This window comes from Streptomyces beihaiensis, assembly GCF_026274175.1.
Classification (GTDB): Bacteria; Actinomycetota; Actinomycetes; order Streptomycetales; family Streptomycetaceae; genus Streptomyces; species Streptomyces beihaiensis.
Genome location: NZ_JAPHNL010000090.1, coordinates 1 through 56805 on the forward strand (window position 1 = coordinate 1; position 56805 = coordinate 56805).

General features: G+C 70.6%; 50 protein-coding genes, 4 pseudogenes and 1 riboswitch (1 of these 55 only partly in view). Of the genes and pseudogenes, 23 read left to right on the top strand and 31 right to left on the bottom strand.

The annotated features are described in order from the left end of the window. The 13 genes from OFY01_RS10370 to OFY01_RS10430 all read right to left on the bottom strand — a co-directional run. The coding region (locus OFY01_RS10370; RefSeq protein WP_407700314.1) for a maltokinase N-terminal cap-like domain-containing protein at positions 1–474 on the bottom strand (474 nt) is incomplete at its 3' end. Beyond that, positions 471–2489: an alpha-1,4-glucan--maltose-1-phosphate maltosyltransferase gene (locus OFY01_RS10375; RefSeq protein ID WP_266598536.1), complete on the bottom strand. Its 2019-nt coding sequence runs from the start codon at positions 2487–2489 to the stop codon at positions 471–473. The genes OFY01_RS10375 and OFY01_RS10370, both read right to left, overlap by 4 nt. Then, on the bottom strand, positions 2486–3094 hold the full coding sequence (locus OFY01_RS10380; RefSeq protein WP_266598538.1) for a DJ-1/PfpI family protein: 609 nt from the start codon (positions 3092–3094) through the stop codon (positions 2486–2488). Before OFY01_RS10380 ends, OFY01_RS10375 begins: the two co-directional genes overlap by 4 nt. A 3-nt stretch (positions 3095–3097) precedes the next feature. Further along, positions 3098–4783 carry a thiamine pyrophosphate-binding protein gene (locus OFY01_RS10385; RefSeq protein WP_266598540.1) on the bottom strand — a complete coding sequence of 562 codons (1686 nt, stop codon included), beginning with the start codon at positions 4781–4783 and terminating at the stop codon, positions 3098–3100. Positions 4784–4844: 61 nt separating this feature from the next. Beyond that, the gene (locus OFY01_RS10390; RefSeq protein ID WP_266598542.1) at positions 4845–5684 is read right to left on the bottom strand and encodes a type 1 glutamine amidotransferase domain-containing protein; all 840 of its coding nucleotides are present in this window, start codon (positions 5682–5684) and stop codon (positions 4845–4847) included. Between the two features lie 79 nt (positions 5685–5763). Next, positions 5764–6315 carry an NAD(P)H-dependent oxidoreductase gene (locus OFY01_RS10395; RefSeq protein ID WP_266598544.1) on the bottom strand — a complete coding sequence of 184 codons (552 nt, stop codon included), beginning with the start codon at positions 6313–6315 and terminating at the stop codon, positions 5764–5766. 43 nt (positions 6316–6358) lie between these two features. After that, positions 6359–7906: a mycofactocin dehydrogenase MftG gene (gene mftG / locus OFY01_RS10400; RefSeq protein WP_266598545.1), complete on the bottom strand. Its 1548-nt coding sequence runs from the start codon at positions 7904–7906 to the stop codon at positions 6359–6361. Positions 7907–7984: 78 nt separating this feature from the next. Next, positions 7985–9415: an MFS transporter gene (locus tag OFY01_RS10405; protein WP_266598546.1), complete on the bottom strand. Its 1431-nt coding sequence runs from the start codon at positions 9413–9415 to the stop codon at positions 7985–7987. A gap of 85 nt (positions 9416–9500) precedes the next feature. Continuing rightward, the gene (locus tag OFY01_RS10410) at positions 9501–9938 is read right to left on the bottom strand and encodes a nuclear transport factor 2 family protein (RefSeq protein ID WP_266598548.1); all 438 of its coding nucleotides are present in this window, start codon (positions 9936–9938) and stop codon (positions 9501–9503) included. Between the two features lie 164 nt (positions 9939–10102). Beyond that, positions 10103–10843, bottom strand: coding sequence for an antibiotic biosynthesis monooxygenase (locus tag OFY01_RS10415; protein ID WP_266598549.1), 741 nt, complete (start codon positions 10841–10843; stop codon positions 10103–10105). A gap of 82 nt (positions 10844–10925) precedes the next feature. Further along, positions 10926–11735 carry an ester cyclase gene (locus tag OFY01_RS10420; protein ID WP_266598551.1) on the bottom strand — a complete coding sequence of 270 codons (810 nt, stop codon included), beginning with the start codon at positions 11733–11735 and terminating at the stop codon, positions 10926–10928. Continuing rightward, positions 11722–13326, bottom strand: coding sequence for a GMC family oxidoreductase (locus OFY01_RS10425; protein WP_266598553.1), 1605 nt, complete (start codon positions 13324–13326; stop codon positions 11722–11724). Before OFY01_RS10425 ends, OFY01_RS10420 begins: the two co-directional genes overlap by 14 nt. 193 nt (positions 13327–13519) lie before the next feature. Continuing rightward, complete coding sequence (locus OFY01_RS10430; protein WP_266598555.1) at positions 13520–14665, bottom strand: low temperature requirement protein A; 1146 nt, start codon at positions 14663–14665, stop codon at positions 13520–13522. A gap of 213 nt (positions 14666–14878) precedes the next feature. On the opposite strand from OFY01_RS10430, the gene OFY01_RS10435 reads away from it, so the two are divergent. Then, a complete protein-coding gene (locus OFY01_RS10435; protein WP_019075209.1) occupies positions 14879–15061 on the top strand; it encodes a DUF6104 family protein in 183 nt (60 codons plus the stop codon). Positions 15062–15139: 78 nt separating this feature from the next. Here the strand turns inward: OFY01_RS10435 and OFY01_RS10440 are convergent, their stop codons facing one another. Next, a complete protein-coding gene (locus OFY01_RS10440; protein ID WP_266598557.1) occupies positions 15140–15976 on the bottom strand; it encodes a hypothetical protein in 837 nt (278 codons plus the stop codon). Positions 15977–16116: 140 nt separating this feature from the next. Here OFY01_RS10440 and OFY01_RS10445 point away from each other — a divergent pair, with 140 nt between their 5' ends. Together OFY01_RS10445 and OFY01_RS10450 are read left to right on the top strand one after the other, a co-directional pair. Beyond that, positions 16117–17001, top strand: coding sequence for a DUF4097 family beta strand repeat-containing protein (locus tag OFY01_RS10445; RefSeq protein ID WP_266598559.1), 885 nt, complete (start codon positions 16117–16119; stop codon positions 16999–17001). A 1-nt stretch (position 17002) separates the two neighbouring features. Continuing rightward, on the top strand, positions 17003–18172 hold the full coding sequence (locus OFY01_RS10450) for a helix-turn-helix transcriptional regulator (RefSeq protein ID WP_266598561.1): 1170 nt from the start codon (positions 17003–17005) through the stop codon (positions 18170–18172). Between the two features lie 20 nt (positions 18173–18192). Here the strand turns inward: OFY01_RS10450 and OFY01_RS10455 are convergent. From OFY01_RS10455 to OFY01_RS10465, 3 genes and pseudogenes are all read right to left on the bottom strand, one after another. Further along, positions 18193–18351: pseudogene (locus tag OFY01_RS10455) on the bottom strand (Clp protease N-terminal domain-containing protein); the annotation flags it as partial. A 100-nt stretch (positions 18352–18451) separates the two neighbouring features. Then, entirely contained in the window at positions 18452–19414 is a 963-nt protein-coding gene (locus OFY01_RS10460) for a zinc-binding dehydrogenase (protein ID WP_266598563.1), read from the bottom strand. 221 nt (positions 19415–19635) lie between these two features. Beyond that, on the bottom strand, positions 19636–20850 hold the full coding sequence (locus OFY01_RS10465) for an NAD(P)-dependent malic enzyme (protein ID WP_266598565.1): 1215 nt from the start codon (positions 20848–20850) through the stop codon (positions 19636–19638). Between the two features lie 562 nt (positions 20851–21412). Between OFY01_RS10465 and OFY01_RS10470 the strand changes: the two genes are divergently transcribed. From OFY01_RS10470 to OFY01_RS10480, 3 genes are all read left to right on the top strand, one after another. Continuing rightward, positions 21413–22363, top strand: coding sequence for an ABC transporter substrate-binding protein (locus OFY01_RS10470; protein ID WP_266598567.1), 951 nt, complete (start codon positions 21413–21415; stop codon positions 22361–22363). A 94-nt stretch (positions 22364–22457) separates the two neighbouring features. Then, positions 22458–23405, top strand: a complete 948-nt coding sequence (locus OFY01_RS10475; RefSeq protein WP_266598569.1) for an amino acid ABC transporter permease — start codon at positions 22458–22460, stop codon at positions 23403–23405. 11 nt (positions 23406–23416) lie between these two features. Beyond that, on the top strand, positions 23417–24169 hold the full coding sequence (locus tag OFY01_RS10480; protein ID WP_266598646.1) for an amino acid ABC transporter ATP-binding protein: 753 nt from the start codon (positions 23417–23419) through the stop codon (positions 24167–24169). A 247-nt stretch (positions 24170–24416) separates the two neighbouring features. On the opposite strand, the pseudogene OFY01_RS10485 reads toward OFY01_RS10480, so the two are convergent. Beyond that, positions 24417–24818, bottom strand: a pseudogene (locus OFY01_RS10485) (SAM-dependent methyltransferase); the annotation flags it as partial. A 238-nt stretch (positions 24819–25056) separates the two neighbouring features. Here OFY01_RS10485 and OFY01_RS10490 point away from each other — a divergent pair. After that, positions 25057–25704 (top strand): CGNR zinc finger domain-containing protein, encoded by a 648-nt coding sequence (locus OFY01_RS10490; protein ID WP_266598571.1) that lies wholly within the window; start codon positions 25057–25059, stop codon positions 25702–25704. On the opposite strand, the gene sodX is transcribed toward OFY01_RS10490, so the two are convergent. After that, positions 25590–26051, bottom strand: a complete 462-nt coding sequence (gene sodX / locus OFY01_RS10495) for a nickel-type superoxide dismutase maturation protease (RefSeq protein ID WP_266598573.1) — start codon at positions 26049–26051, stop codon at positions 25590–25592. The two genes, OFY01_RS10490 and sodX, sit on opposite strands and share 115 nt — an antisense overlap. Before the next feature lie 145 nt (positions 26052–26196). On the opposite strand from sodX, the gene sodN reads away from it, so the two are divergent. Then, on the top strand, positions 26197–26592 hold the full coding sequence (gene sodN / locus OFY01_RS10500; RefSeq protein ID WP_266598575.1) for a superoxide dismutase, Ni: 396 nt from the start codon (positions 26197–26199) through the stop codon (positions 26590–26592). Positions 26593–26714: 122 nt separating this feature from the next. Here sodN and OFY01_RS10505 read toward each other — a convergent pair. The 4 genes and pseudogenes from OFY01_RS10505 to OFY01_RS10520 all read right to left on the bottom strand — a co-directional run bounded on the left by OFY01_RS10505 (position 26715) and on the right by OFY01_RS10520 (position 32237). After that, positions 26715–28383 (bottom strand): annotated as a pseudogene (locus tag OFY01_RS10505) (IS1182 family transposase). 354 nt (positions 28384–28737) lie between these two features. Further along, complete coding sequence (locus OFY01_RS10510) at positions 28738–29340, bottom strand: GNAT family N-acetyltransferase (RefSeq protein WP_266598577.1); 603 nt, start codon at positions 29338–29340, stop codon at positions 28738–28740. 230 nt (positions 29341–29570) lie between these two features. Next, positions 29571–30743: a family 2 encapsulin nanocompartment cargo protein polyprenyl transferase gene (locus OFY01_RS10515; RefSeq protein ID WP_266598579.1), complete on the bottom strand. Its 1173-nt coding sequence runs from the start codon at positions 30741–30743 to the stop codon at positions 29571–29573. 87 nt (positions 30744–30830) lie between these two features. After that, positions 30831–32237, bottom strand: coding sequence for a family 2B encapsulin nanocompartment shell protein (locus OFY01_RS10520; RefSeq protein ID WP_266598581.1), 1407 nt, complete (start codon positions 32235–32237; stop codon positions 30831–30833). A 261-nt stretch (positions 32238–32498) separates the two neighbouring features. Between OFY01_RS10520 and OFY01_RS10525 the strand changes: the two genes are divergently transcribed. Continuing rightward, positions 32499–32732: a hypothetical protein gene (locus OFY01_RS10525; protein WP_266598583.1), complete on the top strand. Its 234-nt coding sequence runs from the start codon at positions 32499–32501 to the stop codon at positions 32730–32732. Positions 32733–32788: 56 nt separating this feature from the next. Then, positions 32789–33730 (top strand): 1-aminocyclopropane-1-carboxylate deaminase/D-cysteine desulfhydrase, encoded by a 942-nt coding sequence (locus OFY01_RS10530; RefSeq protein ID WP_407700315.1) that lies wholly within the window; start codon positions 32789–32791, stop codon positions 33728–33730. On the opposite strand, the gene OFY01_RS10535 is transcribed toward OFY01_RS10530, so the two are convergent. Further along, positions 33709–35307: a Na+/H+ antiporter gene (locus OFY01_RS10535; protein ID WP_266598587.1), complete on the bottom strand. Its 1599-nt coding sequence runs from the start codon at positions 35305–35307 to the stop codon at positions 33709–33711. The two genes, OFY01_RS10530 and OFY01_RS10535, sit on opposite strands and share 22 nt — an antisense overlap. A 155-nt stretch (positions 35308–35462) precedes the next feature. Here OFY01_RS10535 and OFY01_RS10540 point away from each other — a divergent pair, with 155 nt between their 5' ends. The 3 genes from OFY01_RS10540 (at position 35463) to OFY01_RS10550 (ending at position 37413) form a co-directional block, all read left to right on the top strand. After that, positions 35463–35723: a UBP-type zinc finger domain-containing protein gene (locus tag OFY01_RS10540; protein ID WP_266598589.1), complete on the top strand. Its 261-nt coding sequence runs from the start codon at positions 35463–35465 to the stop codon at positions 35721–35723. Positions 35724–35977: 254 nt separating this feature from the next. Next, positions 35978–36391, top strand: a complete 414-nt coding sequence (locus tag OFY01_RS10545; RefSeq protein ID WP_266598591.1) for an ATP-binding protein — start codon at positions 35978–35980, stop codon at positions 36389–36391. Continuing rightward, complete coding sequence (locus tag OFY01_RS10550; RefSeq protein ID WP_266598593.1) at positions 36388–37413, top strand: RNA polymerase sigma factor SigF; 1026 nt, start codon at positions 36388–36390, stop codon at positions 37411–37413. The genes OFY01_RS10545 and OFY01_RS10550 overlap by 4 nt, the downstream gene beginning before the upstream one ends. A 182-nt stretch (positions 37414–37595) precedes the next feature. Here OFY01_RS10550 and OFY01_RS10555 read toward each other — a convergent pair whose 3' ends face one another. Then, entirely contained in the window at positions 37596–38048 is a 453-nt protein-coding gene (locus tag OFY01_RS10555; RefSeq protein ID WP_266598595.1) for a hypothetical protein, read from the bottom strand. A gap of 126 nt (positions 38049–38174) precedes the next feature. Here OFY01_RS10555 and OFY01_RS10560 point away from each other — a divergent pair, with 126 nt between their 5' ends. Both OFY01_RS10560 and OFY01_RS10565 read left to right on the top strand, forming a co-directional pair. Then, positions 38175–39143 (top strand): diacylglycerol/lipid kinase family protein, encoded by a 969-nt coding sequence (locus OFY01_RS10560; RefSeq protein ID WP_266598597.1) that lies wholly within the window; start codon positions 38175–38177, stop codon positions 39141–39143. A 320-nt stretch (positions 39144–39463) separates the two neighbouring features. Then, on the top strand, positions 39464–39721 hold the full coding sequence (locus OFY01_RS10565; RefSeq protein ID WP_016639615.1) for a WhiB family transcriptional regulator: 258 nt from the start codon (positions 39464–39466) through the stop codon (positions 39719–39721). A 230-nt stretch (positions 39722–39951) separates the two neighbouring features. Here the strand turns inward: OFY01_RS10565 and OFY01_RS10570 are convergent, their stop codons facing one another. Both OFY01_RS10570 and OFY01_RS10575 read right to left on the bottom strand, forming a co-directional pair. Then, the gene (locus tag OFY01_RS10570; protein WP_266598647.1) at positions 39952–41418 is read right to left on the bottom strand and encodes a PAS domain-containing sensor histidine kinase; all 1467 of its coding nucleotides are present in this window, start codon (positions 41416–41418) and stop codon (positions 39952–39954) included. A gap of 423 nt (positions 41419–41841) precedes the next feature. Next, positions 41842–42933 carry an SIS domain-containing protein gene (locus OFY01_RS10575; protein ID WP_266598599.1) on the bottom strand — a complete coding sequence of 364 codons (1092 nt, stop codon included), beginning with the start codon at positions 42931–42933 and terminating at the stop codon, positions 41842–41844. Between the two features lie 293 nt (positions 42934–43226). Between OFY01_RS10575 and nagB the strand changes: the two genes are divergently transcribed. After that, positions 43227–44012 (top strand): glucosamine-6-phosphate deaminase, encoded by a 786-nt coding sequence (nagB, locus tag OFY01_RS10580; protein ID WP_266598601.1) that lies wholly within the window; start codon positions 43227–43229, stop codon positions 44010–44012. 88 nt (positions 44013–44100) lie between these two features. Here the strand turns inward: nagB and OFY01_RS10585 are convergent. From OFY01_RS10585 to OFY01_RS10600, 4 genes and pseudogenes are all read right to left on the bottom strand, one after another. Beyond that, a pseudogene (locus OFY01_RS10585) lies at positions 44101–45687 on the bottom strand (glycoside hydrolase family 3 protein); the annotation flags it as partial. A gap of 9 nt (positions 45688–45696) precedes the next feature. After that, the gene (locus tag OFY01_RS10590) at positions 45697–46500 is read right to left on the bottom strand and encodes a carbohydrate ABC transporter permease (protein ID WP_266598648.1); all 804 of its coding nucleotides are present in this window, start codon (positions 46498–46500) and stop codon (positions 45697–45699) included. A gap of 80 nt (positions 46501–46580) precedes the next feature. Next, a complete protein-coding gene (locus OFY01_RS10595; protein WP_266598603.1) occupies positions 46581–47591 on the bottom strand; it encodes a carbohydrate ABC transporter permease in 1011 nt (336 codons plus the stop codon). A gap of 140 nt (positions 47592–47731) precedes the next feature. Next, positions 47732–49003: an extracellular solute-binding protein gene (locus tag OFY01_RS10600; protein ID WP_266598605.1), complete on the bottom strand. Its 1272-nt coding sequence runs from the start codon at positions 49001–49003 to the stop codon at positions 47732–47734. Between the two features lie 431 nt (positions 49004–49434). Between OFY01_RS10600 and OFY01_RS10605 the strand changes: the two genes are divergently transcribed. From OFY01_RS10605 to OFY01_RS10635, 7 genes are all read left to right on the top strand, one after another. Continuing rightward, positions 49435–50199 carry a GntR family transcriptional regulator gene (locus tag OFY01_RS10605; protein WP_266598606.1) on the top strand — a complete coding sequence of 255 codons (765 nt, stop codon included), beginning with the start codon at positions 49435–49437 and terminating at the stop codon, positions 50197–50199. Positions 50200–50354: 155 nt separating this feature from the next. Further along, positions 50355–50618, top strand: coding sequence for a DUF3311 domain-containing protein (locus OFY01_RS10610; RefSeq protein ID WP_266598607.1), 264 nt, complete (start codon positions 50355–50357; stop codon positions 50616–50618). Beyond that, positions 50615–52222, top strand: coding sequence for a monocarboxylate uptake permease MctP (gene mctP / locus OFY01_RS10615; protein ID WP_266598609.1), 1608 nt, complete (start codon positions 50615–50617; stop codon positions 52220–52222). Before OFY01_RS10610 ends, mctP begins: the two co-directional genes overlap by 4 nt. 113 nt (positions 52223–52335) lie before the next feature. Beyond that, the gene (locus tag OFY01_RS10620; protein WP_266598610.1) at positions 52336–53316 is read left to right on the top strand and encodes a nucleoside hydrolase; all 981 of its coding nucleotides are present in this window, start codon (positions 52336–52338) and stop codon (positions 53314–53316) included. Continuing rightward, entirely contained in the window at positions 53313–53849 is a 537-nt protein-coding gene (locus OFY01_RS10625; RefSeq protein ID WP_266598611.1) for a GNAT family N-acetyltransferase, read from the top strand. Before OFY01_RS10620 ends, OFY01_RS10625 begins: the two co-directional genes overlap by 4 nt. 43 nt (positions 53850–53892) lie before the next feature. Further along, positions 53893–54026: riboswitch (cobalamin riboswitch) on the top strand. A gap of 133 nt (positions 54027–54159) precedes the next feature. Beyond that, a complete protein-coding gene (locus OFY01_RS10630; protein ID WP_266598613.1) occupies positions 54160–56520 on the top strand; it encodes a ribonucleoside-diphosphate reductase subunit alpha in 2361 nt (786 codons plus the stop codon). Further along, on the top strand, positions 56520–56805 hold the beginning of the coding sequence (locus tag OFY01_RS10635; protein ID WP_266598615.1) for a ribonucleotide-diphosphate reductase subunit beta. The gene runs 728 nt beyond the window's last position; 286 of the gene's 1014 nt are visible here — the first part of the coding sequence; the start codon lies at positions 56520–56522; its stop codon lies off the right edge, out of view. Before OFY01_RS10630 ends, OFY01_RS10635 begins: the two co-directional genes overlap by 1 nt.

Below are 56805 nucleotides of genomic sequence, written 5' to 3' on the forward strand. Positions count from 1 at the left end.
TCGTGCCACACCATGCGGTGCAGGCCGCTGTCCGGGTCGGGGGTCCGCTCCACCACGTCGTACCAGCCGCCAGCGCAGCCCGTCGCCGCCGCCCGCCGCCAGGTGGCGCAGGAGGACACCCATCAGCGCGGCGTCCTCCGTCGCCTCGTACAGCGTCCAGCCCCGCCAGCGCCCGCCCGGCACCCGGCCGACGGCCGCGTCCTTCAGGCGCGGCGGCAGTTCCGGGCGCAGGCCGAGCAGGAGTTGGTGGCACGGGCCGTCGTCGCCGCCGCGCAGCACGGTGTGGAGCAGGGTGGGCGGTCCGTCGCGCACGACGGTCGCGGTGACCGGGGTCAGGGTCTGCGCGGGCTCGTGGGCGGGCCCCGCCCCGGCGGCGTACCAGCGGCGGGCGGCCAGCCACGGGGCCAGCAGCTGCAGCAGCGGGGCGAGCAGCTGCCGCTGGTCCGTGCCGACCGGGGCGCGGGCGGTGGTCACGTCTCCTCCCGCAGCGGGGTGAGCAGGTGGGCGGGGGCCTGGCCGGGTTCGAGGCGGATGTAGGTGTCGCCGTGCCAGGCGTGCACCTCGCCGGTGAGCTCGTCGCGCACCCTGAGCGACCCGTCGTCGGGCAGTCCGAGGGCGGCGAGGTCGAAGTGGACGGTGCCCTCGGCCGCCTCGCGGGGGTGCAGGTTGACGACGGCCAGGACCGTGTCGACGGTGCCGTCGGCGAGCTCGACCTGCTTGGAGTAGGCGACGACGTGCGGGTGGGGCGCGTGGTGGAAGCGCAGGTTGCGCAGTTCCTGGAGGGCCGGGTGGGCGCGGCGCAGTGCGTTGAGGCGGGTGATGAGCGGGGCGATGGAGCGGCCCTCGGCCTCGGCGGCGGCCCAGTCGCGCGGCCGCAGCTCGTACTTCTCGGAGGCCCGGTACTCCTCGGTGCCCGGTTCGAGGGCCTCGTTCTCGCACAGCTCGAATCCGGCGTAGACGCCCCAGGTCGGGGCGAGCGTCGCGGCGAGCACGGCACGCGTCTCGAAGGCGGGCCGGCCGCCGTCCTGGAGGTAGGCGTGGAGGATGTCCGGGGTGTTGACGAAGAGGTTCGGGCGCAGGAAGTCGGCGCTCTCGCGGGCCAGTTCGGTCGCGTACTCGGTGAGCTCCTCCTTCTCGTTCTTCCAGGTGAAGTACGTGTACGACTGCTGGAAGCCCGCTTGGGCGAGGGCGTGCACCATGGCGCGGCGGGTGAACGCCTCGGCGAGGAAGACGACGTCGGGGTCGGTCCGGTTGATCTCGTCGATGACCCGCTGCCAGAAGCCGACGGGCTTGGTGTGCGGGTTGTCGACGCGGAAGATCCGTACGCCCTGCGCCATCCAGTGACGCAGGAGCCGCACGCTCTCGGCGACCAGCCCTTCGAAGTCCCGGTCGAAGGAGAGCGGGTGGATGTCCTCGTACTTCTTGGGCGGGTTCTCGGCGCTGGCCACGGAGCCGTCGGCGCGCTGTGTGAACCACTCGGGGTGCTCGGTCAGCCAGGGGTGGTCGGGCGAGCACTGCAGCGCGAAGTCGAGGGCGACCTCCATGCCGAGGTCCTCGGCGCGCGCCACGAACGCGCGGAAGTCGTCGAGGGTGCCGAGGTCGGGGTGGATGGCGTCGTGGCCGCCGTCGGCGGAGCCGATGGCCCAGGGCGAGCCGACGTCGTGCGGGTGAGCGGTCAGCGCGTTGTCGCGGCCCTTGCGGTGGGTGCGGCCGATGGGATGGACGGGCGGCAGGTACACCACGTCGAAGCCCATGGCGGCGATGGCGGGGAGCCGCTCGGCGGCCGTGGCGAAGGTGCCGCCGACCGGGGCGCCGTCGTCGGTGAGGACGGCGCCCTCCGAACGCGGGAACATCTCGTACCAGGATCCGACCAGCGCGCGGCGCCGCTCGACGAGGAGGGGTGACGGCCAGGAGGCGGTGACGAGTTCGCGCAGCGGGTGGTGCCGCAGCGCGGCGACCGCCTCGGGGGCGGCGGTCGCGGCGAGCCGGCGGGCCGGCGGGCTCGTTTCGTCGCGCAGGGCCTTTGCCACCGCGCGTACCGCCTCCTGGCGGTCCGTGTCCGGGATGCCGAAGGCGGCGCGCTCGTACAGCGGCGCCCCCTCCGCGAGCGTCAGCTCCACGTCGACCCCGGCGGGAATCTTGATGCGGGCGTCCCGCAGCCAGGTGGCGAGCGGATCGGCCCAGGCCTCGACGGTGTACGTCCACGCGCCCTCGGCCCCCATGACGACGGTGGCCTCCCACCGGTCGGTGTCCGGGTCGACGAGTGTCATCGGCGTCCACGGTCCCGGCCGCCCCAGCGGGTCGCGCAGCACGACGTTGGCGCCGACGACCCCGTGCCCCTCGCGGAAAACGGTGGCCGAGACGGTGAGGGTCTCCCCGGTCACGGCCTTGACGGGCCGGGCGCCGCCGCGCACCTGGGGCCGTACGTCGCGGACGGGGATGCGGTCGGTGACGGGGACGCGGGCGCCCGGTTCCATGACGGCGGTCATCGCGCGCCTCCCGCCAGGGCGGAACGCCTGCCGCGGTCGCGCTCGGCGATCAGGTCGATGATCGCGCGGGCGAAGAGGTGACAGTGGGCCCCGGTGCGTCCGGTGACCAGGTCGTCGTCGACGACCACGTCCTCGTCGACGTAGTGGCCGCCCATGTTCCGCAGGTCGCCGAGGAGGTTGTTGTGGACGACCGCGCGCCGTCCGCGTACGAGATCGGGCAGCGGGGCGGCGAGCCACATGCCGTGGCAGATGACGCCCTTGACGATCGCCGGGTCGCGGAAGGCGCGCCGCAGGAACCGCGTGGCGGGCGGCAGCCGGTCGGGGTCCTCGGTGTAGCGGAGGCGGTCGGAGACCATCCCGGAGGGGACGATCACCGCGGAGTACTCCTTGAGGGCGAACTCGTCGACGTCCTCGAAGGATTCGGTGACGGCGAACGGCATGCGGTGCTCGTGCCCGTGGAAGGTGATCTCGTCCTGGCCCCACATCCGGGTCAGGAAGTGCGTCTCGGCGCCTTCCTCGGGGAAGCGGTGCTGGTAGTAGAGGATCTCGGGTTCGTAGAAGTCGCTCTCCATCAGAATCGCGATCTTGTGTCCGGCGAGCCGCACGGCCTACACCTCCTCCCGTCCGCGCCCGGTGACCAGGTCGATCAGGAACGGCCCCGGCGTGCCGAGCGCCCGCTCGACCGCCGCCTTCGCCTGGTCGGGCTTCTCGACGCGGACGGCCGGGACACCGAGGGACTCGGCTAGCGCCACGAAGTCGACGGCGGGGCGGGACAGGTCGAACATGTCGGGCTGGGCGTGGGCGGCGACGCCGACCGTCCTCCAGTACTCCTCGATGTTGAGTTCGAGGAGTTTGTAGCTGCTGTTGTTGCAGATGACGAAGGTGGCGCCGATGTCGTAGCGGGCCGCGGTCCACAGCGCCTGGATGGTGTACATGGAGCCGCCGTCGCCGGTGAAGCCGACGACCTCCTTGTCGGGGTGGGCGAGTTTCGCGCCCATCGCGCCGGGGATGCCGACGCCGAGCGAGCCGCCGCGGGTCTTGAACGCGTGGCCGGGGCGGGTCGGGGGCAGATGACGGGCGACGTCGGGCGACGCGGTGAGCGCCTCGTCGAAGACGATGGCGTCCTCGGGCAGCCGGCGGGCCAGCTCCTGAAGGAACGCGGTGGTGGGCAGCGCGTCCGGGTCGAGCGCGGCCTCGTCCTGCTGGCGGGCGGCGGCGAGTTCGTAGGAACGTTTCGCCGACCGTTCGCGCATCCAGGCGGCGGCCCGCTCGGCGCCGCGCTCGCTCATCCGCCGCTCCAGGGCGCGGGCCAGCCCGGCGAGGGCGCGTTTCGGGTCGGCGGCGATGCCGAGGTCCACGGGGAAGTTCTTGGCGATGGCGTCGGTGTCCAGATCGATGTGGACGACGGGCGCGCCGTCGGCGAAGACCCCGTCGAGCGCCGGATACACCTCGGGCAGCGCGTACGTCCCGACGATCAGGACACCGTCGGCGGCGCCGGTGACCCGGCGACTGCTCTCCCCGAACATGTGCCCCAACTCTCCCGCGAACGCGGGGTGTTCGACGGAAAGGTTCACCTCCGCCCAGTCCGCTCCCCACACCTCGGCCCCCCAGGTCTGGGCGAGCCGGCCCAGCTCCTCCTGGGCGCCCGCGAAGTGCACGCCGTCGCCCGCCACGACGATCGGCCGCTCGGCACCCGCCAGCAGCCGCGCGGCCCGGTCGAGCACGTCGGGGTCGGGCGTGGCGGCGACGTCGACGTACGAGGTGGGCACGGCCGGCTCGGCCGTCTCCCGGTCCATGACGTCGGCGGGCAGCACGACGAGCACGGGCCCGTACGGCGGGGTCGCCGCCACCTTCATGGCGCGGCGCAGCACCCGCAGCGTGGAGTGCGGGTCGACGACGCGCGTGGCCCACTTGGTGACCGGTTCGGCCATGGCGACCAGGTCGACCGCCATCTGCGCCTCCATGGCGTCGTAGCGAAGACCGGCCTCTCCGGCGACGGCGACCAGCGGGGCGTGACCGCGCTTGGCCTGGTAGAGCATGCCGACCGCGTTGCCGACGCCGACGCCGGTGTGCAGTTGCATGACGGCGGGTGTGCGGGTGGCACGGGCGTAGCCGTCGGCGAGGCCGACGACGGACGACTCCTGGAGCGCGAGGACGTACTCGATGTCGGGGAAGTCGCGCAATTCGTCGAGGAAACCCTGCTCGACCGTGCCGGGGTTGCCGAACATGTACCGCACCCCGTCGGCCCGCAGCTGTTCCAGCATCGCGACCCGCGCGGGCCTGCTGCTGCGCATGACGCATTCACCTCTCCTGCGAGACGGACGACCGTTCCTGCACGGCCGGTTGGGCACGCGCTCAGGCGTCGGCCCGGAACCCCCACTGCCGCAGCCCGTCCTCAAGCACCTCGACGAGCTTCTGGCCGGTCAGGTACGAGTCGGGCGTGGAGCGGCCGGTGATGAACGGGTAGTCGACGATGACGGACGTCTCCTTGCCGAAGTTGCCGTGGAAGGCGCCGCCGGGCGCGGTCGCGTCGCGCAGGATGTACTCCAGCGGGTAGGGCGGCGGGCCGATGACGAAGTCGGTGCCCATGAAGCCGGTGCCGTCCTTGTAGTCGTACTCGATGCAGTGCCCGGTGACGTGCTTGCCGCGGATGATCGAGACGCGGTCCTCCTGGTCACGGGCGAAGGCGAGCGGGGCGACGCCGTAGCACTCGGCGGCGATCGGCCGGTCAAGGGCGTGGAAGGCGAGGATCAGGTCGTGCACCCGCCAGTTGTTGGCGAGGTCGACGATGGGCCCGGAGCCGCCGACGATCAGCAGCGCGTCGTACCGGTCGGCGATCTGCTCGCGGATCTGCTCCAGGCGCGTGTTGTACGCCTCCCAGTCGCGCAGGAAGTACGGCTTGGACCGGTAGGGCCGGTCGGGCAGCCAGGACGACAGGTCGAGCGGCCCGTCCAGGCGCGGCGAGGCGTCGACGGCCCGCACCTTGTCGGCCATCTCGGGCGTGGTGACGGAGCGGCCCAGCGGCGGGTCGACGTACTCGGGGTCCATGCTCGGCGGCAGCGCCACCGGGCGCTTGCCGGTGGGGGTGGCGAAGGTCAGCTGGTAGCCGGCCTTGTCGAAGGTCTCCAGGGGGCCGATCAGCTCTTCGCCCCAGTAGCCGTATTCGGACAGGACGATCAGGATGCGCTTGGTCATCGGGGGTCCTTTCGTACGGAGTGTCGCCGGGTGGCGGCCCACCGCCGGCCGGCGGTGGGCCGTGACGGTCCCTGGGACGTCAGGCGGCCGCCTCGCGTACCGGAGCGTCCAGGAAGGCGCGGTACCGGGCGGCGGCGGCGCGCACGTCGCCGTCGCTCCAGGTGCGGACGCCGTGGAAGATCAGCGGATCGGGGTAGTCCATGCCGATCAGGTGGGCGGTCGCGTCGAGCGGCAGCAGCAGGTCGACAGCGGAAAACCGGTTGTAGCCGGCCGGGCGGTAGCTGGCCGCGGGACCCCCGGTCGTCGTGACGACCTGGAGCGTCTTGCCGTGCAGGGCGTCACCGCCATGGCCGTAGGCGTACCCCTCCAGGAGCACCTCGTCCATCCACTGCTTGAGCAGCGGCGGCACGGAGTACCAGTAGAAGGGGAACTGCAGCACGATCGTGTTGTGCTCTTCGAGCAGCCTCTGCTCCCGCTCGACATCGATGTGCCCGTCGGGGCAGGCGGCGTACAGGTCGTGCACCAGAGCTGTGGGGCAGTCGCGCGCGGCCCCGGCGAGCGCGGCGTTGATCCGTGACGAGTCCAGATGGGGATGGGCGAGGAGCACGAGGGTGCTCTGCGCTGCGGGCATGGTGCCTCCAGTGAGGTGAGGTCGATGGCGGCGGTGCAGCGGCCTACTTCCGGCCCTCTTCCATCAGCCAGTCGCCGACGCGTTCGCCGATCATGAGACAGGTGAGGTTGGTGTTGGCGCGGACCATGACGGGCATGACCGAGGCGTCCGCGACCCTCAGTCCGGGCACACCGTGCACCCGGCAGCGCGAGTCGACGACGGCCAGCGGGTCCGAGGCAGGCCCCATCTTGGCGGTGCCGACCGGATGGAAGTGGGTACCGACCGTCGACAGCATGAACGCGTCGAGGGCGTCGTCGTCCGCGATGACCTCAGGTCCGGGCACGGTCTCACCCGACGCGAACAGCTCGAACTTTTCCGACCTGGCGATCCGGTCGGCCAGGCGCATGCCTTCACGGAGCCGGCGCCGGTCCTCCTCGTGCGAGAGAAAGTTGAACTCGATACGGGGCGCGGCCTGCGGATCGGTGCTCTCGACGACGATCCGGCCCACGGAGTACGGCCGTTCCACGCCGGCGGACACCATGAACACCTTGTCAGTGCCGATCTTCTCCTGCACGGCGGGCGCGTAGCCGTTGAGATCGATGTGGCTGAAGAGATACAGCTGCATGTCCCGGGCCTGCTCCGAGCCGGGCGCCGTGTACTGCAGCAGCACCTGGGTAACCGGCAGAGACTCGTCGTAGACACCCGGGCGCGGCTTGCGCGTCACCCAGCAGGTGGGGTGGTCGAGGAGGTTCTCGCCGACGCCGGGCAGGTCGGCGACCACCGGAACACCGAGCCGCTCCAGTGCGTCCGCGGCACCGATGCCCGAGCGCATCAGCAGGGCGGGGGTACCGACGGCGCCGGTGCACACCGTGATCCGGTCGCCGTAGACCGTCTCGCTCACCCCGTCGGTGACGATCCGTACGCCGACGGCCCGACCGTCCTCGAAGACGATCCGCTCGGCCAGCGTGTCGGCCCGTATCTCCAACTGCTCGCGTTTGCGGGCCGAGGCCAGATAGGCCACGGCGGTGGAGATGCGCATGCCGTCGACGAGGTTCTGCGCCATGGGACCGACTCCCACCGCGCCCGGCGCGTTGTGGTCGGGCACCTCCGGGAAACCCAGGTCTCGGCTGGTCTGCAAGAACGCCTTCTGCAACGGGCTCAGTTCCTCGTCCCGCCAGCGCCTGACCGGAGTAGGGCCCCCTTTGCCGTGCAGCGGCGGGCCGTAGTCCTGGTCGTCCTCGATCCGGATGAGGTACGGAAGCACGTCGTCCCAGCTCCAGCCGTCGATACCCCGGGACATCCAGTCCTCGAAGTCCAGCGGGTCGGGCCGCACGGCGAGGCAGGTGTTGATGGCGGACGTGCCACCGACCACCTTGCCGCGGACCAGCGGGATTTCCCGGCCGGGGACGGCCTCTGCCTGGTAACCCCAGTCGTGCCCGCTCATGGACGGGTAGCGGCCGTCACGGACGTCGGCCGGCAGGGACTGAGTCGTCGGGTAGTCGGGTCCCGCTTCGATCAGGAGCACCTGACTCGTCGGGTCCTCCGACAGCCGGGCGGCGATGACGGCGCCGGACGATCCGGCCCCGACGACGATGTCTGTGTAGTGAACCATGAGGTAAGAGGCTCCTTGTGTGAGGGCTTCGACGGTGTGCCGGTGAACCGTGCGCCTGGTCGACAGGGACCTGCCCCGTCATGCCTCGGAGGAGTGATGCACCCACCAACGGCGAGGCGTGGTGATGACGGCGGTCACCGCACCGAGCAGCACGGTGTAACCGAGGCTCGCGACCAGCGCGTTGACGTAGTCCGAAGTGGAGGCGGCGCTACCGAGCACGCCGTAGAAGATGATGCCGATGACGGCCACGCCCAGAGCGCCCGCCATCTGCTGGGTGGTGGACAGGACGCCGGACGCGGACCCCGTGTGCTCACCCGGAACTCCGAGCAGCACCTGGGAGAGCAGCGGCGGCCCCATGGCGCCCATGCCGACCCCGATCACGAACATCGTGACGCACAGCAGTGTCACGTCGGGGTGAGCGTGGGAGTGGTGGGCGAGCAGGATCAGGGCGACCTCTCCGACGACGAGCACGAGCGAGCCGAGGGCGAGGGTGCGGTGGGCGAAGCGACGCACGATCTTCGGGGCGGCCAAGGACAGCAGGAAGAAGCCGAGCCCGCACGGCAGCACGACGAGACCGGACTTGATGGGCGAGTAGCGCAACCCGTCCTGCAGGTACAGGGCGAGGACCAGGAAGAACGACGCCATGCCGGCGTAGACGGTGAACACGGTGAGCAGTCCGGTGGTGAAGACCCGAGTACCGAACAGCCGTGGCTCGACCAGCGGGGTGCCTCCGCGCCCGGACAACCGTGTCTGGTGGCGGACGAAGACGGTCAGGAGTCCGCCGCTCAGCGCCAGGCTGACCCAGCACCACAGGGGCCAACCCGACTGCCTGCCCTGGATGAGCGGCAGCAGGAGCAGGATCAGTGCGGGAGTGACGATGCTGAATCCGACGAGGTCGAGTCGGCGCGCCTGCTGCGACCGGCTCTCCGGAACCATGCCCGGCGTGCAGACCAGCATCAGCACCCCGATGGGCACGTTGACGAGGAAGCAGTTGCGCCAGCCGAGGCCGAACACGTCGCCCTGGATGAGCAGACCCCCGATGACCTGGCCACTGACAGAGGCCAGGCCGATGGCCATTCCGAAACCCATGAAGGCCCGTCCGCGGTCCTCACCCGTGTACGTGACGTTGATGATCGACAAGACCTGCGGAAACATCAGTGCCGCAGCGAGCCCCTGGACCATCCGCGAGATCACCAGCATGTCCGCGCTCTGGGACATTCCGCAGGCGGCCGATGCGAGAGTGAACGCCAGGAGGCCCACGGCGAAGACCTTGCGCCGCCCGTAGAGATCCCCGAGCCGGCCTCCGGTGATGAGTCCGGCGGCGTAGGTGATGCCGTATCCCGCGATGACCAGTTGGATCTGCGCACCGCTGGCGCGCAGATCGGACTGGACCGACGGGACGGTGACGTTGACGATGAAGAAGTCCAGGATCGTCATGAAGGTTCCCGCGAGGATCACCGGCAGTGCGAGCCAGCGGCGGGCGGACGGCGGGGTTGGGCGCTCGGTCACGTCCGAGCGAGGAGGTACGGTCTGGCTCATCTGGGTTCACTCCAGGGCGTGTTGCTCGATCCGGAACGGATCCGCGGCCTGCGGGCTACAGGGAGGCCGAGCCGGGCATGGGCACGATGTCGTCCACGACGTACTCGACGATCCGCACGGCACCGTCCTGGACGGCGAGCGTCCAGGTCTGGGTGGCGTCGAAGCCGAGCCATTCACTGCGCGCGGCGGGCGGCGTCCAGACCTTGGCCTGCCAGTTCACGACGATCCTGACGTCCGCGCGCTGCTCGTCGCCGCGCAGAACCTCGGCGGTGGTGACCGTGTGCGTCTCGTCGAAGAACTTGGCGCAGACCGCGTCGTACCAGTCCCGAAAGCCGACGAGTCCGTTGAAGGTCCCCTCGGGGAACTTCATGACGAGCCCTTCCTTCGCGAGGTAGGGCAACACCTCGTCGACAGGTGCGTGCCGGTCCAGGGCGTCGAACCAGCCCACGGCGAGTTCTCGGGTGGACTGACCGTTGACAGTGATCGCTCCCATTGGCTCTTCCTTCCATGACGGTGGTGTGCTGACAGCCGGTATGTGATGCGCCGGCCCACCGCCGGAACCGCTGGTCCGGATCCGGCGGTCATCATTGCGCCCCGCGGCGCCGACGGCCCGCGCCGCGGCCGCCTCTTGGGCACTGGGCCAGGTGACGGAGCGCACTACGTCAACTCGGCCTGCGGCGAACGAGGATCATCCGTATAGCCCTCGGCGATCTCGACGACCAGCCCGTCCGGGTCACGGACCCAGATCGCTCGCCATCCGGGAACGACCGCGTCGAAGCTCAACGGACCCAGAGTGACGTCGAGTCGGCCGTCCGCGGCCTTGAGAAAGGCGTCCAGGTCGTCGACCTGGAAGGCAAGGTGCCTGACCGTCCCCGGCCGGGTCGGGCCGTCGGCCTCGGACTCCCCCAGGGGCTCGGCGTCCGTGGCGAAGAGTTCCAGGACGGCGTCCGCCCTGCGCAGAAACACCACGCGCAGGTCTTCCAGTTCGACCAGCCGGACTCTGCGGAAGCCGAACCAGCGTGTGTAGAAGGCCTCGGTCACGTCCTGGTCACGGCAGTTGAGGCCGACGTGCGCCCACCGCGGGACCGGCCCCGGGCCACTGGACCGGCCGGGGAGGTCGGCCACCGGTCGCAGACGCTGTGAGACGGGGTTCTCGGCGAGAGCCGGGACGAACGCCTCCCACACCGACTGGTCCTGAGCGAGGTGGTCGTCGAGGTGCCGCTGGCTCTCCCACTGCTCGAGGAGGGTGAAGCGGAGCGGCTCCTCATCGTGCTGGAACCAGGTGAAATACTGGCAGCCGGCGTCGCCGCGCGAGCGCCGTTCGATCGTCGTCAGCGCCGCGACGGCCTCGGCTTCGCGGCCGGGCTTGACCCGCAGGTGCAGGGCGAAGGTCACCATGTCCGAATCTCCTCAGTTCCTCGGCCGCGCGCCTCCTCGAAGGGGCGGACGGAAGTCCGGAGCTGTCTCGGGGCGAAGCCCGTCACGGCAGTGCCACACCGAGTTGCCGCATCAACCCGGCGGTGTCCGCTTCCACCCACCGCTCGACGATGCGTCCGCGCTCCAGCCGGTAGGTCTCGATGCTGGTCCACTGGACGGGTTCGCCGGTGGGCTCCTGGCCGAAGAACGGCTTGACGTGCCGCCCCTTGAATGTGATGTGGATGACGACCATGCCCTGTCCAGCGGCATAGATCAGGTCGTGGTGCGAGGTGAAGTCGAGCGCCTCGTGGGCCACGGCGAGCAGGCTCTTGAGTTCGGCCACGTCCTTGACGGCCCAGGCAGCATTGCGGTCGACGAAGTCCGGCGAGAACAGCGCGTCCATGTCGTCGTACCTGCGCTCGTTGACGACGTCGTTGAGCTTGGTGATGACAGCGACGTTCTCCTCGTCGGGGCTCAACTGGCGCTCCAGGCCCAGCAGATCGTCCTCGGCCCAGCGCTCCACGAACAGCCCGTCGGCGACACGCCATATCTCGGTGGTGGTCCAGACGACCTCCCGGCCGGTGGCCGCGTGTCCGAGGAACGGGCCGGTATGCCGACCGGCGAGCTCGACACGGGCGACGATCCGGTCCCCGGAGGCCATGATGTCCAGGAGTCGGGCGGTGAACGGCAGATTCTCCACGACCGAACGGAGCGCTTCCCGGTACGAGTCGATGCCGTGTACCTGGAAACCGGGGTGGTGGTCCTCGAAGTCGGACGACATGACCTCGGCGATCCCGTCGTAGTCGCGCGCGTTGACCACTTCCAGGAAGCGCTCGTAACGCGCGATGTTCGCCTTCTCCTCAGCGGTTGGCATAGTCAACTCCCTTGTTTGAGCCGGTGGTTGTCGCCCGCATGAGGTCGGCCGCCTTCTCGGCGATCATCACGACGGGCGCGTTCGTGTTGCCGGTGGTGATGGTGGGCATCACGGATGCGTCGGCGATACGCAGCCCGTCGACTCCGTGCACCCGTAGTTCGGCGTCCACGACGGCCTGCGGGTCGGCGCCCATGCGGCAGGTGCCGACGGGGTGCCATAGAGTGCTGGCGTTCGCGGTGACGTGCGCTCGCAGCTCCTTGCGGGTACGCACGGACGGCCCCGGGCAGAGTTCGACCCCACGGAAGGGGCGCAGCGCCTCGGTCGCGATGAGTTCCCGCGCGAGTTCGAGGCCGCGCACGAGCGTGTCGGTGTCGGCGCCGCACGAGAGGTAGCCCCCGAGGACCGTGGCCGGCTGCTCCGGATCTGCGCTGCGCAGGGCCACCCGGCCGCGGCTGCGGGGGCGAACCGCCGTTGCGGCGAGCGTGAAGCCGGGGCCACGGATATCGGCGGGCACGGCATCGGCCGGAAGGAACTTCGCGGTTCCGAAACTGAATTGGACATCCGGTCGCCCCAGAGTCTCGGCGCTGTCGCCGACCCGAACGAAAAGCCCGGCCTCTGATACGAGTTCGGCCTCGGGGTGTTCCGTTGGAGATGCCTCGCACACGGAGACGAAAGGGTGATCCTGAAGCCCCTCTCCGACTCCCGGAAGGGACATGAGGCAGGGAATTCCGTGTTCCGCCAGCCGGGCCGCGGGGCCGATTCCCGAGAGCATCAGGAGTTTGGGGGTCTCGAACGTCCCGGCACACAGCACTATCTCACCGCGCGCTCTCACAGTGCGCGTTCTTCCGCCCCGCACGTAGGTGACCCCGCGGGCCCTTCCAGCGCGCAGCAGGAGCCGCGTGGCTCGTGCGCCCGTGAGCACGGTCAGGTTGCGGCGGCTCAGCGCGGGACGCAGATATCCGGTGGCCGTGCTGCATCGGGTGCCGTGGCCGGTGCGTGTTGTCTGGTAGAGGAAGCCGAAGCCTTCCTGTTCGGGACCGTTGTAGTCCTGCCCCCGCCCCGGAAATCCGGCCTCGGCCGCGGCGTCCACGAAGCCCTGCGCCACCGGAGTGGGCGCCGTGTGGTCGTGCACGCCGATCGGGCCACGGACACCGCGGTAGGGCGACGGCCTGCCTCGGTAGTCTTCCGCGCGCTTGAAGCAAGGCAGCAGGTCACGGTACGACCAGCCCCGATTGCCCAGCCGACGCCACTCGTCGAAGTCTCGGCGGTTCCCCCGCACCCACATGAGGGCGTTGACGGAGCCGCTGCCGCCGACGACCTTCCCGCGGGCCACGGGGACGCGGCGGCCGCCGAGGAAGGGCTCCGGCTCCGTGACGTAACCCCAGTCGATTCCCTCGGCCTCGGCCCGCCGCCACAGACCGAGCAGCGCGGAGAGGCGCACCTCGTGGATCGCGCTCTGTGCGTCCCACTCGCCTGCTTCCAGAAGCAGCACGGTGCGGTCAGGATTCTCGCTGAGCCGGGCGGCCAGTGCGCAGCCGCCTGATCCGGCCCCGACGACAATGTCGTCGACGGTGCGTGAAATCTGCGTCATGTTCCTTCCCTCCTCCCGCTCCGAATATTTCCCCGGCCGTTCCGCCATACCTGCCTCGACGACGTTAGAAGTCCCGCCGCCCACCCTCTAGAAGCTGTCGGCAGGGGGTTCGGACTAACCGAGGTTCCGTCGGATTCTGTGGCAACTCATCTGGCTGCCTGCGAAATTAAAGAGGACCGCGGCGTCTTGGGGGTCATTTCTTGACGAACACCAGCGGGACATGGCGTCCTCCGCTCAGCAGCCAATACTCCGCGCCATTCACGGCAACCAGCAGGAAAGCCACGGCGGCGAGCGTGGCGAGGCCGGGCAACACAGGAGCCGCCGCGGCGACGGCGAGCAGTGCGAGCCCGCCGAGGAACCGGGTGCTGGACGCGGCCCCGAACATGCGGCGGCGCGTGTAACAGAACGTCAACGTGAACAGGGCGGCTCCGGCGGGCAGCAGCACCGCAGCCATCCGGTGGGGCACCGTCATGGGGTCGGCGACGATCCGGTCCGCGCCCACGGCCGCGAGGAGCAGTCCGGTCACCAGGGCCAGATGGCCGTAGCTCAGCACGTCGCGTACGACGACTGCCGGAGTGGGGTGGGTACGCAGGGCGTGCGCGATCGCGGACGCGGCCAGGTGGAAGTACAGCCACCACAAGCCGCATCCGGCGATGAACGCGACCACGACAGCGGCCATCTGCACCGACTCGATCCGCCGGCCCACGCCCCAGGCGCCGACGGAGACGACGTTCTCCCCCAGAGCGATGATGACGAACAGGCCGAAGCGCTCGGGCAAATGGTTGACGCCGAAGGCCAGCTGCCGCAGATGGCTGCTGAGCACGAGTGGCGCGAGGACCTCGGCGATCACCGCGACCGTCCATCCTGCCGCGCGCCACTGGCCGGGCAGCGTAGTGACTCCGAAGAGGGCCAGGGCGAAGGCGAGGCCCGCCCGGTAGGGATGGATGGTGTAGATGGCGCACTCGCGCCGGATGGCTTCACCGATCAGCAGTCGCAGAGCCAGGTAGCAGCCGGCGTACAGGAGCGCCTGTGACCGGCTCTCCAGGGCGTGCTGCGCGGCCATGGACATCCCATAGGTGGCGAGTCCCGCAAGGAGGAGGAAGACGCGTTGTGTGTTCGTCTCGTGCACGGCGTTCATCGCCATCACGACATCGACCCACGCCCACCACAACGGCACGATCACGAGCAGACACGTGCCGAGTTCGGGCCAGCTCGGGTACAGGGCCAGCGCCTGGGCGATCTGGCCGACCCCGAAGGCGATCACCAGGTCGTAGAAGAGTTCCGTCCATGTGGCCCGGTCGCGTACGTCCACGCTCGTCCGGGCAGTGACGTCCGTCACCGCTGCACCAGCTCCCTCCCCCGCCGACAGATGTCCCGCGGTCTCGACTCTGCGGGCCGGAGACCGCTCGCTGGGCCCTGCGGGCCGGGCACGGACGGCATTCCGGGAAGTCCGGGCGCGGTCTCTCCCAACTCGGCACACGCCGTCCGGGCCGGTCGCGCGGCCTACGATGAAGGGGCCGGACCCCCGGACCCGTACGCACAGGAGCAAGAGTTGTACTTCACCGACCGCGGCATCGAAGAGCTGGAGAAGCGGCGCGGCGAGGAGGAGGTCACCTTCGAGTGGCTCGCCGAACAGCTGCGGACTTTCGTCGACCTGAACCCGGACTTCGAGGTACCGGTGGAGCGGCTGGCGACGTGGCTGGCGCGGCTCGACGACGAGGACGACGACGAGTAGGACCTGGACGAGGAGGTCCTGAGCCGGCCCAGCACGGGCAGGTCTTGACCGGTCTGTCCGTGGCACGGCCCCCCGGCGTCAGTCGTGGGGCGTGGACACCCAGTCGTACGCGAGTCCGAGCGCGCCCTGCGCGAGCAGGACGACACCCGCGGCGACCCATCCGCCGCTGCGTCGGTGCAGGCCGTACGCGGTGAGCGGCACCCCGGCCGCCAGCTGTGCGGCGGCGAGCAGACGCGCCTTGGGGCCGCGCAGCCAGAGGCCGACGCCGCTGTGCTCCACCACGTCCAGCTCCGCGCGCACCGCGTCGCGCCAGCCGCCCCACTCGACCCGCTCGACGCCCGGCTGGACGCGCACGGCCTCGCGCAGGCGGTCGGCCGGTTCCCCCGGCGCCAGGCCCGCGGGGAGGGTGAGCCCGGCGCGGGCGAGGACCGCGAGGAGGCCCAGCATGCGGGCGCGGGCGTCGGCCTCGGGGTCGGGTTCGGCGAGCGCTTCGAGCGACTGCACGTCGAAGACGGGGTCGAGGCCGAGGCGGGCGGCGAAGGTGCGCAGGGCCTCGTGCTCGCCGACCGGGGTGCCGTTGGCGAGCCATACGTAGCCGACCGGGCGGCGGAAGCCGGAGGCCAGCGTGAAGCCGCTGTGGTCGGCGTTCCACCACAGCGCAAGGACCGGCCAGGGCGCACCCACGGCGAGCGCGGCGGCCCAGCCGCCGAGAATCCGGTCGACGGGCTCGCCACCTCCCCGCGGCGCGCCGTCGCCCGCGTCCAGCCAGGGCTTCGTCTCCGGGACGAGCACGCTCCACTCGCGTCCGGCCGGGGCGAGCAGCATCCGCTCACGAAGAAGCTGGGCGGCAGGACCCACGGCGTCGGGCTCGGCGCGGCAGAGCAGGAGCGCACCGGCTGGTTCGAGGGACGACATGACCCCACGCTAGGACAAGTCGGAAGTTTCGGGCCACAGATGGGGGCCATTCCGCGACAGTCTTGACTTTCCGTGTCCGCGATATATCGTGTTTTGAAGAGGACGCGATATGGCGCGTTCGCCGTGGAGGAGGTCGCACCATGCCCGAGTGGTCCGTCGCGCAGCCGCAGAAGCTCACCTTCGACGAGCCGGTGTCGGCCCTGCATGTACGCATCGTGAACGGAACGGTGAACGTGGTGGGCACGGACTCGGACTCGGCCCGCCTGGAGGTCTCCGACATCGAGGGGCCACCACTCAAGGTCACGCAGCGCCGCGGCGCCCTCAGCGTCGCCTACGAGGATCTGCCGTGGAAGGGGTTCCTCAAGTGGCTCGACCGCAAGGGCCACCGCCGCAGCGCGGTCGTCTCCCTGGCGGTGCCCGCGGGCACCCGGGTCGAGGTCGGCGTGGTGGGCGCGGGCGCGGTCGTGTCCGGGATCGAAGGGCGCACGGAGGTGAAGGGCGTCACCGGGGACACCACACTGGTCGGTGTCACCGGGCCGGTGCGCACCAGCACGGTGTCCGGCAGTGTCGAGGCGCAGGCGGTCACGGGCGACCTCAGGTTCAGCTCGGTCTCCGGGGACCTGACGGTGGTCGACGGCTCGGGAGCCGTCGTGAAGGCGGACACCGTGAGCGGCTCGATGATCGTGGACCTCGATCCGGCGGGACCGGCCGACGTGAACCTGACCAGCGTCTCCGGCGAGATCGCCATCCGCATCCCGTACCCGGCGGACACCGAGGTCGACGCGAACACGGCCAGCGGCGCGGTGTCCAACGCGTTCGACGGGCTGCGCGTCTCGGGCCAGTGGGGTGCCCATAAGATCACCGGGCGGCTGGGCGCGGGCACCGGCACGCTGCGGGCGACCACGGTCTCCGGCGCGATCGCCCTGCTGCGCAGGCCGCCCGGGGAGGACGAACCGTTCGACGCAGCCCCGGAGAGGCCCGGCGAGACCGGGCGTCCCTCCCCTGCCGAGAAGAAGGTGCTCTGACATGCCTCCCGTCTTCGCCCACGGCCGTCTGCGCCTGTATCTGCTGAAGCTGCTCGACGAGGCGCCCCGGCACGGCTACGAGGTGATCCGCCTGCTGGAGGAACGCTTCCAGGGGCTGTACGCGCCGTCGGCGGGCACCGTCTATCCGCGCCTGGCCAAGCTGGAGAGCGAGGGTCTGGTCACCCACACCACCGAGGGCGGCCGGAAGGTCTACGCGATCACCGACGCGGGCCGGGCCGAGCTGGCCGATCGCAGCGGCGAACTGGCCGACCTGGAGCTGGAGATCCGCGAGTCGGTGGCGGAGCTGGCCGCCGAGATCCGCGACGACGTGCGGGGCGCGGCCGGGGATCTGCGCCGCGAGGTGCGCGCGGCGGCCTCGCAGAGCCGCGGCGCCAGGCAGCCGAAGAGCACACCCGACGTCACGGTTCTCACCGGCGCCGGTGACATCACCGACAAGGACTCCTGGCGGGCGGCCAAGGAGGAGCTGCGCCGCGCCAAGCAGGAGTGGAAGGAGCAGGCTCGCCGGGCCAAGGACGAGAGCCGCCGGGCCCGCGAGGAGGCTCAGCGGGCACGCCGGCAGGCCAAGGAGACCCAGGATCACGTCCGGGCCCAGGCCCAGCAGGAGCTGCAACGCATGGCCAAGCGCGTCCAGGACGAGGTGCAGGTTCACTTCGCGCGCGGCGACTGGCCGACGGGGGTACGCGAGGGCCTGTCCGAACTGGCCAAGGAGTTCGGCGAGTTCGGCCGGACCTTCGGCAAGGAGTTCGGCACGCCCTCAGAGGAGAGCCCCGGTGCCGCCCCGGACACGGACCGGGCCGCGGGAACCGGTGGAAAGCCGGAGCCTCGTCCCGACAGCGCGGCTTCCGGCCCACGCCTCGACAAGGACACCGGACGGGGCCCCGAGCCGGAGGCGACCGCCACCGCGGCCGCGCCGCAGTACCGCCCGGCGAGCGAGGAGTTGCCCGCCGAGTACGTTCCGTCCTGGGCGGCGGAGCACTCCACCGGCGACCCGGCCCGGGACCTCGACCGTCTCCTGGACCGTTTCCGCGACGACATCCGCGACGCGGCCCGCGACCATGGCGTCTCGGAGGAGCAACTGCGCACGGCCCGCCGTCACCTGTCGCAGGCCGCGGCCCACATCGGGGCGTCACTGCGCACCCCGGCGACGTAACACCGGGAGGGCGAGCGCGCTCACCCCGCCGCCCGCTCTCCCCCGCCCCCGTACAGCACCCGCTCCACCTCGGGCGCGGTCACACCGTGTTCGGCAAGGGCCTCGGCGGCAGGTCCCGGCCGGGTGGTGAGGGCGAGCAGGAGGTGTTCGTCGCCGATCGCCCGGTCGCGGTGGGCGGTGCAGGCCGCACAAGGCCACACGGACCGCATGAGGGCACACGGGCCGCACGACGTCAGACAGGCCACACGGTCAGCACGAGGGCACACGGGCCGCACAAGGTCAGACGGTCAGTACGACCTTCCCGAACAGATCGCCGCCGGCCATCTTCTCGAAGCCCTCGCGGGCCCGGTCCAGGGGGAGCACCGCGTCGATGACCGGCCGCACCCCGGCGGTGGCGCAGAAGGAGAGGAGGTCGGCAAGCTCCTCCTTGGTACCCATGGTCGAGCCGACGACCTTCAGCTCCAGGAAGAAGATGCGGTTCAGCTCGGCGGCGGGCGGGTTGGGCCCGCTGGTCGCGCCGGAGATCACCAGCGTGCCTCCGGGCCTCAGGGACTTGACCGAATGGGACCACGTCGCCGCGCCCACCGTCTCGATCACGGCGTCCACACGCTGGGGCAGCCGCGCCCCGGACTCCAGTGCCTCCACGGCACCCAGCTCCAGGGCCCGCTTGCGCTTGGCCTCGTCACGGCTGGTGGCGAAGACCCGCAGCCCGGCCGCCTTGCCGAGGACGATCGCGGCCGTGGCGACGCCGCCGCCCGCGCCCTGCACGAGGACCGAGTCGCCGGGCCGTACACCGGCGTTGGTGAAGAGCATCCGATACGCCGTCAGCCACGCCGTCGGCAGGCACGCCGCCTCTTCGAAGGTGAGTCCCGCCGGCTTGGGCAGCACGTTCCACTCGGGGACGGTGACCTGCTCGGCGAAGGTGCCCTGATACTTCTCGGTGAGGATGGAGCGGCCCTCGCGGGGCCCGACCCCGTGGCCGGTCTGGCCGATCACGGAGTGCAGCACGACCTCGTTTCCGTCCTGGTCGATCCCGGCGGCGTCGCAGCCGAGGATCATCGGCAGCGCCTCCTCACCGAGTCCGACCCCGCGCAGCGACCACAGGTCGTGGTGGTTGAGGGATGCGGCCCTGACGTTCACGGTGGTCCAGCCGGGCCGGTTCTCGGGGGCGGGCCGCTCCCCCAACTCCAGGCCGGTGAGCGGCTGGTCACGGTCGATTCGGGCGGCGTAGGCGGCGAACATGGCCTTGACGATAGGCGCCGGGCCGGGGCCGGGGAACCACCCACGGCTGTGACACACGTCCTCTGGCGCGGACCGGGTGAACGCCCCACACAACGCCGGGCGCATGTCCCGCGCAAGCCCGGTGAACGCACCGCACGACAGGGAAGGCCCCGCCTTTCGGCGGGGCCTTCCCCGGGGGTCCGGACCTCGGAGGTTCCCGGACGGGCGGACAGACGAACGCGTCAGCGACGCGCGACGCCCTCGGCGCGAGCCGCCGCGGCGACGGCTGCCGTCACGGCCGGAGCCACCCGCTCGTCGAACGGCGACGGGATGACGTACCCGGCGGAGAGGTCGTCCCCGACCACGGCCGCCAGCGCGTCCGCGGCGGCGATCTTCATCCCCTCGGTGATCCGCGACGCCCGCACCTGAAGGGCGCCCGCGAAGATCCCCGGGAAGGCGAGGACGTTGTTGATCTGGTTCGGGTAGTCCGACCGCCCGGTCGCCACGACCGACGCGTACTTGTGCGCGATGTCGGGGTGCACCTCGGGGTTCGGGTTGGCCATCGCGAAGACGAAGGCACCCGGCGCCATGGAGGCGACCGCGGGCTCCGGCACCGTACCGCCGGAGACGCCGATGAACAGGTCGGCCCCGGCCAGCGCGTCCTCCAGGGTCCCGGCGATACCCGCCTTGTTGGTGATCTCGGCCAGCTCGCGCTTGACCGGGGTGAGGTCCTCCCGGTCCCGGCTCAGCACGCCCTTGCGGTCCGCGACCGCGACGTCCCCGAGACCGGCCTCGAGCAGGAACTTGGCGATCGCCGCACCCGCCGCACCGGCGCCGGAGATCACACCGCGCAGCTCGCCGAGCTCGCGCCCGGAGAGCCTGGCCGCGTTCTTCAGCGCGGCCAGGGTGACGACGGCCGTACCGTGCTGGTCGTCGTGGAAGACCGGAATGTCGAGCTTCTCCTGGAGGCGGCGTTCGATCTCGAAGCACCGCGGCGCCGAGATGTCCTCCAGGTTGACGCCGCCGAAGGACGGGGCGAGCCGCACCACGGTGTCGACGATCTCGTCGACGTCCGTCGTCGCGAGGGCGAGCGGGACCGCGTCCACGCCGCCGAACTGCTTGAAGAGGATGGCCTTGCCCTCCATCACCGGGAGGGACGCCTCGGGACCGATGTCACCGAGGCCGAGCACGGCCGTGCCGTCCGTCACCACGGCCACGACGTTCGGCTTCCACGTGTAGTCGTGGACGAGCTCGGGCCGCTCGGCGATCGCGCTGCACACTTTCGCGACGCCGGGCGTGTACGCCAGGGACAGGTCGTCCTTGTCGCGGACCGGCACGGTGGCCTGCACGGCCATCTTGCCGCCACGGTGCAGCGCGAAAGCCGGATCGAAGGGCTCGTCAGCGCCTTCGGTGCCGGAACTCGCGTCGCTGCGAGGGTTGACGATCTCCGCTGCCACTTTGTCTGACCCCTTAGTTTCTATATCGCTTGTTGAGGGTGTCCGCTCCTGATTGAGGAACGGGCGGGCACCGCGCACGCACCGCCGGTCCCTTTACGGACCGCTGCACGAGTACGTACGCGACGGGCGCGCCGCACACGCGCCCTGAGCCCCGGATGAGGGGTGTAAAGAACCTTCTTACCCGACGGACCACGTCGCCGACGAGCCCATTCGTGATCGATCACGCGGGAGTGACATGACTCATGCCGGAATGCATGGACAAGTCCGCGGTCCGGGGTTGACGCGCGTCGACCGCCGGACCAAATGGTGAGACAGCGGCCGGTTCACCGCAGATTTTCCCGTACCGGAAGCGAGTATCCGCAGATGGTCCCGACCGTATGCCCCCGGAAGTACGGGCCTGTTGAGGATCTTGAGGTACCTGTTATCCGATTTTGACATCGGCGACCGACGTTACCGGCCAGTCCGAATGGCAAGATGCCTCATCACACGAGGTCGCGGCGCTCGAAGTCGCGTGCAAGGCGACCTGCACGGCATCTCCCTCACCCTGTCGGAGGACCCCACCATGACCGCAAGCACCACCCGTCGTACGGCCGCGAAGTCCGTGAAGTCCCGGATAGCCGTGGTCGGCGCGATCGCGGTCGCGGGCTCACTGCTGCTGACCGGCTGCGGTGACCAGACCAAGTCGGGCGACAAGGGATCCGACTCGGCGCCACTCGCGAGCAAGCTGCCCAAGTCGATCCGTGACAAAGGGGTCATCCGGGTCGGCTCCGACATCGCGTACGCGCCGGTCGAGTTCAAGGACAAGTCGGGCAACGCCATCGGCATCGACCCCGACCTGGCCAAGGCGATGGGCAAGCAGCTCGGTGTGAAGTTCGAGTTCCAGAACGGCACCTTCGACACCCTGGTGACCGGTCTGCGCTCGAACCGCTACGACATCGCCATGTCGGCGATGACCGACACCAAGGACCGGCAGAACGGCATCGACCCGGACACCGGCAAGAAGGTCGGCGAGGGCGTCGACTTCGTCGACTACTTCCACGCGGGCGTCTCCATCTACACGCTCAAGGGCAAGACCGAGGGCATTCAGAACTGGTCCGACCTGTGCGGCAAGAAGATCGTCGTGCAGCGCAACACGGTCTCCGACGACCTGGCCAAGGCCCAGGCCAAGAAGTGCCCCGCGGGCAAGAAGCTCTCCATCCAGTCCTTCGACGACGACCAGCAGGCCCAGACCCGCCTGCGCTCGGGCGGCGCCGACGCCGGCTCCTCCGACTTCCCGGTCGCCGCCTACGCGGCCAAGACGTCCGGCGGCGGCAAGGACTTCCAGATCGTCGGGGACCAGGTCGAGGCGGCCCCGTACGGCATCGCGGTCGGCAAGAAGCAGACGCAGCTGCGTGACGCGATCAAGGCGGCCATGGACGCGATCATCAAGAACGGCGAGTACGACAAGATCATCGCCAAGTGGGGCGTGAAGGCGGGCGCCGTCACGCAGGCCACCATCAACGGCGGCAAGTGACCGCGTCCCACCCGTCGTCGTGACTCGTGGCGCGTGCGACGTGCGCGCACTCCGTGACGCGTGCGTGACGCGCGAGTCGTGAAAGGCAAGTTCCGTGTCGACTGACATAACGAAGACGGGCGGCGGCGCCGACGGCGCGCCGTCACCCGCGGCCCCGCCCGAGCCCATCAGGGCCATCCCGGTCCGCCACTACGGCCGCTACGTCTCGGCGCTGCTGGCGCTCGGCGTACTGGGCGCGATCGTCTACGCGTTCGCCCAGGGCAAGATCAACTGGGGTGCGATCCCCGACTACTTCTTCGACGAGCGGATCGTCTCCGGCGCGGGCAAGACCCTGCTCCTGACGGTCCTGTCCATGGCCATCGGCATCGTCGGCGGCATCCTGCTCGCCGTGATGCGCCTGTCGAAGAACCCGGTGACCAGCTCGATCGCCTGGTTCTACATCTGGTTCTTCCGCGGCACCCCGGTCCTGGTCCAGCTGTTCATCTGGTTCAACCTGGGACTGGTCTTCCAGTACATCAACCTCATGCCGCTCTACAAGCAGGAATGGTCCGTCTTCATGACGCCGTTCCTGACCGCGCTGCTCGGCTTCGGCCTCAACGAGGCCGCGTACATGGCGGAGATCTGCCGCGCGGGCCTGCAGTCGGTCGACGAGGGACAGACCGAGGCCGCCCAGGCGCTGGGCATGAGCCACACCAAGACCCTGTGGCGGATCGTCATCCCGCAGGCGATGCGGGTGATCGTGCCGCCCACGGGCAACGAGGTCATCAACATGCTCAAGACGACCTCGCTGGTCTCGGCCGTGCAGTTCACCGAACTGTTCCGCGCCTCCCAGGACATCGGCCAGCAGTCCGGCTCCCCGGTCGAGATGTACTTCCTCGCCGCCGCCTGGTACCTGATCATGACGTCGATCCTCAGCGTCGGCCAGTACTACATCGAGCGGTACTACGCCCGCGGCTCCAGCCGCCAGCTGCCGGCCACGCCCTGGCAGAAGGTACGCGGCACCCTGTTCTCCCTGGGTCGCCCGAACGGAGGCATGGCATGAGCGAGCAGGTGATGGTCAAGGCGGAGAACGTCCACAAGTCGTTCGGCCATGTGCAGGTCCTTCAGGGCATCGACCTGGAGGTCAGGAAGGGCGAGGTGTTCTGCCTCATCGGCCCCTCCGGCTCCGGCAAGTCGACGTTCCTGCGCTGCATCAACCATCTGGAGAAGATCAACGCCGGACGGCTGTACGTCGACGGGCAACTGGTCGGATACCGGCAGCAGGGCGACAAGCTCTACGAACTGCGCGACCGGGAAGTGGCCGCCCAGCGCCGCGACATCGGCATGGTCTTCCAGCGCTTCAACCTCTTCCCGCACATGACGGCGGCCGAGAACGTCATGGAGGCGCCCGTCCAGGTCAAGAAGACCTCCAAGTCACAGGCGCGGGAGCGGGCCAGGGAACTCCTCGAACGGGTCGGTCTGGCCGACAAGGCGGACAACTACCCCTCACAGCTCTCCGGCGGCCAGCAGCAGCGTGTCGCGATCGCACGGGCGCTGGCCATGGACCCGAAGCTGATGCTCTTCGACGAGCCGACCTCGGCGCTCGACCCGGAACTGGTCGGTGACGTCCTCGACGTCATGCGCGACCTGGCCGAGTCGGGCATGACCATGGTCGTCGTCACCCACGAGATGGGCTTCGCCCGCGAGGTCGGCGACAGCCTCGTGTTCATGGACGGCGGCGTGGTGGTCGAGTCCGGCCACCCGCGCGACGTCCTGACCGACCCGCAGCACGAGCGGACGCAGTCCTTCCTGTCGAAGGTGCTGTAGTCCTCCGGGCCGCGCCTGGCGCGCCTGGTTGCTCGCACGGTTCCCCGCGCCCCTCGATCGGGGGCGCGGGGAGCCGCTCGTTTTCCCGGAGCGCGGGGAGCTGCGGATTCAGTTCCCCGCGGCCGTGGCCCGTCCCGCCGACGCCGCCCGTCACCCCAGGTCGCAACCATCACTCCAGGTCGCAACCATCACTCCAGGGCGCAACCGTCACTTCGGGCGAGAACCATCGCGCCGGCGGGCGAGCACCTCACCGCCCGCGCCACACCGCCCGCGCCTCACCGAACCCGACCTCGCGCAGGGCCTCCGCGTGCCACGCCGCCGAGGGGGTGCCCCCGTCCGCGTGCTCGCCGTAGATCTCGGACCGCCGCGCGGTCGGCTCGGCGAATTCGGAGCCCTGCGCCGCGAGCGCCCACCACGCCGCCGAGTCGACGGCTCCGTCGGCCTTCGCCCCGTCCGTCCGGGCGTGCCGCGGCGCGCTCTTGCGCGGCGTTGATGCGGGGCGTGGACTCGTCGACCGTGCGATCATCCGCGTTCATGAAGCCCCGCCCTCCCGGACGAGCCCGCCGGGCTGCCCGTACCGGGCCGCGAGCGGCTCCGCGTGCAGCCAGGGGAGCGCGGTCCCGGTGAGTACGACGTCGCACGTGTCGTACATGTCTACGTGTCGTACATGTCTACGTGTTGCACGTGTCGCACGTGTCGCACGTGTCGCACGTGTCGCACAGCAGCGTCTCGACGCAGGCCGCTCCGGGTAACCGCGTACCACTCCTGCCGGCGGGGTGCGCGTGGTCGTGGTGTCGGCCATGGAACCCTCCCGTAATACCCTTAGGCATACAGCGAGCATTACTCTCGCCCGCCCAGACGACAGCCCGCACCGGTAAGGACTATAAGTGGAACTGGCCTATTACTCGGATTACGCCGTGCGTCTCGTCAACACCGAGGAGCCGGGACGCGGCAAGGACACGCTGACCTCGGTGGAGGCGGTTCGGGAGCTGTTCGGTGCCAACCAGGAGGCGGCGCGCCGTGCGACGGACGCCGACCTCACGCGCTTCAGGGGCGTACGGGGGCGACTGCGCGCGGTGTTCGAGGCGGCCGACGGCGGCGACGAGGAACTCGCCGTCAACCTGCTGAACTCGCTGCTCCTGGAGTTCCCGGTGAGCCCGCAGATCTCCGGGCACGACCACCGCGACGACGACGGTCGCCCGCTGTGGCACATGCATCTGGCGGACCACCCGTCCAACGCGACAGCCGGCTACGCGGCCATCGCCGCGATGGGCCTGGCCTTTCACCTCACCGAGTACGGCGTGGACCGCCTCGGCCTGTGCGAAGCCGCCCCCTGCCGCAACGCCTACCTGGACACGTCCACCAACCGCTCGCGCCGCTACTGCTCCGACCGGTGCGCGACACGCGCCAACGTCGCCGCCTACCGGGCCCGCAAGCGCCTTGAGGCCGAGCGCCCCGGCCGCCCCGAGAGCACCGGGCCCACCGGGCGCACCGCTGACAGCAGCCAGGCGACCACGGCCGTCACCGAACGCTGACCCTCCCCCTCGGCCCACGGCTTGCGGCGCCGCAGCCGCCCGCGCACCTTGGCGAGGACGAGCTCGTCCGGCACCACTCCGTACACCGTGCTGTCACCCCCGGCGGCCGCGTTGTCCCCGAGGACCCACCAGCCGCCGTCGCGCCGCTCGGCGGCCCGCTTCACGACGAGCAGATCCTGCTGGAACGGGTGGCGCAACACGACGACGTCACCCGGACGCACCCGAGCGCCGTGCTGCACCAGCATCCAGTCACCGGGGTACAAAGTGGGCACCATGGACGGGCCCTCCACCTCGATGATCTGAAACGGCACCTTGGCCTCGCGCACTTCCTCGATCGCCTCGGGCATCAGACAACCTCCCCGGTCCCATCGTCCACCAGTCCCAGGCTCACCCTGGACTTTTGTCCTAAGCCCCCGGGGGCACCCGAGAAAACCGGTGCGGCACGGAGTAGTGTCCCACCTGAGAAGACGATCACGAGGAAGGAACAGCTTCATGCTTTCCCGCCTGTTCGCCCCCAAGGTGAAGGCCAGCGCCCACTGCGACCTGCCCTGCGGCGTGTACGACCCGGCCCAGGCCCGCATCGAGGCCGAGTCGGTCAAGGCCGTCCAGGAGAAGATGGGCGCCAACGACGACCCGCACTTCCAGGCCCGCGCCACCGTCATCAAGGAGCAGCGCGCCGAGCTCGCCAAGCACCACGTCTCGGTGCTGTGGAGCGACTACTTCAAGCCCCCGCACTTCGAGAAGTACCCGGAGCTGCACCAGCTGGTCAACGACGCCCTGAAGGCCCTCTCGGCCGCCAAGGGCTCGACGGACCCGGCCACGGGCCAGAAGGCGCTGGACTACATCGCCCAGATCGACAAGATCTTCTGGGAGACCAAGAAGGCCTGACCGAGAACCGGTTGACCACTGGTTCTCGACGACCGGCGGGCGGTGCACCCCCGCCAGTCAAGGGTTGCCCGAGGGGGCCCGACCGGACGATCCCGACGCTGTTGGTTTATTCGGGCCCTTGATCACTTCGCCCCGTCGAGCGTCAGCTCGGCGGGGCGAAGTGCTGCGAAGTGGCTGGTGCGGGTGCGGGCCCTGGGTGTGTCGGTGAGGTGGGCGTCGATGCGGGCGAGGTTGAGGGCGGCGCCGGTGAGCTGGTGCTGGAGGCTGGTTTTCGCCAGGCCCTGGTAGCGGGATCTGCGCAGGCCGCAGCGGCCGACGCCCTGGGAGATGGTGCCTTCGACGCCGGCCCGGATCTTGTAGCGGTCCTTCCAGCTATCGGTCTGCTGCCTGGTGCGGGCGGCCTGGACGACTTCGTGTTCGGCGCGCTGTCGCAGGGTGATCTCGCGGCGTTCGGCCTTCGGCGAGCTGACGCAGTCGCGCAGGCTGGGGCAGGAGCGGCAGTCGGCCGGGCTGAAGCGGACCCGGATCACCGGCAGGCCCTGCTGTGAGTGCCGGTGATGCCACTGGGTGCTGGTGACACCGTTCGGACAGGTGACCCGCTCGTGCTCCCAGTCGACGGTGAAGGCGTCCTGCCCGAACGGGCCACCGCTCTGGGCGGTGGTGTTGCCGACCATCGGGCCCTGGAGATCGACGCCGTGGTCGGTGCGGGCGGCCACGACCTGGGCCGCTGTGGGATATCCGGCATCGACCCAGTGTTCACCGGGCAGGCAGTCACGTGCGGCCAGACCGGCGTGGACGACAGCGGCCATCCGGTCGTCCGGGACGGTGGCGACGGTGGTGGCCACGTTCGTGATCAGGTTCGGGGCATCGGGCTCGCAGGTCTCGGTGAGGTGGACCTTGTAGCCGTCCCAGAAGGTGTCGCGTTTGACGCTGCCCCGCGCCTCGATGTCATAGGGAGTGACCAGGCGCATCGCGCCCGGCGGCCGGTCTTTTGGGTCCCGCCGCCCCACCTCGCCGTCCACCAGGTGGAAGGACTGCACCCACGCCTGCCGCAGGGTCTGGACCTCGTCCAGCCTGCGCAGGGCGGCTGGGGCGGTGGGGGCGAAGACCGCCTCAAGCAGACGCATGCCATCCCTGCCGATCCGCAGGCCCACCTCGTCCCGCTTGGTGCGGGCCTGGGGAAACCGGGAGTCCTCGGCCCGCGTCGCGTAGTGCCTGAACCAGTCCGGTTCCGCGATACCGGCCAGCCACTCGGGGGCCTGTTCGGCCAGCGCGTTCAACGCCGAGCGCAGTGTTTCGCAGACCATCTCCAGCCAGCACAGCTGACGGGCCGCGGACAGCACGTGCGTGGAGTCGGTGCGGGCCCGGCCGGCCGTTTTCAGCAGGCCCTTGTCCCGGGCCGCGGCCAGGATGCCGTCCAGCACCCGCCGCCCTGCGTCCGCCTCGACCAGCCGGTCCCGGAACTCCGACAGCACCGAGAAGTCGAAGCCGGGATCGGCCAGTTCCAGAGCGAGGGCGTACTTGAAGTCGATCCTCGCCCGCACCGCCTCCGCAGCCTGCCGGTCGGTGAGCCCCTCAACGAACTGCAACACCAACACCAACACCAGCCGCCCCGGTGACCAGGCAGGCTTCCCCCCGCACCGCAAACAGGTCCGCGAACTGCTCATCGGTGAACAGCGGCCCCAGCTCGTTCCGGACCCGGATCGCCAGGCTCCCCTTCGGGAACGCGGCCCGAGCCACCCGCACCGTCTCCGCCGGGATCTCCCCAGACCCCTTCGGCTGCATCGACATCCGCACCCACCCCATACGACAACGTCGGCCTTCAAGACCACAACCGGGTCTTGAAGGCCGACGTCACGCAGGGCCCGAATAAACCAACAGCGTCGGACGATCCCGGTCGGGCCCCTTCGGTTCGCGGCCGCAGTCGTAATCGCCGCGGTCGCGGTCGCAGTCGCGGTCGCGCGAGGTCCGCTCACACCGAACCGCCCGAGGCCGGCACCGCCCGTGCCGCAGGCGGGCCCGGTGTGCGGAATCATCCGCGCGGGCGAGCCCGGCGAAACCGGCCGGCACGTCGGCCGCCACCACTCCGGCCCCGGCCCGAGCCGCTCCGGCTCCCGCGGCCCCTGCGCGGGGTGGCACGCGCCGTCAGCCGTCCCTCGGCTCCCGCCACATGGGCCACATCGTCGGCCCGCCGGGCAGATCGATGGCCCGGCCGGTGAACGCGAAGCCGAGCCGTTCGTACAGGGCGCGGCTGCGTGGGTTGCTGGCCTCGAGGTAGGCGGGCAGCCCCTCGCGGTCGCAGCGCTCCAGGACCGGCGACATCAGCGCGGTGCCGAGCCCTTGCCCCTGCCGTCCGGGGGCCACCCCGATCATCCACAGGTAGACGTGCGCCCGGCCGGCCGGGTGCGCCTCCTGGGTCCACCTGGCTATCTGCTCGACGCGCTCGTTGCCGGGGTCGACAGCCGCCCGCACCTGGGCGGGCACGTCTTCGTCCGCCTCGCCCGCGTGCGGCTCGTCCGGTACGTCCACCCACAGCGCGACCGCCGAACCGTCGACGGCCAGGTCGATGTACCCGTCGGCGAACGTGGCGTCGGTGAACGCCGCCATCAGCCCCGCATGCCGCTCCCGCCGGTGGGCGAGCCCGGGAAAGACCCAGCCGCTGACGGGATCGTCCATGAACGCCTCGTCGAGCACGCGGACGACCAGGTCCCGGTCCTCCGCCTCGGCCCTTCTGATCAGCACACCCACACGTACCACTCCCGCCTCGCCGTGCCCGAGACCGAGGCCGAGCCACTGGCGGCCCAACAAGCTTGCGCCGCTTGCCTGTTGGGGCCCTGGCCGGTCCGGCTTCTTCCGTCGGACAGACCCTAGGCCATGCCCGGTCAGAGCCACCGCGAGACCCCCTGCGGAGTACCGCCGCCGGGCATGGCCTGCCGGGGCACGGCCCGCCGCCGCGCGGACCGGGCCCCGGTTTCCGCTCAGTGCCCGCGTCGCGTCACGAACTCCGCCAGCGCCAGCAGCCCGTCGGCCGCGGCGGGCACGGGTACCGCCTGCGACAACTGGTGCACCGCACGGGACATCTGGTCCGCGGCCTGCGTCTGTGCCCAGTCACGGCCGCCGGCCCGCTCCACGGCCTGGGCCATCGCGGCCAGTTCGGTGTCGCTCTCCTTTCCCGTGCCCGGCGGCCCGTACAGTTCGGTCAGCTCCGCGGCGGCCGGCCCCCCGGCGACCAGTGCGGCGACGACCGGCAGGGACTTCTTGCGTACGGCCAGGTCGGCCCCGGCCGGCTTGCCGGTGCGGGCCGGGTCGCCCCAAATGCCGATGACGTCGTCGATCAACTGGAAGGCCAGGCCCGCGGCTCGCCCGAACGCGTCGAGCGCCGCGACCTCGGCCTCACCCGCTCCGGCGTACAGCCCGCCGAGCGCGCACGCACAGCCCAGGAGCGCCCCGGTCTTGGCCTCCGCCATGGCCAGGGTCTCCTTCAACGTCACCTCCGCGGGATCGCGTCTTTCCAGGGCCACATCCGTGGACTGGCCCGCGCACAGCTCCACGACACAGGCGGCGAGCCGCGCGGCGGCGGCCGGGCCCGCCGGGTGCCGGTCCTCGGCGAGCAGCCGCTGCGCCTGGGCCTGGAGCGCGTCGCCCGCGAGGATCGCGTCGGCGTCCCCGAACACGGTCCACGCGGTCGGCCGGTGCCGGCGCGTGGCGTCGCGGTCCATCACGTCGTCGTGCAGCAACGTGAAGTTGTGGGTCAACTCCACGGCCGTCGCCGCACGCACCGCACGGTCGGGCTGCCCGCCGAGGGCGCGCGCCGCGGCGAGGACCAGCGCCGGACGGACGGCCTTGCCCGCGTGACCGGCAGCCGGTGTGCCGTCGGCGTGCTCCCAGCCGAAGTGGTACAGCGCGACACGCCGCAGCGTTCCCGGCAGGGCCTCTACGGATCGTCTCAGCTCGGGGTCGACCGCCGCCCTGGTGCGCGCCAGGATCGCTGTCGCCTCCTGCGTGCCGTACCCGTCGTGGCCATCGGCACGCGCTCCGGGCCCCGGCTCCCGGTCGCGGTCGGCTCCCCGCTGTATCCGGTCTCCTTCCCGGTCCGCCGCGTCCGGCCCTGTCGGCTCTGCTGACACTCGCGTCTCCGTCGTCTGCGTCACGGCATCACCTCGAAAGGCCGAGAAGGGCGGCCGGGCCGGGCCCCCGCCGCCGCGGGCGGGGACACGGGCCGAGCGGTGGGCGGGACGTCACCGCCACCGGCCGATCTCCACGTTCTCCAGGACACCGAGCGCATCGGGCACCAGGACCGCGGCCGAGTAGTACGTCGTGACCAGGTAGGAGATGATCGCCTGCTCGCTGATGCCCATGAACCGCACCGACAGGCTCGGCTCGATCTCGTCCGGGATGCCCGCCTGCCGCAGCCCGATGACGCCCTGCTCCTCCTCTCCCGTACGCATGCAGATGATCGAAGTGGTGCGCGCGTCCGACACGGGGATCTTGTTGCACGGGTAGATCGGCACGCCGCGCCAGGTCGGGATGCGGTTGCCCGCCACGTCGATGCTCTCGGGCACGAGGCCCCGCTTGTTGCACTCACGGCCGAACGCGGCGATCGCCTTGGGGTGCGCCAGGAAGAGCTTCGACCCGCGCCGCCTGCTGAGCAGCTCGTCCATGTCGTCCGGGCTGGGCACCCCGTCGTGCGGCTGCAGCCGCTGGTCGTACTCGCAGTTGCTGAGCAGACCGAACTCCTTGTTGTTGATGAGCTCGTGCTCCTGGCGCTCCTTCAACGCCTCGACGGTGAGCCGGAGCTGGTGCTCCGTCTGGTTCATGGGCTGGTTGTAGAGGTCCGCCACGCGTGAGTGGATGCGCAGGACGGTCTGCGCCACGCTCAGTTCGTACTCGCGCGGGGCGGATTCGTAGTCGACGTACGTGCCGGGGATGACCGCCTCGCCGACGTGGCCGGCGGAGAGGTCGATCTCCTTCTCGCCGTACTTGTTCGTCCGCTGCTCGGGGGCCGAGCGCAGCTGCTGCAGGTGGGCCTGGAGCGCGTCCGAGCCCGCCGCCACCTGCTCGAAGTCCCGGCGGGGCAGGGTGAGCACGGTGCACGCGGTGGCCGCGCGGGCGGTGTACTCCCAGATGGTCTCCGCGTCGACGAGGGCCTGCTCGCCGAAGTACGCGCCGTCCGCGAGGACGCCGAGCACGGCGTCGTCCCCGTACGGGCCGGTGCCGACCTTCTCCACTCGGCCGTGCGCGAGCAGGTGGACCTCGTCGGCCTGACTGCCGAACGAGGCGATCACGTCGCCCGCCGCGAACTCCCGCTGGATGCAGCGGTCGGCGAGCGCGCCGAGCACGTCGCCGTCCTCGAAGTGCCGCAGGGCGGGCAGCTCGCCCAGCTCGGCGGGGACCACACGGACCGAGTCCCCGGTCTTCACGAACGTGATGCGCCCGTCTCCGACCGTGTAACTGAGTCGCCGGTTCACGCGGTAAGTGCCGCCCTGCACGTTCACCCAGGGCAGGGTCCGCAGCAGCCAGCGGGAGCTGATCTCCTGCATCTGTGGTGCGGACTTGGTGGTGGTGGCCAGATTCCGCGCGGCGGACGTGCCGAGACTCTTCTGAGTTCCCGGCCGCTCCGAGCGGATCTCTTCGCCTACCGACATGACAGTGCCCTCCCGATGATGAACTGGCTTGCGCGGAACAGCCTTTCAGCACGGACGGTGGCGATGCCATTACACAAACGAGCGGGAATGGATCACTCGCAGACTGGGCATTGGTAGCACTTTTCGAATCCCGTTCGCCCCGGTCCGCCGGATTTGGAACTCGTTGCCCCCGACGGGCGTTGAGCCGGGTGAGAGACGCATCGCGCAACACGCGTCACACGTCACGCGGACAACAGCGCGTACGACAGCGAAGGAGAGATCATGGCGGGCTTCCTGGACCGTGCCAAGGAGCAGGCGCAGCGCGGGCTGACGCAGGGAAAGCAGAAGCTGGACGAGGTGCAGGCGCAGCGGGCGGGCGCCGACCTGCTCAAGCAGTTGGGCGCGGCCTACTACGCCGAACAGCGCGGCAGCGGCGGTGCGGAGGCCACGCAGCGGGCGCTGCAGGCCGTGGAGGCCCACATCGCGGCACACGGGGACGGGTTCCTGCGCGGCTGAGCGGGTCCGCCCCCTCCCCCGCTCTTCCCGTCGCGGGCCGGGCAGGGGCCGGACGCATGTACGAGAATGGTCCGGTGCCCCTGCCCACCACCGCCGCTCTGCGCCCCCGGCTGCCGTCGCCGCTCACCGAGGCCGACGACGACCGCTTCGCGCGGCACGGCGTGCGCCTGCTGCTCAAGCGGGACGACCTGATCCACCCGGACCTGGTCGGCAACAAATGGCGCAAACTCGTACCGAACCTGGAGGCGGCCCGGGGCCGGACCGTCGTCACGTTCGGGGGCGCGTACTCCAACCATCTGCGGGCGACGGCCGCCGCGGGCCGGCTGCTCGGCCTGCCCACGATCGGTGTCGTGCGCGGCCATGAGCTCGCCGACCGCCCGCTCAACCCGTCGCTGACCCGCTGTGTCCGCGACGGCATGCGGCTGCGTTTCGTCGACCGGTCGACGTACCGGCGAAAGCACGACCCTGACGTCCTGTCCGAGCTTCTGGACGCGACCGGCACCCGGGACGCGTACGTCGTCCCCGAGGGCGGCAGCAACCCTCTCGCCGTGCACGGCTGCGTGGAGCTGGGGCGGGAGCTGTGCGGCCGGGCGGACGTCGTCGCCGTGGCCTGCGGCACCGGTGGCACGCTCGCGGGACTGGCCGCCGGGCTCGCCCCCGACCAGCGCGCCATCGGCGTGCCGGTGGTCGGGGGCGGGTTCCTGGCCGCGGAGGTCCGCGCCCTGCAACAGGAGGCGTTCGGCGGGCCGCGCGGCACCTGGTCGGTGGACGAGCGCTTCCGTTTCGGGGGGTACGCGCGCGTGCCGACGGAACTCGCCGCCTTCGCGGAGGACTTCGAGCAGCGCCACGGCATGCCGGTCGAACGTCTCTATGTCGCCAAAATGCTGTACGCCCTGGTCGCCCTGGTGAGCGAGGGGTCCCTCGCGCCGGGCACGACGGTCGCCGCGGTCGTCACGGGCGCGCCGGGGCCGGGCCCTCAGCCGTCGGCCTCCCGGTAGGCGGCGGCCTCCTCCAGGTCGAGTTTGCGCAGCAGGGTCCGCATCATCTCGTCGTCGATCCGGCGCTCGTCCCGCATCCGTACGAAGACCTCGCGTTCGGCGGCGATGGCCGCGCGCGCGAGTCGCCGATAGGTGTCGTCGGCCGACTCCCCGGTCACCGGGTTGGGCTGGCCGAGGCGTTCCCACACAGAGTTGCGCCGCCGTTCCAGGACGGTCCGCAGGCGGTCCTGGAGCGGCTTGGGCAGCCGGTTGCGCTCATCGCGCATCAGCTCGTCCACACGGTCCTCCGCGGCCGTGGAGGCGGCGTTCTGCGCCTGGGCCTCGGCGAGTGTCTCGGCCTGGGCGTCGCGGCCCGGCAGCCGTAGCGCCCTGATGAGCGGCGGCAGGGTCAGCCCCTGCACCACGAGCGTTCCGATGACGGTCGTGAACGTCAGGAACAGCACCAGGTTGCGTCCGGGGAACGGCGCCCCGTCGTGCGTGACGAGAGGGATCGAGAAGGCGATCGCCAGCGAGACGACGCCGCGCATCCCGGCCCAGCTCACGATCAGCGGCTTCTTCCAGCCGGTGTCGGGTTCGCGCGCCCTGATGCCCGGCACCAGGAACCGCGGCAGGAAGGTGGCCGGATAGGTCCACAGGAAGCGGACCGCGACCACGAGGACGAACACCGCGAGCCCGTACCAGACGGCCTGGCCCACGCTGTACTCGCCGAGCCCCTGGAGGACGAAGCGCAGCTGGAGGCCGATGAGCGCGAAGACCGACGACTCCAGGATGAAGGCCACGACCTTCCACACGGCCGCCTCCTGGAGCCGCGTCTCGAAGTCGACCTGCCAGGCCCGGTGGCCCAGGTAGAGGCCCACGGTGACCACGGCGAGCACGCCCGAGGCGCCCACCTGTTCCGCCGCGGCGTAGGCGACGAAGGGGATGAGCAGCGACAGGGTGTTCTGCAGGAGCGCTTCCTTGAGATGCGTACGCAGCCAGTGCAGCGGCACCATCAGGAGGAGCCCCACCCCGACCCCGCCGACGGCCGCGACGAGGAACTCACGGATGCCGCCGCCCCAGCTCGCGCCCTCCCCGACGGCCGCGGCGAGGGCCACCTTGTAGGCGGTGATGGCGGTGGCGTCGTTCACCAGGGACTCGCCCTGGAGGATCGTGGTGATCCGTGACGGCAGTCCCACCCGACGGGCGACGGCGGTGGCCGCCACGGCGTCCGGCGGGGCGATCACCGCGCCCAGGACGAGCGCGGCGGTCAGCGGCAGGTCGGGGATCAGCTCGTAGGCGAGCCACCCGACGGCGACCGTCGCGAACAGCACGTATCCCACCGAGAGCAGCGCCACGGGCCGCACGTTGGCGCGCAGGTCGAGATACGAGCTCTCCAGGGCGGCCGTGTGCAGCAGCGGCGGCAGCACGAGCGGCAGCACGATGTGCGGGTCGAGCGTGTACTGCGGAACCCACGGCACGTAGGACGCGACGAGACCGGCCGCGACCAGGAGAAGCGGCGCGGGCACCGGCGTTCTGCGGGCCGCCCCCGCCACCGCGGCGCTCGCCGCGATCAGTGCCACCAACGGCAATACGTCCATGCCCCGCCTTCCCACCGGCTGTCCTCGGCACACCGCCCGTGCCCGGCGCGTTGCCCGTAATCTGCCCATCGTGAAGGATCACACCTGCGGGTCGGAGCACGGCCGCCCCCTCCTCCCTCCCGTCTCCCTCCCGTCTCCCTCCGAGAGGAACCCTGATGAGCGAGTGCCCTCACGTCGCCGAGCTGCCGCAGCCCGAGCCCACCCCGCTCAGCGAGACCTGCCTGGAATGCCTCGCCGCCGGCAGTCACCCTGTGCAACTGCGACTCTGTCTCGCATGCGGCCACGTGGGCTGTTGCGACTCCTCGCCGCTGCGGCACGCGACGCGACACCATGAAGAGACCGGACACCCGGTGATGCGCACCTTCGAACCAGGTGAGAGCTGGCGCTGGTGCTTCGTGGACGGGGTTCTGGTCTGATCCGGGCCCGGCGCGGTTCGACCGGCGGGCGCTTGGGTACGTCAATCCGGCGCCCATTCTTTCCAATTGGGCCTGTACGCCCTCTAGCCACTGTCCGTACCCGTTGTATTACTATGAGTGACAGTACTGGGCCGGGGGTCCCCGGGACAGGAAAGCCGGGCGCGCGATAGCGTCACCGCAGCTATATGTGGCGTATCAACCGGGGGGATGATCTCCCTGGAGCCCGAAAGTGCTCTATCACCTTGGAGGTGAGGGTGTCCCAGATCGCAGGCGAGCCCGGAAACCAGGACTTCGTGGAAGTCCGGCTGCCGGCTGCCGGTGCCTACCTGTCGGTGCTGCGCACGGCCACGGCCGGTCTCGCGGCACGTTTGGACTTCACCCTCGACGAGATCGAGGACCTGCGCATCGCGGTCGACGAGGCCTGCGCGATCCTGCTGCAGCAGGCCGTCTCCGGCTCTGTGCTCAGCTGCGTGTTCCGGCTCGTCGACGACTCCTTGGAGGTGACGGTCTCCGCCCCGACCACCGACGGCCGGGCCCCGGAGCGCGACACCTTCGCTTGGACGGTGCTCTCGGCCCTCGCGGGCCAGGTCGAGTCCTCGGTCGCCGAGGACAACACCGTCTCGATCAGCCTCTACAAGAAGCGCGGCGCGGGCCCCGGCCCGGCGTGAAGAACGGGGACGGTCCGGTGCGGGACGACAAGCGCGGCACACGGGATCTCCCGTCCGACGGTTCGGACGGGCGGCGAGAGCTGACCACCGGCATCCCGGAACAGCAGGCCAGGCCGCACCCCCAGGACCCCGCGGCCGACACGGCGGACCAGACGGCCCCGGCCCCCGGGAGCGGGCTTCGCGAACATCCAGGGGGATCGGACGCGCGACGGGCGGGATTGATGAGCGACCACGAGCCACACGGTGAACAGCACGGCCGGCAGGATCCGCAGGACCGCAGCGGCGCGCGGGCGATGTTCGTCGAGCTGCGCGGCCTCAAGGAGGGCAGCCAGGAGTACGCGGAGCTGCGCAACCGGCTCGTGCGGATGCATCTGCCCCTGGTCGAACACCTGGCCCGCCGCTTCCGCAACCGCGGTGAGCCGCTCGACGACCTCACCCAGGTCGCCACGATCGGTCTCATCAAGTCCGTCGACCGTTTCGACCCGGACCGGGGTGTGGAGTTCTCCACGTACGCGACTCCGACGGTCGTCGGCGAGATCAAGCGGCACTTCCGTGACAAGGGCTGGGCCGTGCGCGTCCCGCGCCGTCTGCAGGAGCTGCGCCTGTCCCTGACCACCGCGACGGCCGAGCTCTCCCAGCTGCACGGCCGCTCCCCCACCGTCCACGAACTGGCAGAGAAGCTCGCCATCTCGGAGGAAGAGGTCTTGGAGGGCCTGGAGTCGGCCAACGCGTACTCCACGTTGTCCCTGGACGTCCCCGACACCGACGACGAGTCGCCGGCGGTCGCGGACACCCTGGGGGCGGAGGACGAGGCCCTGGAGGGCGTCGAGTACCGCGAGTCGCTCAAACCGCTCCTGGAGGATCTGCCGCCGCGCGAGAAGCGGATCCTGCTCCTGCGCTTCTTCGGGAACATGACGCAGTCGCAGATCGCCCAGGAGGTCGGTATCTCCCAGATGCACGTCTCGCGCCTGCTGGCGCGCACCCTGGCCCAGCTCCGCGAGAGGCTCCTGGTCGAGGAGTGAGCCCGGGTCCCGGGATCGCGCGCCTGCCCGGGACAGCGCACCACGCCGGGCGCGAGCGCCCGTCCGTGTCCGGACCGCTCCGCACGGCGAGCACAGGCTCGCGGCGTGCGAGCCCGCGCGCGGGTGGTCTGCCCGCCCCGCGCACACCCGGCGGGATCGCGCCGTGTGCGTCCCGGCAGGGGCTACTCGGACTCGGGGGTGCTTCCCGGCGGGCGGATGCCCAGCGCGCGGGTGGTGGCCGGGTTGACCAGGATCACCAGGGCGGCGACCGCGACCACGGCGAGCGCGATCCCGCCGGGGATGGCGACGCTGTCGGCCTGGAGCAGCGTGTAGGCGACGGGCAGCGCCATGATCTGCGTGATGATCGCGGGGCCGCGGCTCCAGCTCTTGCGCGCGAGCAGCCCGCGCGCGGCCAGGAGCGGGAGCAGGGCCAGCACGATGAGCGTCACGCCGCCCGTGACGGCCTGTGACACGCTGGACGGGTCACCGGTGACGGCGTCGACGAGCAGGGCGCCGCCGCCCACGACGAGCGCGGCTCCTTCGAGCCCGGCCAGGGCTGCCGCGGCGGTCAGCCGTCCGGGGCGGGGGCCGTCGTCTGCGGGGGTCTCGGGGGTCGGGTTCTGCTCTGAGGTCACCTTGGCAGGGTAGCCCGCGCGTGCCGCCGACCGGCGGGCGTGTCCGCCACCGGGCCCGCTTCCGTCTCTTACCCGACTCCTACCTCGGTCTGGGCGCCGTCAGGGCCCCTGGGTAGTCTGCTGCGCATGCGTGCACTTCTCGTGGTCAATCCGGCGGCAACCACCACCAGCGAGCGCACGCGTGATGTCTTGATCCACGCGCTGGCGAGTGAGATGAAACTCGAGGCGGTCACGACCGAGTATCGAGGGCACGCGCGCGACCTCGGCCGGCAGGCAGCCGACAGCGAGGACATCGAGCTGGTCGTCGCCCTGGGCGGCGACGGCACGGTCAACGAGGTGGTGAACGGCCTGCTGCACGGCGGCCCCGACCCGGACCGGCTGCCGGGCCTCGCCGTCGTCCCCGGAGGCTCCACGAACGTCTTCGCGCGCGCCCTCGGCCTGCCCAACGAGCCGGTGGAGGCCACCGGCCAGATCCTGGACGCCCTGCGCGAGGGGCGGCAGCGCACGGTGGGTCTCGGTCTGGCCGCGGGCGCGCCGGGCACCGAGGACGAGGCGGTGCCGGCCCGTTGGTTCACGTTCAGCGCGGGCCTCGGCTTCGACGCGGGCGTGGTCGGCAGGGTGGAGCAGCAGCGCGAGCGCGGCAAACGTTCGACTCATGCGCTCTACGTCCGGCAGGTCGTACGTCAGTTCCTTGGAGAACCCGATCGGCGGCACGGCACGATCACGCTCGAACGGCCGGGCGAGGACCCGATCACCGATCTGGTCGTCTCCATAGTGAGCAACACCTCCCCGTGGTCGTTCCTGGGCAACCGGCCGCTGTTCCCGACCCCCCGGGCGTCCTTCGACACCGGGCTTGACGTGCTCGGACTCAAGAAACTCTCGACTCCGGCCGTAGCCCGTTACGGCGCCCAGCTGCTGACCTCGTCGCCCGAGCGCGGACCGCACGGCAAGAACGCGGTCACGCTCCACGACCTGACCGACTTCACCTTGCATTCGAAGGCGCCCCTGCCCCTTCAGATGGACGGCGACCACCTGGGGCTGCGCACGAGCGTGGCGTTCACAGGCGTACGCCGTGCACTGCGTGTGATTGTGTGAGTGGAAGGGCTGAAAGTCCTTTATCTCGAACGTTTGGGCCAGGCTCCACCCCATGGAAGTACGGCTGTGACCTAGTCGACACCGAGGAATCAAAAAAAACTTTCCAGAAGGGGTTGTATCCGCCGCCGAGGTTTGCGAATCTCTACGTGGCGCTCGGGACGGGCCGCAAAACCGGCCCCCCACAGAGAGCCCGAATCCCCTCCTCAAAGCAGCGGACACCCGTCGCAGATGTGACGTCCGTCCCTTCACTTGTTGAGGGATTCGTGAAAGCGTTCACATTCACAAGCAACTTGCACGTAACTCAAGGAGAGGTAGCAGCCATGGACTGGCGTCACAACGCCGTTTGCCGCGAGGAAGACCCCGAGCTCTTCTTCCCCATCGGCAACACCGGTCCTGCGCTGCTGCAGATCGAGGAAGCCAAGGCCGTCTGCCGCCGCTGCCCCGTCATGGAGCAGTGCCTGCAGTGGGCGCTTGAGTCCGGCCAGGACTCCGGCGTCTGGGGTGGCCTCAGCGAGGACGAGCGCCGCGCCATGAAGCGCCGCGCCGCTCGCAACCGGGCCCGTCAGGCCTCCGCCTGATTCCCCACCCCGTACGAGCCTGAGCCCGGCGGCGCGTGTCCCGGCGGATTGTCCGCCGGTGCTCCGCACGCATCTCCCGCCCCCGAGCCGCAGCGCGCAGTACCCCCCATGCTCCCCCAGGCTCAGCCCGGGATGGCAGACCCGAGCATCGCGTGCAGTGAGCCCCGGACCGTCCGACGGTCCGGGGCTCACTGCTGTGTGCGGCCACCGGCCCCCGCCCGGCCGAACGGCTACTTCTGGCTGCGTACCGGAACGTCGAGGACGACCCGGGTACCGCGTCCGGGCGCCGGGACCATGTCGAAGGTGCCGCCCAACTCGCCCTCCACCAGGGTGCGTACGATCTGCAGCCCCAGGTTGCCCGCGCTCTTGGCGTCGAAGCCGTCCGGCAGGCCGACGCCGTCGTCCTGGACCGTGACCAGGAGGCGCGCCTCTTTGGACGTGCCGCCCCGCACCGCCGACACCTCGACCGTGCCGGTGTCGCCCTGCCGGTAGCCGTGCTCCAGGGCGTTCTGCAGCACCTCCGTCAGGACCATGGACAGCGGCGTGGCCACCTCGGCGTCCAGGATGCCGAACCGTCCGCTGCGCCGTCCCGTCACCCTGCCCGGGGAGATCTCGGCGACCATGGCGAGCACCCGGTCGGCGATCTCGTCGAACTCCACGCGCTCGTCCAGGTTCTGGGACAGCGTCTCGTGCACGATCGCGATGGAGCCCACGCGCCGCACCGCCTCCTCCAGCGCCTCGCGCCCGCCCACGGAATCGATACGCCGCGCCTGGAGCCTGAGCAGCGCCGCGACGGTCTGAAGGTTGTTCTTCACCCGGTGGTGGATCTCCCGGATGGTCGCGTCCTTGGTGATCAACTCGCGTTCTCGGCGGCGCAGTTCGGTGACATCGCGCAGCAGCACCAGGGAGCCGATCCGGGTGCCCTTGGGTTTGAGCGGAATGGCCCGCAGCTGGATCGATCCTTCGTCGCCCTCGATCTCGAACTCGCGCGGCGCCCAGCCGCTGGCGACCTTGTCCAGCGCCTCGTCCACCGGGCCGTGCGTGGGGGCGAGCTCGGCCGTCGTACGCCCCAGATGGTGGCCGACCAGGTCGGCGGAGAAGCCGAGCCGGTGGTACGCGGACAGGGCGTTGGGCGAGGCGTACTGGACGACGCCGTCCGCGTCGAGCCGGATGAGACCGTCGCCCACTCGCGGCGACGCGTCCATGTCGACCTGCTGACCGGGGAACGGAAACGATCCGGCGGCGATCATCTGCGCCAGGTCGGACGCCGACTGCAGATAGGTCAGCTCCAGGCGCGAGGGCGTGCGGACGGTCAGCAGATTCGTGTTGCGCGCGATGACGCCGAGGACCCGGCCCTCCCTGCGTACGGGGATGGACTCCACCCGCACCGGGACCTCTTCGCGCCACTCGGGGTCGCCCTCGCGTACGATGCGGCCCTCGTCGAGGGCGGCGTCCAGCATGGGGCGGCGGCCGCGCGGCACCAGGTGGCCGACCATGTCGTCCTGGTAGGAGGTCGGCCCGGTGTTGGGGCGCATCTGGGCCACGGAGACGTAGCGCGTCCCGTCCCTCGTGGGCACCCACAGGACGAGGTCGGCGAAGGAGAGGTCGGCCAGCAGCTGCCACTCCGAGACCAGCAGGTGGAGCCACTCGAGGTCGGAGTCGCCGAGAGCGGTGTGCTGGCGTACGAGATCGTTCATGGAGGGCACGAGCCCGAGCGTACCCGCAGGTCGGGCGGGCCCGGAAAGACCGACGGCCCCCGAAAAGACCGACGGGCCGCGGCGCCGGGGGTCGGGACCCTCAACCCTTCCCCAGCACCGCAGCCCTTCAGGTGCTTCGGCTACCGGGTGTGCGGTCCCGGACGCCGATCGAGGAGCCGACGCAGTCAGGGCAGAGCGCGTCGGTCCCTCTGTCCGTCCTCCTGTGCGGGGAGGGCGGAGGTCTTCGTTTACGCATTGTGGACTAGACCATTCTCCGATGTCCACGCTTCGGCGCAGGATTGTTGTCGTCTCTTCCTCCAGTACTCACGCAGTGCTCACACAGCGCTCGCACACCGGACGAAGACCCGTACAGACATCCTGCTCACTCCACCGACACCCTACGCACTCCCGGGCGTCTTGGGATCACCGCGTCTGCGTGACTTTCGCCAGGGCGCGCGGCGCGTCCGGGTCCTGACCGCGCGCGATGGTCACCTCGTACGCGAGCTGCTGCAGCGGAAGGATCTCCAGGACCGGCTCCACCTCCTCCGCCACCCCGGGCTCGGGCATCACGAAACCGGCCGAGGCCCGCTCCACCTGGGCGGCGGGACCGACGACCATCAGGTCGGCGCCACGCCCGCGCAACCGGTCGAGGACGGGCTGCAGCGCGGCTCCGCCCTTGCCGTCGGTGACCACGGCGATGACCGGGGAGATGTTGTCGACCATGGCGAGCGGTCCGTGCAGCAGATCGGCGCCGGAGTAGGCGAGGGCGGGGATGTAGCTGGTCTCCATCAGCTTCAGTGCGGCCTCCTTGGCGGTCGGATAGCCGTAGCCGCGGGAGGTGATCACCATGCGCTCGGCGAAGCGGTAGCGGGAGGCGAGCAGCCGCACCTCGTCCCGGCGGTCGAGCAGTTCGGCGGCGAGGTCGGGCAGCGGCGCGGCGGCGGAGGCGTCGCCGTCGCGCATCCCCTCGACGAACAGGTAGAGCGCGAGCAGTGACGACGTGTACGTCTTGGTCGCGGGCAGCGCCTTCTCCGGTCCCGCCATGATGTCGATGTGGTACTCGGAGACGGCCGCCAGCGGGGAGTCCGGGTTGTTGGTCACCGCGAGGGTGATCGCACCGGCCGCACGGGCGGCCTTGGCGGACGCGACCAGGTCGGGCGAGCCACCCGACTGGCTGACGGTGACGACGAGGACGTCCCTGAGGTCGGGCCGGGCGCCGTAGGCCGTCGTGGTGGACATCGAGGTCAGGCCGCAGGGCAGGCCGAGCCGGATCTCCAGGAGGTACTTGGCGTAGAGCGCGGCGTGGTCGGAGGTGCCGCGCGCGGCGAGCAGGACGAAGCGGGGGCCGCGGGCGGCCACCTGCCGGGCGACCTCCCGGATCCGGGGCGCGCCCGCGCCCAGGAGGCGGCGCAGGGCGTCCGGCTGTTCACGGATCTCCCGTTCCATGATCCGGCCCGGCCGCTCCGCGCCGTCCGCGGGGCCGGGCGCGGGCGGGGCGGGTGGCATGGCAGTCATTGCGGGCACCTCCGGGGTCGGCGCTGCGGTTCTGGCCCCTTCCACTGTGGCCGCTGCCCGGGCCGTCCGCCCCTCGACGTGCCGGGGACCGGTCGAGCGCACAGCATGGATCGCGGCGGATTCCGCGGCGGATTCCGGCGCCGGATTCGACATCGGATTCCGCGTCGGCCTGACCGGCGGGGCACCGCTCTGCTAGATTGGTCTATACCACATGCGCACCATCGTGGGCCGGTCCGTTCGCCGTCCGGCCCACGACCGACTACCGACTCTCCGACCAGAACGGCAGGCCCAGCGTGGAAGTTGTGATCGTTCCGGACGCCAAGGCAGGTGGCGAGCTGATCGCCGAGGCCGTGGCCCAGCTGCTGCGGCGCAAGCCCGACGCGCTGCTCGGCGTGGCCACCGGCTCGACCCCGCTGCCCGTCTACGAGGCACTGACGGCGAAGGTGCGCGCCGGTGAGCTCGACGCCTCGGCGGCGCGGATCGCCCAGCTCGACGAGTACGTGGGACTGCCCGCCGGGCACCCCGAGTCCTACCGGGCGACGGTACTGCGCGAGGTCGTGGAGCCGCTCGGGCTCGGTCCCGGATCGTTCATGGGACCCGACGGCAGTGCCGAAGACGTGCAGGCCGCGTGCGCGGCGTACGACGCGGCGCTGGCCAGCGCGGGCGGCGTGGACCTGCAGCTGCTCGGCATCGGGACGGACGGGCACATCGGGTTCAACGAGCCGTGCTCGTCGCTGGCCTCCCGCACCCGGATCAAGACGCTGACCGAGCAGACGATCAAGGACAACGCGCGCTTCTTCGACGGCGACGTCGGCCAGGTGCCGCGGCACGTCATCACGCAGGGCATCGGCACGATCCTCGAAGCCCGGCACCTGGTACTGCTCGCCACCGGCGAGGGCAAGGCGGACGCGGTCGCGGCGACCGTGGAGGGTCCCGTGGCGGCGGTCGTGCCCGCGTCGGCGCTGCAACGGCACCCCCACGCGACCGTCGTCGTGGACGAGGCGGCGGCGTCGAAGCTGAAGCTGGCGGACTACTTCCGGCACACGTACACCAACAAGCCCGAGTGGCAGGGTCTCTAGAGCCTTTCCGGCGCGCCCTGACAGACCGCCCGGCGGATCCGGCCCGTCCCCGACCAGGAGCGGCCGGATCCGTTCGGTGCTCGTACGAAGCCGCCGCCGTGCCGCAGACCCGCGCGGCACCGTGGGTGACGATGTGAAGGGCGCCGCGGGGCGGGGCCTGGGGGACGCCCATCTCGACGACGACCGTGTCCGGGCGGGCGGCGAGGAGCGTGTCCAGGGCCCGGGACATCCAGTCGTGGCGGTGCTCGTCGCGGACCACGGCCACGATGCGGCGCCCGTCGGCCGCGGCCAGGGCGGCGCCGCCGGCGTCGGGCCCCGCGTACGAGCCGGTGGTGGTGCCGGGCAGGAGCCGCTCGAGCTCGGCGGCGACACCCCACGGGGTCTCGTCGCCCACGGCGTTGTTGGCCACGGGCGAGAAGGCGGCCACATGTACGGGGGCGCCGCCTGCCGGCGCCTGTGCCGAGCCGACCGTATCTCCCGCTTCCCCCGTTCCTGCGGTTTCCCCGGTTCCCTCGGTTCCCTCGGTTACCTCGGTTTCCCCGGTTCCCGCGGTTCCTCCGCTCCCCCGCGTCACCCGCAGAGCCCGGCGGGCCGCGGTCAGGCCCACGTCGGCGGGGACCTCGCCCCAGGAAGCCTCCGGCGCACGCGCCGTGCCCGCGCCGGCGCCCCTCGCCCACTCCGCGAGGCCGCGCACCCGTGCGGCCGCGTCCGCGAGGCGTTCCTCCGGCAGTTCGCCGGTGCGGACGGCTGCGACGAGTGCGTCGCGCAGGCGGTGGACCGTGGACTCGTCGTGCAGTCCGCCGCCCACGCAGATGGCGTCCGCGCCCGCGGCGATGGCCAGGACGCTGCCGCGTTCGATGCCGTACCGCGCGGAGATGGCCTTCATCTCGATGCCGTCCGTGACGATCAGGCCGTCGTAGCCCAGCTCTTCGCGCAGCAGCCCGGTCAGGATGCGGCGGGAGAGCGTGGCCGGGCGGTCCGGGTCGAGGGCCGGGACCAGGATGTGTGCGCTCATCACGGCCCGTGAACCCGCCGCGATGGCCGCGCGGAACGGCGCGAGATCACGCTCGTACAGGACGTCCACGCCCACGTCGATGCGTGGCATGGCGTGGTGCGAGTCGACGCCCGTGTCGCCGTGGCCGGGGAAGTGCTTGGTGCTGACCGCCACACCGGCGGCCTGCATGCCCTCGACGTACGCGGCCGTGTGGCGGCAGACCAGGGCCGTGTCCGCGCCGAAGGAGCGGACGCCGATGACCGGGTTGTCGGGGTTGGCGTTGACGTCGGCGGAGGGGGCCCAGTTGAGGTTGACGCCGCACTCGGCGAGGCGGCGGCCGAGCGCGTAGGCGACGTCCCGGGTCAGCGCGGGGTCGTCGACCGCGCCGAGGGCGTGGTTACCGGGGAAGGACGACCCCGTGCGGACCTCGAGGCGGGTGACGTCGCCGCCCTCCTCGTCGATGGCGACCAGGACGTCGCCGCGCTCCGCCCGCAACTGGGCGGTCAGGGCGGCCACTTGGTCCGGGGTGCGGACGTTGCGGCCGAAGAGGGCGACCGACGCCAGGCCCTCGTCCAGGCGGCGCAGCACCCAGTCGGGGGCGGTGGTGCCGGCGAAGCCGGGCTGGAGGACGGCGAGCGCGTCGCGGGTGAGGGTGTCGGTGGCGCTGGTGGCGATGGTCATCGGCTGGCGTTATCCCTTCACGGCGCCGGCGGTCAGGCCCGCGGCCATCTTGCGCTGGACGAAGAGGAAGAGGATGACGACCGGCACGGCCATCATCGTCGAGCCCGCCATCATCGGGGCGTACTCGGTGCCGTGCTTGGTCGTGAAGTTGGCGAGCCAGACGGTGGCCGTCTGGTGCTTCTGGCTCATCAGCATGAGCGCGTACAGGTACTCGTTCCACGCCTGGATGAAGCCGTACACGGAGGTGGCGACCAGGCCGGGGGCGAGCAGCGGGAAGACGACGCGGATGAAGGCTCCGGTGCGTGTGCAGCCGTCGACCTGGGCGGCCTCCTCCAGTTCCTTGGGGATGTTGACGATGAAGCCGCGCAGCGTCCACACCGTGAAGGGCAGGATGAAGGTCAGGTACGTGATGATCAGGCCGCTGAGCTTGTCGTACTGGCCGAGGTCGTTGAGGAGCAGGAAGACCGGGATGATCATGGCGACCAGCGGGACCATCTGGACGGCCAGGATCGCGACGATGACGACCTTGCGGCCCCGGAAGGCGAACCGGGAGATCGCGAGCGCGGCCAGCATGCCGACGACGATGCCGACGAGGACGACGGTGACCGAGACGATGAGGCTGCGGGTCACCGGGCCCCAGAAGTCCGCGATCTGCAGCGCGCGGTGGAAGTTGTCGAGCGTGAAGCCGGTCGGCAGCAGGCTCGGGTCGGGGTCGATGGCGTCCTTGGCGGGCTTGAACGCCGTGTTCACCATCCAGTAGACGGGGAAGCCCACGATGAGGAAGACCAGCACACCGACGGCGTTCCAGCCGATCCGGGTCTTCCTGCGCCGCTGCCGGGCGAGGGCGGCGCCCTTGGCGGGGGGCGTGGCGTTGGCGGCGGGAGTGGTGGCGCTCACTCGACCTCTCCGATCTTGAGCATCTGGCGCATGTACACGGCGACCACGCCCAGCATGAGCAGCACGGTGATCAGCGCGATCGCCGAGCCCTGGCTGTAGTCGTTGACCTGGAACGCCTGCTTGTACGACCAGGTGGTGAGCAGCTGGAACTGGTCCTCGGGGTGGCCGCCGCGCATCACGAAGACCTGGGGGAACACGCCCATGTCCCAGATCACCGACAGAGTCGTGAGCATGACGATGATGGGCTTGAGGATGGGCAGGGTGACGTAGCGGAAGACGCCCCAGGCGCCGGAGCCGTCCAGGCGCGCGGCCTCCTCCAGCTCCTTGGGGACCTGGGTGAGGCCCGCGCTCAGCGTGATGACCACGAAGGGCACGGCGCCCCAGATCACGAGGAGCATGATGACGGCGAGGCCCTGGGGGCCGCTGGCGAACCAGTTGTGGCCGACGAGGTGGACGCCGGGCAGCTTGCTCAGCACCGCGTTGAGCACGCCGTAGTCGGAGTCGAAGAGCCACTTGAAGACGGTGGTGGCGACGATGATGGGCATGCCCCAACTGGCCACCAGGGCGATGTTGATGAGGGTCTTCACCCAGCCGGAGACCCGCTGCAGGAGCAGCGCGAGCAGCATGCCGATGACCATCGTCAGGATGACGGCGCCCGCCGCGAAGACGATGGTGCGCAGGACGACCGCCCAGAACATGCTGTCGGTGAGGACCGCCTTGAAGTTGGCGAGGCCGACCCACTGGGCGTCCTTGAATCCCCACAGCTGCGACTGGCCGAACTGCTGGAACGACAGGGTGACCAGACGCGCCATCGGATAGCCGAGCACCGCGATCAGCACGAGCAGGCAGGGCGCGAGCAGCGCCCAGGGCGTCGCCCCCGACAGCTTCGGCCGCCGGTCGCGGGGCGCTCGGCCGCCGCCGGGCGCGGTTCCCCCTCTTGCTCCTGACGACGGTGTGGGCCGCGGTGGTGGCGGCGTCTTGGCGGTCGTCGTGTCTGCGGCACTCATCCGCGCACTCCTCAGCGGTCCCTCATCAGGTGGTGCAAAGCTCTCAGGCGTAAAGCCGTCAGGTGGTGCGAAGCCACCCGTCGGCGCAAAGCCGTACTGCCGCCGGGACCCCGCCGCCGGGGCGGGGTCCCGAGGTCAGGTCACTTCGTGTTGATGACCTTGTCGATCTTGGCGTCCGCTTCCTTGGCGGCGGCCGCGACCGACTTCTTGCCGGTGCCGATGTCCTGGAGCATGGTCTGGAGGACCTGCTCCTTCTCGACCTGGCCCCAGCCCGGGGCCATGGGGACGAACCAGTTGGACTCGGCGGCGGTGGCCGGGACCTCGGTCTTGGGGTCGGCCTTCATGGTCGCGAGGTCCGTCTTGTTGTTGGGCAGGTTGCCCTTGGCCATCAGGCCCTTCTGGCCCTTGGAGCCGGTGAAGGCGTTGATCCACTCGGCGGCGAGCGCCTGCGCGTTCGACTTCACCGGAACGGCGAGGTCCGAGCCGCCGAGGAACACCGGCATGGCCTTGCCGGACGGGCCGGGCATGACGAAGTTCTCAAGGTTGTCCTTGAGCTTGCCGGTCTTGTCGTTCTTCGGGTCGGCCGCGGTCGCGCCCTCCCAGGCGGCACCGAAGATCATGTCGGACTTGCCCTGGCCGTAGACGATGTAGCGGTCGGACTCGTCCTTGGTCTTGTCACCGTGCATGTACTTGTCGATGACGTTCTTGAACTCGGTCAGCCCCTTCTGGGACTCGGGCGAGGAGAGGTTGCCCTTCCACTGGCCGCCGTCCTTCTTGGCGATGGAGCCGCCGGCGTCGTAGACGAAGGACATGGCCGAGTACCAGTCGCGCGTGGGCTGGTACCAGGCGCTGAACTTGTCGCCCTGCTTCTTCTGGACCTTGTCGAGGTCCGCGGTGAGCTCCTTGTACGTCTTCGGCGTGGACTTGATGCCGGAGGCGGCGGCGATGTCCTTGCGCCAGGTGGCGACGCGGCCACCGGCGTAGTACGGGACGCCGTACTCCTTGCCCTCGTACGTCACCGATGCCTTGAGGCCGTCGAGCCACTGGTCGGAGTTGTCGAACTTCGACGGGTCGATCGGGGCGAGGGCTCCCTTGACCATGTAGGAGAGCATCTCGGTGTTGCCCATCTCGACCACGTCGGGCACCTTGTCGGTGGCGAGCACGGCGTCGAGCTTGGTGTTCTTGTCGGGCCAGCCGTAGTACTCGTGGTTGATCTTGAGGCCGGGGTGGTTCTTCTTGACGGCGGCGTCGGCCGCCTTGACCAGGCCCGGCCAGTTGTTCTGGGCGTCGACCGTCAGCCAGACGGTGAGCTCCTTGGGCTCGGCGCCCGACTTCTTGTCGCCACCGCCGCACGCGGCGATCGAGACCATCATGCCGGCGATGCCGATGGCCGCTATGAGCTTGCGCTTCATGTCACCCTCCTCAGGGATGCCTGCAACCCACCCCCCACCCACAGCAGCGATGACCTACGGGACATGCGACCGGGACATACGACGAGTACCCGCGCAACGGCCAGGCGAGTGCGCGAGCACGGCTGATGGGACTGGGACCTGGTCATTAATGGTTTAGACCAGTACCGGGAGCTTGGCCCAGACCAATGGGAGTGTCAAGGGGCCGAGAAGGGACGTTGTCACCGTTACCGGAACGACACCCTCCAAGCGGGGCGCGCACGTTGACGGCGCGCCCCGCTCGCGAGTGGTGGACTAGACCAGACGGACGCCGGACGGTATAAGGAGGGATCACGGAGCGTGCGGCGGCCCTAGGCGCACGAGCCGTGCCACGATGTGAGCCCGGGCCGACGCGGGACGTCGGCCGCAGCGGCACCGGAGCCGGAAGGCGGAGGATGAGCACCGACGTCAGCAGTGCGGAGAACGAGAGCGGGGCGCCCGTCCGCACCGCGCGCGTGCCCAAGTACTACCGCCTGAAGAAGCATCTGCTCGACATGACCGAGACGATGCCGCCGGGCACCCCCGTCCCGCCCGAGCGCACCCTGGCCGCCGAGTTCGACACCTCGCGCACCACGGTCCGCCAGGCGCTGCAGGAACTGGTGGTCGAGGGGCGGCTCGAACGCATCCAGGGCAAGGGCACGTTCGTGGCCAAGCCCAAGGTGTCGCAGGCGCTGCAACTCACCTCCTACACGGAGGACATGCGGGCCCAGGGCCTCGAGCCCACCTCGCAGCTGCTCGACATCGGGTACATCACCGCCGACGACACGCTGGCCGGACTGCTCGACATCGCCACCGGCGGACGGGTCCTGCGCATCGAGCGGCTGCGCCTGGCCAGCGGCGAGCCGATGGCCATCGAGACCACCCACCTGTCCGCCAAGCGCTTCCCGGCGCTGCGCAGGTCCCTGGTCAAGTACACGTCGCTGTACACGGCCCTCGCCGAGGTCTACGACGTCCATCTCGCCGAGGCCGAGGAGACCATCGAGACGTCACTGGCCACGCCGCGCGAGGCCGGCCTGCTCGGCACCGACGTGGGCCTGCCGATGCTGATGCTCTCGCGCCACTCCCTCGACGGTTCGGGTCACCCGGTCGAGTGGGTGCGCTCGGTGTACCGAGGCGACCGGTACAAGTTCGTGGCGCGGCTCAAGAGGCCCACGGAATAACGGACATCGCGGCCTTACGGGCAACCGAACCGGTTCCGTTGTCCGGACGGGGCTTCCGTGGAGCGAGACTCTCGCTTAGATTTCCCGCACGTTAAGCACCACATAAGTGTGGCTCGGCGTGGCCAGATGTGACCTGCGAGGGGACGGGAGTCGCTATGTCCAATACGCCCGATGCGCCTGAAGTGAGCAGACCGGTGGTGACACCGGTCCGCATTGTCGTCGCGCTGTGTCTTGTGGCGCCGTTCGTGGCGATGCTCTGGGTCGGCTCGTACACCAGGACGGACCCGACGTTCATCGGCATCCCGTTCTTCTACTGGTACCAGGTCTCCTGGGTGATCATCGCGGCCGTGTTCATGGCGATCGCGTACAAGCTGTGGCAGTACGACGAGCGGACCAGGAAGTCGGGGGGCCGGTCGTGAACAACGGCGTCAACGGTGTGGCACTCACCGTCTTCCTCTTCTTCTTCCTGCTCGTCACGGTCATGGGCTTCCTGGCCGCCCGCTGGCGCAAGGCCGAGCAGAACGCCTCGCTCGACGAATGGGGCCTGGGCGGCCGGTCGTTCGGCACCTGGGTGACCTGGTTCCTGCTCGGCGGCGACCTGTACACGGCGTACACGTTCGTCGCCGTCCCGGCGGCGATCTACGCGGTGGGCGCGGCCGGGTTCTTCGCGGTGCCGTACACGATCCTCGTCTACCCGGTGATCTTCACGTTCCTGCCGCGCCTGTGGTCGGTCTCGCACCGCCACGGGTACGTGACGACGTCGGACTTCGTGCGGGGCCGGTTCGGCTCCAAGGGCCTGTCGCTCGCCGTCGCGGTCACCGGCATCCTCGCCACGATGCCGTACATCGCCCTCCAGCTCGTCGGCATCCAGGCGGTCCTGGACGTCCTCGGCATCGGCGGCGACAACAGCGGCAACTGGTTCATGAAGGACCTGCCGCTGCTGATCGCCTTCGCGGTGCTCGCCGCGTACACGTACTCGTCCGGGCTGCGGGCGCCCGCGCTGATCGCGTTCGTCAAGGACGCGCTGATCTACATCGTGATCGCGGTCGCCATCATCTACATCCCGATCAAGCTGGGCGGCTTCGACGACATCTTCGCCGCCGCGGGCAAGAAGTTCGCGGAGGCGGGCAAGGGCGGCCTGATCCCACCCGCGGGCGGGCACTGGGCGTACGCCACGCTCGCCCTCGGCTCGGCCCTCGCCCTGTTCATGTACCCGCACTCGGTCACCGCGACGCTGTCGTCCAACAGCCGCAACGTGATCCGACGCAACACCACGATCCTGCCGCTGTACTCACTGATGCTGGGCCTGCTCGCGCTGCTCGGCTTCATGGCGATCGCGGCCGGGATCAAGGTGAAGAACGGCCAGCTGGCGATCCCGCTGCTGTTCGAGCACATGTTCCCGTCCTGGTTCACGGGGCTCGCGTTCGCCGCCATCGCCATCGGCGCGCTCGTCCCGGCGGCGATCATGTCCATCGCGGCGGCGAACCTCTTCACGCGCAACATCTACAAGGACTTCATCAGGCCCAACGCCACCCCCGAGCAGGAGACCAAGGTCTCCAAGCTGGTGTCGCTGCTCGTGAAGGTCGGCGCCCTCGCCTTCGTCCTGACCATGGACAAGACGGTGGCGATCAACTTCCAGCTGCTCGGCGGCATCTGGATCCTGCAGACCATGCCCGCGATGGTCGGCGGCCTGTTCACCCGCTGGTTCCACCGCTGGGCGCTGCTCGCGGGCTGGGCGGCCGGCATGATCTACGGCACGCTCGCCGCGTACGGGGTGGCCTCGCCGACCCAGAAGCACTTCGGCGGCTCCTCCGACAAGATCCCCGGCATCGGGCAGATCGGCTACATCGGTCTGACGGCGTTCGTCCTGAACATCGCCGTGGTCGTGGTCGGCACCTTCGTCCTCAAGGCCGTGAAGGCCCCCGAGGGCATCGACGAGACGACCGCGTCGGACTACACCGCCGACGCCGGGGACCCCGGGGTCCAGGCGGAGCTGCCCACCGTGGGGGCGGCCGGTCACTGACCTCCCGCTCACCCCCTCACCCGACGAGCCCCTCCGCCGCGGAGGGGCTCGTCCCGTTACGGTTGCCGTTGCGGCCGATGCCGTTCGACCAGCACGTCCCTCCCGGAGGAATCATGCCCGCCCCCATCGTCCTCGACAGCGACCCCGGTATCGACGATGCCGTGGCGCTCCAGTACCTGCTCGGCACCGGGCTGTGGGACCTCAGGGCCTACACGACGGTCGGCGGCAACGTGCCGGCCGCCCAGACCTTCCGCAACGGCCGCGCCCTCGCCCGCGCCTTCGGCATCGACCGTGACGTCCCGGTCCACCGCGGCGCGGGCCGCCCGCTGACCCGCCTGCCGTACGCGGCCGCCGGTGAGTTCCACGGCCCCGCGGGCCTGGGCGCGGAGGAGCTCTCGGACTCGACGGCGCCGGAGCAGACGGAGTCGTCCGCACAGGCCATGCTGCGGCTGTCGCGGGAGCACGAGGGCGAGCTCACGGTCTGCGCGACGGGCCCGCTGACCAACGTGGCGCTCGCACTGAGCGAGGACCCCGGCTTCGCCCGCCGCGTCAAGCGGCTCGTCTTCATGGGCGGCGCCGCCGAGGTGCCCGGCAACATCACGCCGGTCGCCGAGTTCAACGCCTGGGCCGACCCGGACGCAGCCGACCTGGTCGTCTCCTCCGGAATCCCGTACACGATGGTCGGCCTCGACGCGACACACGGCTGGCGTTTCCACGCCGAGGACCTGCGCACCCTGGAGGAGGCCGGCCAGGGCATGGCGCTCACCTCCCGCCTGATGAGCTGGTACCTCAACGCGTACGACCCGGCCTCCGGCTGCCCGCTGCACGACCCGCTCGCCGTCGGCGTCTGCGCGGACGAGTCCTTCGTGACCGCCGCCGACGGCACGGTCGTCGTGGAGACGGCCAGCGAACTCACCCGCGGCAAAACGGTGTTCATCCCCTACGACGCCGACTACCCGCGCCCGTACTACAGCGAGTCGCCGCTGGTGAGCGCGCGCACCGAGCACCGCGGGCGGATCGCCCTGGGCACCGGCCCGCGCGACTTCGCCAAGGACTTCGTGAACACGCTGCTCAAGCGGCCGGTGGCGGCGTGAGCGGCGGCACGGGCGGCGCCGCCGTGGTCGTCAGGGCCATACGCCCCCAGGAGCACAAGCTGCTCGGTGAGCTGACCGCCGCCGCGTACCTGCACGGCGGGCTGCTCACGTTCGGCGAGAACGACTGGTACGCGGACGAGCTGCGGAACGTGGAGGAGCGCGCGGCCAAGGCCGAGGTGCTGGTCGCCGAGGGCCAGGACGGCGCGGTGGTGGGCGGCCTCACGTACGTGCCGACGCACGAGCACCCGTACGCCGAGGTGGCCCGGCCCGGCGAGGCCGAGTTCCGGATGCTGGCGGTCGCCCCGAAGGCGCGCGGCCAGGGGGCGGGCGAGGCGCTGGTCCGCGCCGTCCTGGACCGGGCGCGGGAGACCGGGTCGACCGGCATCGCCCTGTCCACGCCTCCCGTGGCCACGTCGGCCCACCGCCTCTACGAGCGCCTCGGCTTCACCCGCGCCCCGGAGCGCGACTGGGCTCCGATCCCGGAGGTGACGCTCATGGTCTACGTGTTCCGGTTCGCCGAGGCCGCCGACTGACTGACTGACACAACATGTGGGCCTGCCGCGCATCTTCGGCACAACATGTATGCTCGCTCTCGCTGTCGCCGCAGGGGAATCCGGTGTGAATCCGGAACTGTCCCGCAACGGTGTACGTCAGCGTGCACACCGCACGCATACGCGAGTCCGATGACCTGCCGACGGCACGCCCGAGCCGTCCGGCCCGGGCGTCCACGACGTCCGGGCCTCGCGGAATGGGCCGGTGACGAGGGCGCGCCCCTTCCCCCTGCGCGCCCGAGCCACTCACTCCTTCCCGCCGGACCCGAGCCGAGCGAGGGAGAGCCTCCACGTGACCATCGCGCCCGCAGACCCTGTTTCAGCAGCGGCCGACGCCCCGGGCACCGCGCTGCTGCGCACCCTGACGGACCTGACAGCCGACCTGCCCGACGCCGACCCCGGCCATGTCGCCGCCGCCGCGCTGCGCGGCCGCAGCGCCGCCGCCGACGAGGCCGAGCTGCGCGAACTGGCCACCGAGGCCGCCGCCGGGCTGATCTCCGAGGACCCCGCGTACGCGCGGCTCGCCGCCCGGCTCCTCACGCTCTCCATCCGCGCCGAGGCCGCGTCGCAGGGCGTGACGTCGTTCACCGAGTCGGTCGCCGCCGGCCACCGCGAGGGCCTGATCGCCGACCGTACGGCCGCGTTCGTGACCGCCCACGCGGCGCGCCTGGACGCGCTCGTCGCCGAGACCGCCGACGCCGCCGACGACCGGTTCGGCTACTTCGGCCTGCGCACGCTCTACAGCCGCTACCTGCTGCGCCACCCCGTCACCCGCAAGGTCGTCGAGACCCCCCAGCACTTCATGCTGCGCGTGGCGGCGGGCCTGGCCGAGGACGACACGAGCCGGGCGGTGGACGAAGTCGCCGCCCTGTACGGCCTGATGAGCCGTCTCGACTACCTGCCGTCCTCCCCCACCCTCTTCAACTCCGGCACCCGCCATCCCCAGATGTCCAGCTGCTACCTGCTCGACTCGCCGCTGGACGAGCTGGACTCGATCTACGACCGGTACCACCAGGTGGCCCGCCTGTCGAAGCACGCGGGCGGCATCGGCCTGTCGTACTCGCGCGTGCGCGCCCGCGGTTCGCTGATCCGCGGGACGAACGGGCACTCCAACGGCATCGTCCCGTTCCTGAAGACGCTCGACGCGTCGGTGGCGGCCGTCAACCAGGGCGGGCGCCGCAAGGGCGCGGCCGCCGTCTACCTGGAGACCTGGCACGCGGACGTCGAGGAGTTCCTCGAACTGCGCGACAACACGGGTGAGGACGCCCGCCGCACCCACAACCTCAACCTGGCGCACTGGATCCCGGACGAGTTCATGCGCCGCGTGAACGCCGACGAGCCGTGGTCGCTGTTCTCGCCCGCCGACGTGCCCGAGCTCGTCGACCTGTGGGGCGAGGAGTTCGACGTGGCGTACCGGGCGGCCGAGGCGGCGGGCAGGGCGCTGCGCACCGTCTCGGCCCGTGACCTGTACGGCCGGATGATGCGCACCCTCGCGCAGACCGGCAACGGCTGGCTGACCTTCAAGGACACCGCGAACCGCACGGCGAACCAGACGGCCGAGCCCGGCCACACCGTGCACTCCTCCAACCTGTGCACGGAGATCCTGGAGGTGACGGACGACGGGGAGACCGCCGTCTGCAACCTGGGCTCGGTGAACCTGGGGGCGTTCGTCGACACGGCCGCCGGTGACCTGGACTGGGAGCGCCTCGACGCGACGGTCCGCACGGCCGTCACGTTCCTGGACCGGGTCGTCGACATCAACTTCTACCCGACCGAGCAGGCCGGCCGGTCGAACGCGCGCTGGCGCCCCGTCGGCCTCGGCGCGATGGGCCTGCAGGACGTGTTCTTCAAGCTGCGCCTGCCCTTCGACTCGGCGGCGGCCAAGGCGCTCTCCACGCGCATCGCCGAGCGGATCATGCTCGCCGCCTACGAGGCGTCCGCCGACCTGGCCGAGCGGAGCGGCCCGCTGCCCGCCTGGGACAAGACGCGTACCGCCCGCGGTGTCCTCCACCCCGACCATTACGACACCGGGTTCGCCTGGCCCGAGCGGTGGGCCGCGCTGCGCGAACGTATCGCCGAGGTGGGCCTGCGCAACGCGCTGCTGCTCGCCGTCGCGCCGACCGCCACCATCGCCTCCATCGCGGGTGTCTACGAGTGCATCGAGCCGCAGGTCTCCAACCTGTTCAAGCGCGAGACGCTGTCCGGCGAGTTCCTCCAGGTCAACTCGTACCTGGTGGACGATCTGAAGCGGCTCGGCGTGTGGGACGCCCGTACGCGTGAGGCGCTGCGCGAGTCGGCCGGCTCGGTGCAGGGCTTCGCGTGGGTCCCCGAGGACATGCGCGCGCTGTACCGCACGGCGTGGGAGATCCCGCAGCGCGCACTGATCGACATGGCGGCGGCGCGCACGCCGTTCCTCGACCAGGCGCAGTCGCTCAACCTCTTCATGGAGACGCCGACCATCGGCAAGCTCTCCTCGATGTACGCCTACGCCTGGAAGTCCGGGCTCAAGACGACGTACTACCTGCGCTCGCGCCCCGCGACGCGCATCGCGCGGGCGGCGGCCCGCGCCACCGTCCCCGTGCAGGCGACGGCCGATGCCGACGCCGTCGCCTGCTCCCTGGAGAACCCCGAGTCCTGCGAGGCCTGCCAGTAATGACCAGCGAAGCCAAGAACCTGCTCGACCCCGGCTTCGAGCTCACCCTGCGCCCCATGCGCTACCCGGACTTCTACGAGCGCTACCGGGACGCCATCAAGAACACGTGGACCGTGGAGGAGGTGGACCTGCACTCCGACGTCGCCGACCTCGCCAAGCTGAGCCCGGCCGAGCAGCACATGATCGGCCGCCTGGTGGCCTTCTTCGCGACGGGCGACTCGATCGTCGCGAACAACCTCGTGCTGACCCTGTACAAGCACATCAACTCCCCCGAGGCGCGCCTCT

Coding starts and splice junctions, on each gene's coding strand:
- OFY01_RS10520 (WP_266598581.1), bottom strand. CDS start 32,237: ATGTCGGTAGGCGAAGAGATCCGCTCGGAGCGGCCGGGAACTCAGAAG.
- OFY01_RS10420 (WP_266598551.1), bottom strand. CDS start 11,735: ATGCCAACCGCTGAGGAGAAGGCGAACATCGCGCGTTACGAGCGCTTC.
- sodN (WP_266598575.1), top strand. CDS start 26,197: ATGCTTTCCCGCCTGTTCGCCCCCAAGGTGAAGGCCAGCGCCCACTGC.
- OFY01_RS10480 (WP_266598646.1), top strand. CDS start 23,417: ATGGTCAAGGCGGAGAACGTCCACAAGTCGTTCGGCCATGTGCAGGTC.
- OFY01_RS10445 (WP_266598559.1), top strand. CDS start 16,117: ATGCCCGAGTGGTCCGTCGCGCAGCCGCAGAAGCTCACCTTCGACGAG.
- OFY01_RS10375 (WP_266598536.1), bottom strand. CDS start 2,489: ATGACCGCCGTCATGGAACCGGGCGCCCGCGTCCCCGTCACCGACCGC.
- OFY01_RS10600 (WP_266598605.1), bottom strand. CDS start 49,003: ATGAAGCGCAAGCTCATAGCGGCCATCGGCATCGCCGGCATGATGGTC.
- OFY01_RS10570 (WP_266598647.1), bottom strand. CDS start 41,418: ATGAACGATCTCGTACGCCAGCACACCGCTCTCGGCGACTCCGACCTC.
- OFY01_RS10565 (WP_016639615.1), top strand. CDS start 39,464: ATGGACTGGCGTCACAACGCCGTTTGCCGCGAGGAAGACCCCGAGCTC.
- OFY01_RS10525 (WP_266598583.1), top strand. CDS start 32,499: ATGGCGGGCTTCCTGGACCGTGCCAAGGAGCAGGCGCAGCGCGGGCTG.
- OFY01_RS10440 (WP_266598557.1), bottom strand. CDS start 15,976: ATGTCGTCCCTCGAACCAGCCGGTGCGCTCCTGCTCTGCCGCGCCGAG.
- mftG (WP_266598545.1), bottom strand. CDS start 7,906: ATGGTTCACTACACAGACATCGTCGTCGGGGCCGGATCGTCCGGCGCC.
- OFY01_RS10460 (WP_266598563.1), bottom strand. CDS start 19,414: ATGTTCGCCGCCTACGCCGCCCGAATCGACCGTGACCAGCCGCTCACC.
- OFY01_RS10605 (WP_266598606.1), top strand. CDS start 49,435: ATGAGCACCGACGTCAGCAGTGCGGAGAACGAGAGCGGGGCGCCCGTC.
- sodX (WP_266598573.1), bottom strand. CDS start 26,051: ATGCCCGAGGCGATCGAGGAAGTGCGCGAGGCCAAGGTGCCGTTTCAG.
- OFY01_RS10595 (WP_266598603.1), bottom strand. CDS start 47,591: ATGAGTGCCGCAGACACGACGACCGCCAAGACGCCGCCACCACCGCGG.
- OFY01_RS10530 (WP_407700315.1), top strand. CDS start 32,789: ATGTACGAGAATGGTCCGGTGCCCCTGCCCACCACCGCCGCTCTGCGC.
- OFY01_RS10535 (WP_266598587.1), bottom strand. CDS start 35,307: ATGGACGTATTGCCGTTGGTGGCACTGATCGCGGCGAGCGCCGCGGTG.
- OFY01_RS10450 (WP_266598561.1), top strand. CDS start 17,003: ATGCCTCCCGTCTTCGCCCACGGCCGTCTGCGCCTGTATCTGCTGAAG.
- OFY01_RS10575 (WP_266598599.1), bottom strand. CDS start 42,933: ATGACTGCCATGCCACCCGCCCCGCCCGCGCCCGGCCCCGCGGACGGC.
- OFY01_RS10425 (WP_266598553.1), bottom strand. CDS start 13,326: ATGACGCAGATTTCACGCACCGTCGACGACATTGTCGTCGGGGCCGGA.
- OFY01_RS10470 (WP_266598567.1), top strand. CDS start 21,413: ATGACCGCAAGCACCACCCGTCGTACGGCCGCGAAGTCCGTGAAGTCC.
- OFY01_RS10395 (WP_266598544.1), bottom strand. CDS start 6,315: ATGCCCGCAGCGCAGAGCACCCTCGTGCTCCTCGCCCATCCCCATCTG.
- OFY01_RS10620 (WP_266598610.1), top strand. CDS start 52,336: ATGCCCGCCCCCATCGTCCTCGACAGCGACCCCGGTATCGACGATGCC.
- OFY01_RS10540 (WP_266598589.1), top strand. CDS start 35,463: ATGAGCGAGTGCCCTCACGTCGCCGAGCTGCCGCAGCCCGAGCCCACC.
- OFY01_RS10415 (WP_266598549.1), bottom strand. CDS start 10,843: ATGGTGACCTTCGCCCTGCACCTGCGGGTCAAGCCCGGCCGCGAAGCC.
- OFY01_RS10410 (WP_266598548.1), bottom strand. CDS start 9,938: ATGGGAGCGATCACTGTCAACGGTCAGTCCACCCGAGAACTCGCCGTG.
- OFY01_RS10610 (WP_266598607.1), top strand. CDS start 50,355: ATGTCCAATACGCCCGATGCGCCTGAAGTGAGCAGACCGGTGGTGACA.
- OFY01_RS10390 (WP_266598542.1), bottom strand. CDS start 5,684: ATGACCAAGCGCATCCTGATCGTCCTGTCCGAATACGGCTACTGGGGC.
- OFY01_RS10560 (WP_266598597.1), top strand. CDS start 38,175: ATGCGTGCACTTCTCGTGGTCAATCCGGCGGCAACCACCACCAGCGAG.
- OFY01_RS10385 (WP_266598540.1), bottom strand. CDS start 4,783: ATGCGCAGCAGCAGGCCCGCGCGGGTCGCGATGCTGGAACAGCTGCGG.